Source organism: Grylomicrobium aquisgranense (genome assembly GCF_033971865.1).
Lineage (GTDB): Bacteria > Bacillota_I > Bacilli_A > Erysipelotrichales > Erysipelotrichaceae > Bulleidia > Bulleidia massiliensis.
In genome coordinates, this window is record NZ_JALBUR010000017.1 from 1 (window position 1) to 41,376 (window position 41,376).

Genomic DNA, 41,376 nt, shown 5'->3' on the forward strand with positions numbered 1-41,376 from the left:
ATGCTTTGATATACATGATTCTACATAGAAATGACGCTGCTGAATAAGTTTTGGTAAAGATAATACAAAAGAAAACAAAAAAGGCCCATAACAGAGCTAATTCACATTAGCAACTGTTACAGGCCCTCTTAGTTCGTATCGTAAACGGTTGTGCCATGATCCTCCGTTCGTGACCATGACTGCCTCTCTTTCAGATATTCACTCGAGAAGTCAATATCAGCCAGCTTCTCCATGAAGGTACTCTTCCTCTCAATCTGCTCGGTCACATCCTTGAGCCCATACTCCTCCTGCAGGGTTGGGGTATCACTGAACAGGTTGGTGCCTAAACCAAGCCTGTCTCCCTCAATGGTGGCACCAAGGGCAGCCAGCGTCGTTGGAAACGCATCCAGCGTACTGTACGTACGGTATTCGGTATTATCGGTTGATACAGCACTGTTGATATAGGCCACATAGGCACGCCGCTGATAAGAAGAATCCACATCATCACAAAAGTCAGAATCCATCGTCGGATGATCCCCGCAGATAATCACGGTCGTATTGTCATACCATGGCTGTTCCTGCATCCATGACAGAAACTGAGATACCTGATACGAGGAATAAGCCATGACATTGGCATACTGGTTGTCACCAAACGGTGTCGGAATGCCAGGCTCTGCATAACCGTTTTCAAAATGCGTATCTACGGTCAGCAGGGTCAGGGCAAACGGCTCATCCACCTGCGATAATGCAGTAAGTTCATCCTGGGCAAAAGAGAACAGCTTGCTGTCTTCAAAGCCCCACCAGACCTTGTACCCCTTGGGAATCATGCCCGTATTCAATGCATAGTTGTAGTCGATAATGTCATAATTGCCATGTTCTTCAAAGTACAGCCGGCGGCCGCCAAAGGACGCATTGGAGCCAAGCATGAACACATTGTGGTAGCCCTCATTCTCCAGAATATCGCCAAGACATGTCGTATTGGCAAAAAACTTGGACTGGGTGATCATGTCATTGTTTTCCAGATTGTTCTTCAAAGGAAGACCAGATGTCATGCCAAACATCGCCCCCATCGTAAAGGTCGTATACGGCAGGGAATAGGCACCATTCAGAATCGACTGGGATCCAGAGAAATCTTCATTGCTCTCGGCAATCTGTGTCAGCTCCGGAATCACATCATCCTCAAATCCGCCCCCATCAGCCAGATCCGAATATGTCACTTCCATCGATTCCAGATAAATGAAGACAAGATTGCGCTTCTTCTGTGGGAACGTAATCGAAACCGAATCCGGATCAACGTAATTGTCTTCAATGAATGTAGAAGGATGCGTCTGATAGTTCAGATAATCACCAATGGCAAGGATGTTCCAGACATACACATCCGTAATGGACAGCACTGCCACTGAGGATACCAGGCAGATGATCAACAGTTTCTTATAGAAACCCTTTCGTCTTGTATGGCGGAAAAGCTGCCAGAAAAAAATAATGATGGCAGCAGAGGGAATACCAGCCTGAATGATCGCACTTTCGATGATGCCGCCGCCCGTGCCCTCGGTTGGTGCAGACAACTGGTACATCAGCTCATCCATGGTCAGATTCTGCCATGTCCGCAGCACCCAGGAAGACAACAATGCTGCAATAGCCGCAAATGAAACCAGCAGCAGGCAGATCACATGAATCACCTTCCACTTGCGCGGCATTTTCTTCGCATCTTTTCCGGTATCAATCTGCTTTTCTTTTTTCTTTTTCATTACAAATCCTTTACAATGCGAAATGATACCTGTGTTCACATAGAATTGCAAAACGACAAATGACCAGATCAGTCAGAAAGCTTCTGAATTTTTTGAATCAGAGATATATGTCCTTTGATCCAGGATACACATGGACCAGTCAGAAAGGCAGTGATCACGGTGCCGATGCCACGCCATGCAAACCATGAAAGAACGCCAGAGAAAGCACAGAGGCAATGGCAATCATGGAAAGATCAAAACAGATTTTCACACTGCCAAACTCCTTCTTTGACGCAATTGCAATGGCTTTGACAATCCCTTCACCCGGTACCGTGATGACATCCGGTGCCACTTCCACACAGATGCCAAACGCCAGAATCATACTGCCGGCAATGACAAGCAGGATCTGCAATGCCAGACTGGCAGGTGAAAGGAACGACAGTACTGCCATAAAGAGATCCAGAAAGGCACTGAACAGAAAGTCCGCTGCAATCTGCAGAAACTGGATCGGATGAAAATCCTTTTTCAGCAGGATCATCTCAACCAGAATGAAGAGCATATTGATGATGAACGTCATCATGCCAAAAGACATGGAAGGAAACCGCAGAGACAGTACATATGGCACACTGGAAATCACCGAAGTGCCAAGAGCACCTTTGGTAATACACACAATGCCAAAGGAATTAATGCACAGGCCGCACACAAACCAAAGCCATCTTTTCATCACATTCATCTGTCTGCCTCCCTGTACTGTGCTGCCAGTTTTTCTAACAGCTTCATCAGCTGCACACGTTCATGAAAGCTCAAACAGGACAGCACCTTCTCATCTATCTGGGCAAAAGCCGCATCGACCTTTCCAGCCATCTTTTTTCCTTTTTCTGTCATCTTGATCAATACAGAACGGCCATCATCCGGATTGGCAAAGCGCTCAACAAGGCCATCCTTCACCATCTTATCCAGCAGAATTGTGGCAGTCGCCTTATCAATCATGCACACAGCACCAATTTGCCGCGGTGATGCAGGCCCGCAGAAAGAAAGGCATTCCAGAATCTTGGGCTGACCAGCTGAAAGGCCAAGCCGCCTGACCTCTTTTTGCAGTGCCTGATGATGCCCGTTCTGCAATTGCATTAGCCTAAAATGAAACGAATCAATCATGTCTGCCTCCATATAGTTTGAATGCAAACTAATTGTAAACGGATGGATTTCCCTGTCAAGCCAGAAAAAAAGCGGTTTCCCGCTCATTTCAACACATTGAGAATCTGTTCTTTGGTCAGCGGCCCCTGCCGCAGGATCGGAAGATCTGCCTTTGTGCCATCCACGATCGTACTTGCCTGGCCAAAAGAAACGGTACCTTCCATCATGCCATCCAGTAAAGGACACTGCTTTTCAATCTCATCCAGGCTTGTGCATACCGGCTGACCAGACTGATTGGCACTGGTCATATACAGCGGCTCTCCCACAGCCTGAATCAGATCATGCAATTCCTTAGATGTGGCAAGACGAATGGCCAGTGTATCCAGACCGCCATTGACAAAGGATGGCACTTCAGCCTTCTTTTTCAATATGATGGTCAATGGACCTGGCATGAATGCCTGGATGATCTTTCTGCTTGTCTCATCCACTTCACAGATGGTTTCCACCTGGGCAAGATCGGCACACATGATGGGAAAAGCCTTGGTCAACGGCCTGTTTTTCACATGGCGCAGGTTGTCCTGTGCCTTTTGAGATAACATACGCGCACAGACTCCATATACCGTGTCCGTCGGCACCGACAAAACACCATCCGCTTTTAGCACTGCTGCCATTTCATCAATTTCATCACCAGAATATCTTCTCATCACATCAACATCGTCATGATCATGCTTGCTGTAAGCAATACCACCAGCACAATCATGATGCCTTTCATTGCCTTTTTCTTCATCTGTCTTCTTTTGTCACAATCGTGCCATTATTCTTATAGATCGAATTGGCCGGCACTACACCGCGCACACAGGATGTAGGGTAAACATTGCTGTTGGGGCCAACCACTGTCCCCGGATTCAGCACAGCATTGCAGCCGACTTCCACATGATTGCCAACCATGGCCCCAAACTTCTTCAGGCCTGTCTCAATCTGGTTTTTGCCATCATGCACAATCACAAGTTTCTTGTCCGAGCGCACATTGCTGGTGATCGAACCAGCACCCATATGTGCATAGTAGCCCAGAATCGAATCACCGACATAGTTGTAATGCGGTGTCTGCACATGATCAAACAGGATCACATTCTTCAGCTCTACACTGTTGCCAACGACACAGTCCGCCCCCACCAGAGCACAGCCGCGGATGAAGGCACAGTGGCGCACTTCCGTACGCGGACCAATGATGCACGGTGCTCCCAGATACGCACTGTCAAACACCTTTGCACTCTTTGCCACCCAGACATTGGGACTGACTTCTGTATATTCATCCTTATCCAGCGTCGGTCCAAGCTTGAGAATCAATTCCTTGATGCCAGCCAGCGCTTCCCACGGATAGGTGAACTGCTGCAGATATTCCTTTGCGATCGTATGGTCCAGATCATACATTTCCTGAATTGTATACATGATGGTTATCCTCCCCCACAACTATGAGTTTATATACCGCAGTCCAGGTGATGTCAATCAGCCTTTATCAGCTTGCAAAGCAGCGCATACCTGCCATCCTGTACAAGATCAGAGCATGAACTGATCAATACCGTCTGATCAGAAGGAGAAAATGTCTCATTGGACTGAAAGGTACTGTTGTCCAGGAAATTCTGCACATATGCCGCATAGTCATTGTCATCCGCAAACGACGTCCGGATATAGGCATCAGACCCCTGCTTGACAACACCAGCGATCGGATACAGCAGATAATCCGTCTCCGGCGTTAAAAACTCCAGATACGGATGGGCATCATAGTACGACTGATCATTGTAATAATCCAGCGTTGTCAGCATCGTATCATCATAGTGCGAAAAATGATGGCCATAGATCACTGTATTCTTATCGACAAAGCCACGGTTGTTCTGATAGTCCACAAAGATCGTGCCAAAGATACTGTATTCACCATCCAGTGTATGCCGCAGATAGTAGCTGTTATCAGAGCCGTACACAACCGGATAATCAATCGGTGTATCCGGCTGACGGATCCATCCTGCCACGTCAGAGTTCATTGCCTGCAATGCACTCCAGTCGATATTGTCATTCACCAAAGATGTATCAGCAGAAGCAGACGCAGAAGGTGTCGGCACAGAAACTGTTACAGCCTGACGCAGATCCTCATACTTCTGATCATTGGATTTATACTGATGCAGCTCAGAATAAATTTTCCAACCGGAAAATGCTGCCACACAAAGTGATACCACAAGTATTGCATCAAGAAGAGCCCTTCCGGATTTTGATAATTTCTTTTTTTTCTTTGCCATGATGTCATTCTACCACATGAAAAGACAGACCCGTTACGGTCTGCCTCACTGTCCTGTCCAGTCATTCTGTTCCATACCAGCATAATTGTAATTGAAATCATAAGAAGAATTGCTGTCAGAGCCATAGTAACCATCTGCACCGGAAGAATCAGAATCGGAACTGTCATACGCGCCATCCGGCAGATCCTGTTGTTCCACCGCAGAGCCATTGATCACATCCTGAATTACCTGTGCCACAAACTCCACCTGATTGTCATATGGATACACAACTGACAGATACTCGCCGCCAGCCGATGCACATGGACTGGAACCAGTCTCACCAAGCACATGGTAATTCACAATATCCCAGCTGATATTCTCACTCAGCTGCATCTTGGCAAAGGCATAGATGGAATCACCAGAAAGATCTGTCAGAAACTGCCCATCAAGCGATTTCAAAAGACTTTCCAGATGTACAACAACCGAAGCACTTGTCAGTTTCTCAATAATGGCCTTCATAACCAGCTGCTGGTGCATCGTTCTGCCGAAGTCACCATCCGGTAACGTATGACGTTCACGCACATAGTAAAGAGCATTATCACCATCCAGATGAATATTGCCTTCTTCAAACCAGATTGATGAATCATCAAAGAAGCCAAATGCATATGGATTATCAACATCAACACCGCCAATCGCATCAATGATCGTTCGGAATGTTGTAAAGTTTACTAATACATAATGACTGATTGTATCGCCAAGACCCAGGTAAGAATTCAGCCCATCCATTGTATTCTGAATGCCGCTGACACCAAGATGAGTCAACTTGTCATAGGCATTGGTACCATAAGCAGGGTTAGGGATATAAGAATCGCGAGGAAACGACACGATCGCAATCTGATGCGTGGAAGGATTGACCGTAACGATCATATTCACATCGGTGCGTCCTTCTGTATACAGCTGACCTTCCTCATCATTGCCGCCAATGAAGATCGCAAATGGCTGAGAAGTCAAAGCATCAGAATCTGTAGAACTGCTGGAAGTAGACGCAATCGTATAAGAGCCAATCACCGTTGTTTCATTCTTGAAATTGGTATAGGCATCCTGATCCGTAATCATCGATACGTACGAATCTGATAAAACCATGACATCAGCCTGTGCTGTATACAGGTATTCTGCTTCCTGCGTAACACTGGAACAATCAACTGTATTTACAGTGCCAAGCTGGCTTTCCACCTGCTGTAATGCATAGCTCTGATTTGTCTTATCCGAAGACAGACATGTTGCAAAGGAGGCATTACCATAATCGCTGAGACTGGTTGAAATAGAGCTATTCGAGAAATATTCCGGGTGTTCAGCACGATACGATTCATTCATCACGTACAGACGGACTGTTGTCTTATTGCCCGTAACATTGTCGAACAGATTGCTCACCAACGATTCATAGTGAGGCACAAATACATCCGCCGCTGTCAACGCAATAATTAAAATCACATCGACTGTCTTGATAAACCGACTCTTTTGGAACGCAAAGGAAAGCAGTCCCGTGATAAACACGATTGCCGCAATCAAGATCAGAGCCATCAGTTTCCAATCATCCGGCAGGAACGCAAGTCCAAAGACAATGAATGCAAAGGATGCAGCTGTAATCAATACAAACAGCCACACAAATCTGGCACTCAGAACCCGTTTTTTCTTTTTGCGTTTAGACATTCATTCTCCTAATCACTTTTCTATCAGCCGGCATCGCTGCTCGTACTGTCTGTACCTGAACTGTCACTGGAATTATTATCCTGACTCTGGTCTCCATCCTGCGAACCGCTGTTATCCGGCTGTGTTGGTGTCTCTGGCTGCACAGGCGTTGTATCAGATGTAGGAGCACTTTCCGAGCCAGATGAATTCTGACTTGAAGATGACTGATTATTACCAGAATAATTGTTAGTCTGCTGCGACCCCTGCTGCTCCTGATACTGATTCTGGTTTGTAGTTTCATTCTGCTGAGAATACTCATTTTCATAGTTCTCAGAGCTGGAGCTGCCGACAGGTTCCACAAGCGTACCATAGCCATCCGGCAGATCCTGCTGGGTAATTGTTTCACCAGCTTCTACCTTATCGATCTCACTGCTCACAAAAGAGACCTGATTAGAATACGGCATTACAACTGAAAGAGGTGTCGATCCAGAAGATGCGCAGACTGAAGTACCAGTCGTTCCCAGAATATGATAATTCACGACATTCCAGCTGATATTCTGATCCAACTGCATTTGACAAAGGGAGTATATAGCGGAATCCGAAATATTGGTGAGGAACGTGCCTTTCAACGCCGTCAGCAGAGAATCAAACTTCGTAATGACGGCTGAGCTTGTCAGCTTGGCAATAATTGCCTTCATCACAATCTGCTGGTGCATCGTTCTGCCAAAATCTCCATCCGGCAGCGTATAACGCTCACGCACATAGTAAAGAGCATTATCACCATCCAAGTGAATATTTCCCTGTTCAAACCAGATTGATGAATCGTCAAAGAAACCAAATGCATATGGATTATCGACATCCACGCCGCCCAATGCGTCAATAATGACACGGAACGTTGTGAAATTGATTAATACATAGTTATTGATTGGTGTCCCAAGCAATGAAGACAGCTCGGTCATCGTATTCTGTAATCCCTGTAAACCAAGATGAGTCAGCTTGTCCGGACTGTTATTCAATGCAGGATTCGGTACCAGGGAATCACGCGGGAAGGAAGAAATCAGAATCTGATGGCTTGTCGGATTTACGGTAACCACCATATCCACATCGGTTCTTCCTGTCAAAGACAGTTCACCTTCCTGGTCGTTGCCGCCAAAGAAGATGGAGAACGGCTGGGTAGTCAACTCGGAATCAGATGAAGATATACTGACATCATTGGTTAATTTAATCGTATACAAAACTCTTGTATCACTTGCAAAGGAGGCATATTGTTCAGTATCTGTAATCATACTGACATAATCCTGATTCAGGATCAGCACCTGTGCTTCATTGTTATACAAAGCAGAAACCGCATCAGTCATGGAATCTTTGTCAGTCACGTTGAGATCCTGTTTATCCAACAAGTTTTTGACCTCATTTAAAGCATTTCGCTGATTCGTTTGGTCAATTGACATCGTTGTGATAAATGTAGAATCAGAATACTGCTTCAGATCGTCAAGTTCATCACTCTTCCTGGAAAAACTGTTCGTATCTGTAAACAGATCGGAATGTGCTTCTTTATACGAATCTGACATCACATACAGATTCATCAGAATATAATTCTCGCTTGTTTCATCACCAGAGCTGATTACATTTGACACCTTGGCCTTATATACGGGCATAAGGCATGACAAAATAGCCAGTGCACATGCCAAGGCCAGATTGATTACCCGCATCAGAATACGCGGTGACTTCTTCCACTTTGTCAACAGATACAAAGCAACAAGAACAACGGTTAATACAGCGAGAGCATACCATGTCCATTTGCGAGGGAACATCGGCATGTTATAGAAGATCGACACAAAAACAATCGCTGCAATATAGGCAATAAACCAGAACAGGATGGGATTGAGATACTTTTTCTTCTTTGTCTTGCGGCTCTTTGATGCGATTTCAGACACATCAATCTTTTCCGTATTCTCCATGGAGCTGTCGTTATTTCTCATGCTTCCCTCCTGCTTAAGCGCCAAAATATTTTTATCAGTATACAACAATAAGATAAACAAATTGTAAACATCGTGTCAGACGAACTTATTTATCGTCATGAAACTGATGCTTATGTTCTTCTTCCATTTCTTCCATATGTTCCTGCTGTGCTTCTGAAAAGCCTTCTGTACTTTCCTTCTGAAAGATCACACGCACTGTTTCAAACAGAATCTGTACATCAAGCAATAATGAATAATTCTCGATATAGATCAGATCCATCTTCAGCTTATCCAATGCACTCGTATTGTATTTGCCATATACCTGCGCATATCCGGTCAGGCCGCCCTTCACCTTGGAACGAAATGAAAACTCTGGAATAGATTCGGTATAAAGCTGCACATGCTCAATACGTTCCGGACGAGGCCCAACAATAGACATATCACCCTTTAAAATATTGATCAGCTGCGGCAGCTCATCAATACGCGTTTTACGGATGAACTTACCAACATGTGTAATGCGGTCATCCTCTTCTCCAGCAGGATGAGGCCGTCCATCCTTCTCAGCATCCACAATCATGCTGCGGAACTTGAGAATCATGAATGTCTTATTATTCAGCGTACAGCGTTCCTGCTTGAAGAACACAGGACCGCCGTCCTCCTTCTTGATCGCAATTGCCACAATCAACAATACAGGTGACAGGATAATCAAAGCAATCAAAGACAGCAGGATATCAAAGAAACGCTTGATAATACGCTGTGATGCTTTCATACCCATATTACGGTTAAGATATAAAGGAGTATCAAACAGATTCAGGTTTTCAGATGACTTAATGATGATATCAGACAGTTTTGGTGTGAAATACACCCGCTTATTCATCTCAAAGCACAGTTTGATCAGCATATTCCGCTTCTGAGACGGCATATCGTCTACCAGCACAGCATCATACTGATTCATTTTCTCACGCAGAGCTGATACATCCTGATCAACAGAAATGCTCGATGCAACCTGATACTTGTCCGGACGGCCCAAAGTAATCTTAGAGCCAAGGTTTGTCACTCTCTGATCATAGATTTCCAAAACCTGCAGAGGCGGGAACAGATGACGATACAAATCAATCAGCTTTCCTGTCAGGCAGCAGATTAAAAATGCCTGTACCAGGAACATCGCAAAATAACGGGTCAGGAATTCATCAAAGAAGCGGAAATTTCCGGTGATTGCCATGGATACAAAAACTTCCAGGAAATCAGAAACAAAGAGAGCAGATACCTGAGCAGCAAGGGTATTCATCTTACGATGCACACCAATCTTATATCCCCCGAAGAAATGGTTGAACTCCAGCAGCATCAGCAGATAAATTCCCAATGCCATGAACAGGTTGCCATAACCAGTCAAATGCCCCGTCTGGTTATGATCCACAACAAAGTTTGTCCATACCCAGAAGAAAAGCACCGTCATCAAAAGCGTCTCGCCAGCACCAACCACCTTACGATATGCATATTTTTCCTGAATCTTATGTTTTCTATATTGCCTCAAGAGATGGTCCTCCTGTCGAATACGCACATTCAATGATATTTTAGCACACGCCCTCATTGTCACAAAACAGACGATGGTTTCTTAAACAATTTCCCACAATTCTGCGGCAATTGAAAATACAGTCAAAACACAGGAACTGTTGTAACGTTTATGTAAAAAGCCATTTATAATAGTGGCGTATACGAGGTTTTTATGCCAGATAAGAAAAAAGTATTGTTGCTTGCCAATGGGACATCCGGCACGAATTCTGCCGTGAATGATCTTTTTGAAATGATCAGACTGCTCTCAAAAGAAAACTGTATTGTCACAGTCTACCCAATCATCCCTCATGATCACCTGGTCTGTGAGGATGTTCTGACCAATCTGAAGGACCATTATGATGTCATTGCCTGCTGCGGAGGCGATGGCACATTAAATCATGTCGTAAGCCAGATGATCAAAAACAAAATAGACACACCAATTGGCTATATCCCTACCGGCAGCACAAACGACTTCTCCCGCAGCATCAACAATGGCAGATCACTTTCCCTGCAGGAACAATGCCAGGCAATTGCCAATGGCATTCCGTTTGCCTATGATGTTGGCAGGATCAATGAGGAATATTTTAATTACATTGCGGCATTTGGCGCCTTTACCAGAGTCAGCTATGATACTTCCCAGAAATGGAAAAATACGCTGGGATATGCAGCTTATGCCTTAAATGCAATTGCCAGTATTCCGGAAGGTCTTGCCTATCATACCCATGTAAGACTTGCACATGATGGCATTACAGATGAAGGTGACTATATTTTTGGGGCAGTTGCCAATACAAACTCCATTGCCGGCGTACAGTCACCACTTGTCCAGAATGCACAATTAGATGACGGCCAGTTTGAAGTTATCCTGATCAAGCAGCCTAATAACATCATTGATATCAACCGTATCCTGTCAAAACTCACCTCCGGCAATACGGACGATAATTACGTGACTGTATTTAAGACAGATCACATCAAGTTCTGTTTTGACAGCGAAACAGCCTGGACCCTGGATGGAGAAAAAGGGACACCAAATACCTGTGCAGACATTCAGTGTCTCAACAAAGCTGTATCAATTCTGACTGCAAAGGATTCAAATCAGAGCGCACAGAGTGTACAATGATGGCAATCCCGAGGTGACTATGAAGAAAGAAAACAAGAAAACAGGATCTGCTGCTCTGAATGTGATCAAAACGATCCTGATGTATGCTGTGCTGACTGCCGTATTGTTATTTGCCGGCACCAGGGTCTTTGGCGTGCTGATGAATGGCAATACAAAAGCAAAAGCAACTGCTTCCGCATCTGCCACACCAACAGCGGCTCCTACCGCAACACCAACAGTGACGCCTGCTCCTACACCGACTGTATCCGCAAATACGGTCATTGGAACCATTACGATTGGTTCTTCTGAGATCAATGTACGCAGTACACCATCTACAACAGGTGACCTTGTCACAACAGTACAGGCATATTCATCCTACAAAGTGTATGAGACAACAACCAGCGGTGGTTATACCTGGTACCGCATTTCAGAAAATGAATGGGTACCGGATGGCGGCAACTGGCTGACATATCAAGCAAACTGATTAATCCGCATCTGCGCAGGCAGATGCTTTTTTCTGTATGAAGCCTGTATCTAAAAGTTTGCATACATCATGGCAATTGCATCATATCCTGGTCCATATGCCCCAAACAAAGCAATGTAAATCATGATTGTATACAATATGCCCCAACGCACGATTGTGGTTTGGCTTTGAAATTTCTTCCGAATTGGGAATTTCTTTTCTTTTAGAACTGAGATGGAAATCAAGAAGATACTTGCCATGATAGATGCAATCCAGTCAATGGAATCCAGTCCATTGGAAAGCAGAAACGAAACAGCTTCACTCAGATGCCAAGGCTTAAACCATGTGCAGAACATTGCCCATCCAGCCGTAAAAGTAGATGCACGGAAAAACATTTCACCAATAATGACGATAAAGAACAGCTTGATGAACCGGAATACGGTAAGCGGCATACCCGAAAGGTGATGCCTTGCGCACCACTTTTCAAATGGCTTTGTCAGCTGCATTTCAATAAACATCAGCACAAAATAATACAACCCATATCCTACATACGTTAAATGTGGACCATGCCAGAAGCCATTGGCAAGCCATACCAAAAGCAGTGCCAGCGCAGGGCCGGCATACCGCGAACCCCATTTCATGTCATGTGCACGAAGGAATTTTGTCATTTTCATCACCGGCTTGCTTAACGATACAGGATAAAAGATATAATCGCGGAAAAATGTTCCGAGTGTAATATGCCATCTGTGCCAGAAATCACCGGCATTCTTTGCAAAGAACGGCTGTCTGAAGTTTTCCAGCAATGTAATGCCAAGCATTTTTGCTGAGCCTATAGCAATATCAATGGTGCCGGAAAAATCCATATATAACTGCCATGTGCAAAGCACAGCTCCGAGAAAAGCAAGAGCACCATTCTGGCCATATCCTGCAAAAAGTGCATTTACTGTGCCAGCAAGATGGTCGGCAATCACTGTTTTTTTCAGCAAACCAATGATAATTCTTTCAAACCCAACACTAATGTTTTCTGCTTTTAGTGATTCCCCCGCAGCAAGAGAATCACCAACTTCTTCATATCTTGTGATAGGGCCTTCGACTATGGTAGGAAAAAAGCTCATATATAGAGCCAATTTTCTTAAAGAGACTTCCTGAATTTTCCCGGTCTGAACATCTGCTATAAAAGAAATCGACTGTAATGTGTAATAACTGATGCCAATAGGAACAGCAATGTTTAGTGTATTCCAAACATTACCTGTAAGTGAAGATACTGAGCTGCCAATAAAATTAGTGTATTTCAGGGAAATCAATATGGCCAGTTCGAATAGTATTGCCCAAAATTTAATCCTGTTTTTCTTCTTTTTCTCTTTTTTTCTCTTCTCACGATCCTTGCTTGATCCTATGTTAATCATTACTTTCCCAGCAATATATGCAATGATTATTGAAATCAGCATCCAGACAAGAAGCCTGCCCGACCACATCCAAAAAAAGAGTACATTAAACAACAACAAAAGAATCCATCTGAATTTTCGAGGAGTAACCTGATAGCTTAATAGCAGGACTGGTAAAAAACCAAGTAAATACCTAACTGAATTATAGCTCATGCTCATGATTGTATCTCCTGCATCTGATAGCCGGATTCTATCGCAAGCTGATTCCAATCCGAATAGTGACTATCATCCCTGTGATCTGGCAGACTGTACTTTTGTTTTAGCATTTTTCCAATAAGGCGGACTACTTTTAGACTGCCATTATTGTTCAGATGTTCACCACCATCTCTAGTATCTGCCTGCCAGTCAATTCCCAAATCTTTTGCAGCATTACCAGTATTATAATCGATATATGTTAGTTGATATTTTTGACAAAACGCCTGGACACCTTTATTCTTTTCTGAGTTCCAAGTCACATTCGGAAGTCCAAGAATAATCATCTGGATTCCTTCTGATTCACATAGATTTACAATTTTTTCCAGATAATATGTATTAGCGATTCCCAACCATTTTCTCTTTTTGGAAGTTCTCATATAATCCAAGCTTCCAGTATATGGCACAATATTATCAGTACCTGTATATCCCTTTGCATAGTTTGGCAGAGGAGAACTATCATGAAATTTATATGCATAATGATATTGGAAAATTGGCCACAAATAATTAACTGCATACTTTGCATCGGTCATATAACTATAAAAAATATTTTCTTCAACAACAATAAGCCTTGGCCTTTGGCGCTGTAACATATGTTCAAGTATCAGATAACCTTCCTGAGGCAATTGTCCTGATGTGCAGCAGTTATAAGAAGTGTATCCAAAGTTTGCATACAGATTAAGCGGTGAGAAGCCTGCCCATCCAATACTGTCACCAATAAAAGCAACATCAATTGAATTCTCTTGCTCAGCATCAATATTTCTCTCTTTCAGCATAATATCCGGATATTGGCTTCCATATTTCCTGTATTTCATAAAAGGAAGAGAAAAAATCATCATTACCAGAGAAAGCACGATAATGAATTTTAATAACCGAAAGATTGACCGATACTTTTTCGACTTTTTCTTATTCACATTCATATTTCACTTTTTATTGTACACAAAAATATCTTTTCCGAATATTAAGGTATACTGGTATCATAAGTTACGACATAAATATGAGTGAGAAAACAAAAGTTAGTGTTGCTATTGCTACCTACAATGGCGAAAAATTCATAGAACAGCAATTGCGATCCATTCTTTCGCAAATTCATGCAGAAGATGAAGTGATTGTTTCAGATGACCATTCTACAGATCATACTGTTGAGATTATCCAAAGAATAAACGATCCCCGTATCCAATTGATCTTTAATGAATGTCGGAAAGGAACATGTGGAAACTTTGAAAATGCATTAAGACATGTAAGCGGAGATATTATTTTTCTTGCTGATCAGGATGATGTCTGGCTCCCCGGTAAATACAATATCATGACCAACGCTTTAAAAGATTATGATCTTGTTCATTCGGATTCAATTGTTACAGACGAATCTCTGCATCAAACTCATGATTCTCTGTATGCTTTTTATCATAATGGCCCAGGTGTATTAAAAAATATAATCCATCATACCTACTTCGGATCCCATATGGCTTTTAATCGCACCGTGCTGACTGCATGCTTTCCATTCCCACAAACAGATGAAGTTGGGCATGATACTTGGATTGGCATCATTGCCGAAACAATTGGAAATGTCTGCTTTATCAATGATAAACTCCTTCTCTATCGCCGGCATGCGGATGCCCATAACGGATATTTTGAGCGCAGCCACAGAAAGCTCTTCACAAAGATATTTAGCCGCATTCAATTCATGTACTATTATCTCGAATTCAGAAAAAGATATAAACACAATGGAAAACATGAACAATAACAAAATTAGCGTTATCATATCTACATATAATGGTGAAAGATTTATTACACAACAACTAAATAGTATTTTTGCACAATCGACGCTTCCTGATGAAATTATTATCTGCGATGATTGTTCGATTGACAAGACTGTTAGCAAGGCAGAATCCTGTTTGCTCTCGACATCTATTAGCTTCAAAATCATTCAGCACAAAAAAAATACAGGCGTTCGAAATTCTTTTTCAGAATTAATGAAGCAAGCTAATGGCGACTATATTTTTCTATGTGACCAGGATGATGTTTGGATGCCAGACAAAATCGAGAGATTTTTGCAACTATTTAAAAGTGAGAATAGTGATCTGGTCTATTCAGATGCTTTCATTACTGATAGCAAGCTTACCAAAAAAGCCACAACTATGTGGCAGGAAAATCACTTTTTCCTGCCCAATGCTGCTTTTGGAAAAAAGCAAATCATTAATGAAATGCTGAAACGTAATCTGTTTACGGGAATGTCAATGGCGGTTAGCAGGAACTTGATTAATAAATCAAATTTTAATATGAATCATATGCTGCACGATGAAATACTTGGCTGGACAGCTCTTAGATATGGAAAAATCAGTTTTCTGAACGAATGTACAGCATATTACCGCCAGCATGGCAACAATACTGTTGGAGTTAGGAAGTATACGAAATACACAAACATGAAACAAGCCGTTGCTAAAGTACAGCAAAGCACGACATACAATTGCAAGCGCATAAAAGAAGCATCTTCTTTGTTTTCTGGGACCGAGTATGAATCGCAGTTAGAAAAAGCTATCCAATATTACGAAAAACGGATAACTCTCTATTCCGAAAACAGGTTTAAAGCACTTTCAGATTATTTATTTTTATTACCATATTATTCGACTTATTCACTCCCAACTGCTCACGAAAAGCCTAAAGACCTTGCTTGTATATTGTTTCATCAATAAATTAATGATCTATTAACTCTTCCGCCATGGAAACAATACGTTTATATGATTTGGATCGGTCAAATTGTTCTTCGCATAATCGTCTCGCATTTAACCCATATTGACGGCTTAAAGTACTGTTGTTGTATAAAGTCAATATTGCTTTTTTTAACTTTTCACTATCACCCGGTTCAATGTTTAATCCAATCTGTTTTTCTTGTACCAGTCTATAGAAAATTGGATTTTCCAAAGTATTGATCATTGGCTTGCCACTGGCAAGATAGTCTCCTACCTTATTGACAATGCTCTGTGGAGCTCCTTTCACAAAACTATTTACCACTATATCCGATTTGCTTAGAGCTGCTGCCATATGATGATATTCTGTGAATCCCCAGAAATGGATATTTTTCATATTCCTGCTGTATTCTTCTAATTCATCTTTCAATGAACCTGTTCCCAGGATCTGAAGCTGTATATTCTCACTCTTCAGTTCACTTACAGCGTCAATCAAAGTCTTAATATCATAGCTTGTACTAATGCTTCCGGCATATGTTACCCAATACTCATTGGCACCTTTAATGATCTGATTTTGAAATTGTTTTACTCCATTGTCAAATTCTTCAAGATGACACCCAACATAAACAGTTTCTGCCGGAATAGTCCTTGCTCTATGTTTGAATGCTCTATCTGTATAATCTTCAGAAGTGCCAATTATGCCAGATGCATTCCTATATGCAGTCTCAGCATCCCTGGTAAATGAATGAAGCAATACCTTTCTGATCATACCATTCTTTATTACCATAGCCATTGCTTCTGGCCAGAGATCTTCCACATCAACAACACAGGGAATGTCATGCTGCCTGGCAGCCTCAGTTACTATGGCCGCAATATTATTTGCAGGAATTGATACATAGATCAAATCATACTGCTCAATATTACCTTCAAGATACGCTTTCAAATTCCTTGCAGCTTTTGAATTACTGTATACTCTCTTCAAACTCACATTCTTGTCATAAGCAGGTGCTTCAATAAAAGTAATCTGAAAAGGATAGTTCTGAGCAAGAATCTTCTTCTGATCACGCGGTTCTTTCTTAAAATGCTGAAAAGAGGTGGTAATACATTCCACCTCCCATCCACTTTTGACAAACTGCATGGCAATATCAAAGAATCTGGATGTACCAGACTCACAGGGAAACCATAAATACCCTAATGAAATAATCGCTATCTTTTTGCTAATCTTCTTTATCATGTTGTTTTCACTAATTCATTACTTGAGTTACAACAAAATGTTATCATGTTAACCTTTGAAAATGAATTTTGTAATATTTGATAACAGGAACCCTTCTACAATGACTAAGGGTACAGCAATCAGCCAATTCATGAAAGGAGACATTGTACCAATTGCTGCAACAAGAATCTGCTGCGTAGGCCAGCCAAGCAAATACATTTCATACGATAATTCAAACATTTTCCAATTCCATTTGATCTGAGGCAATCCTAATACAATTGCAATTATCGAATATGAGAAAAGCAATGGCAGCAATATATTAAAAATCGGAGAAATACGAGCAGCAAGAATAAGAATTGCCATACCTGCAGTGCCAATCAATGGGCTTAGCACCACGCGATCAGAATAATCAAACATCAGAACGCCAACCCAGAAGCACACAACGGGGCGAAACACGGAAATCATCATAGAATTATTCAAGTAAATCGATGCCAGGAATAATAATTCAAAAGCAATGATAGATAGAATATCAAGATTAATACGATTATGTATTGTATGATTCTTTGACTTTTCTGCAATGAATGCATTTATTGCCAGAAAAACATAGCAGGCAAATTCAATCGGCATAGTCCATAGAGGTCCATTAATGGTCTGATAGGCATTTTTACCGAAAACACCTGGTAAATTATGAACAGGAAGCAAAACTAGATTCAGCAAATATTTCCAGGTTTCAAAAGAGCAGAAATATAAAGATAATTGAAGATTTGTAAAAAATGGGCCAAGAATAAGAACAGAAAGAATTACAACGATCCAAAGTTGCGGAAATATTCGTTTGCATCTTTTCCAAAGAAAAGTACGTGTGGAGTGCTCTTTCGATAGTGATTTAGCAACATACAATCCACTCAACACAAAAAATACAGCTACTGCTATACCGCCAAGATTGCATTGCCCGTTAGTATAAACACTAACTAAGTCTTCTCTATTTGATGTTATCGCATAGGAGTGGCAGATAATCACTGCTATGGCAGCAATAAATCTTAACAAATTAACATTTGAACTTCTCAATCTTAGTTTGTCTGATAGCAGCGTTTTCATATACTTTCCCCTGATTAATAATAACCGTGAGCCTTACTATAAAATTTCATCAAAAATTTTGCGAACCATTCAGGCCAATAACGGCAAAAAATCTCATATTCATTTTTTGATCTGATATCAGTTGTTTTCAACAATTTTGCAGTCTGATTCTGATCATTCATTCGATGATATAACAGTATTTCATCCACATACACAAATGACCCATTTTCTTCAGCAAGTCTCGTCCAAAGATCCCAATCCATAGAAGCTTTAAATTCTTCCCTGAAAGGATTCACTGGCAATTTTTTCATTACATGAACAACTGTAGGATGCGTAATAGGATCGCCAAAACGAAGGACCAAGCGTTTTCCAAATCTGGTTCCAGCCAACTTTTTTGACTTCATTGGCAAAAGCATTATCTTCTTGATTCTTACCAAAGAAGACTGCTTCTCATCGACTTTATCATTGTGCATTTCAATATAATCAGTAAATGCAATAATAGGATCCTGTGAATGATTTATCGCAAAAATAACCTTTTCTACGAATTGAGGCTTCAATATTTCATCTTGATGAGCAAGCATTGCAAGCGGGGTCTCAGCCTGTCTGAAAGCAAAATTATAATCTTCAATCTGTCCACCATGTGGGTTAATACGCACTTCAATATGATACTTCTCAGCAATGCTGGAAATAAGATCATTTGGTGTCGATGTTGAAATAATGATATTTGCTTTTTCTGTCTGATTTACCAGTGCGCTCACTGCCTCATCCAGATATGGACATTGCCCATATGCACATACAAGAAAAGTTAAATCACGTCCAGAATAACTGTTATACTGTTTCATCGAGTCTTTGCATTCTCCATAATCTGATTAATTAATGTCGGATCACCCCATTCACCTGGAGAATCATATGGCCGATCAGGATAAGCACCATATTTCAACTTGATGTTAAAATGATGCTCCTTAATGTAACTTTCCACTTTATCAGCCAGACTGACCGGTTTTCCAGTGCATACATTAATGACACCATTAATCTGATTCTGCACACTGGCCGCCTCAATTTGTTTTGCCAGCTCATCTATATGAATAAAATCATATTTGTTCTTTCCAGATGTAAATGGGAATTCCTTCTTGCCATCTTCTTCTGCCTGACATAACTTAGCAAAAATAGAACTTCCTCTCATATCATCCCCATAAATGTAATATGCTCTGAGCCAATGAAGATTGACGTCTTTATCTTTGCAATAAAGCAAAAGTGTCTGCCTTAAAGCATTTTTTGCAATCCCATACATAGACATTGGATTACATGGAGTATCTGCATTTATCGGGCCTTCCCAATAGCCAATCTCATGCATGCTACCCATAACGGTGAGGTATTTTAATCCTCCATCGATCATGTTTTCAAGAAAAATTACGTGTGATGAAAGATCTGCCATATGCGCGTGTGAATTATGAATAAACCCATCCCGCCAAGCTAAATGTACAAGGACATCAGGAGAGCCCAGCTTTTCAAAAATATCTTTGTCCCCAGAAAAAATAGGTTCATCAATAATCTTTGCCCTTTCATCAATCCCTTTATATTGAAAATCCGAGACATATACATCATGTCCCGCATTCAGGAAAGCTTTAACAACATGCTTTCCCATATATCCTGCAGCACCAGTAATTAATACTTTCATAACTCTTCCCTTTTCAATTCCTTTTTCTTTTGTTTTGCAATCGTTGCTTCACACAACAAGATCATATACACAATATATATACTATACGAAATAATCTGAACAAAACTGACACCATTACTGCCAAGGCCATTAATAATGGGATAAACAATTAACAGACACAGCAGGAAATCTGCAATCATTCCAATCAACAGCCATTTGATCTGACGAATTGCCACTATGATCGATGACATAATCCAAATGATTGCCGTAAGAATTGTAACCCAAACGATAGGGAGAAATAAATCATATCTGGCTAATATTGATTTGCCAAAGAGCAAAGACAGTCCCCACCTGCCTAAAAGAAGGGCTCCAACTGTCACAATCAGGCATAACCCAGCAAAGCCAAGATAAACCTTCCGCATATTTTTCGAAAAATGAGAATACTTTTTTTCGTCGTAAAGCTTAGAAAGTCCTGGCAATAACGGGTTAAATGCAACTGAAGCAAAGACTTGAACAACCAATGTTGGAGAGGCAATCGAAGAATAGACGCCCAGTTCCTCAGTTCCCAGTATTTGCTGCAAAACATTTTTAGGTATCAGATTCTCAAGACTGAGCAAAAACGAAAAGATTACAATCGGCAGGCATGTTAGTAATAATTTCTTTATCTTTTTACTGAATAATACGGGTTGTATATGTTCCAGCTGGCTTGTTTTTTTCCAATCATAAATAAATGCACTGAGAAGATTCAGAGCCGCCATGAAAAACAGTGTAATCAGAAGATTTTTTGTAGTTAATAAACCAACAACAAAGCTGACGATTGTTAATAATCCTCTGAAAATATATGACTTGCCAATATAATCATATCTCTGAAATTTTTGGTTTTCTCCATGCAGTACATCTACGATTGCTTCTGCAATTCTGATGATCATATACGCAATAATACATAAAGCCTGATAACTGGAATTGCCCCATACAGAAACAATTGCACAACAGACAAAAGCAAGAATACATGTATCAATTCTACTTCCTACATATTCATTGCAATTGTATTCTCCTTTCACATCTGATACCTGAAAGTTTCGCATACTATACAAGGAAATTGCAGAAAAAGAACTGCTTGTTGTCATTGCCAAAGACAGATAACCTGCAGATTCATACGAAGAAAGATGAACAACAAGAACTGTTATCAGCCATTGACAAGCACTGTAAAAAACACTGCCAAAAGTATTCCAGGCAATATTTTTTGTCATTTGCTTTCTATCATCCATTTTGCATTTCCTTATCCAAAACGTCCGAAATCACGTTCCATGCATCATCTACGGTAATTAAGTCAATACATGGAAAAACTGTAAAATTCTTATAAATGCAATTATTATTGCAATTATAGCAAGGCATTTTATGTGTAATTAAGTATGGATCTTTACGCCCCTGGTCTGCATATTGATAATGAGCGTACCGGTCAAATGTATAACCACCGCAAATCATGAAGGTAGTTACATTACGCGCAACAGCAATATGATACGCACTGGTATCATTTGTTACAACCAATGATGCTCGTCCAATCACCTCTGTAAACTCCATGATGTCTGTTTTGCCTACAACATCAATATATTTGATATCACCTGCATACTTCATCATTTCTTCAAGGGATGGGCGGTCATGCTCCGTTCCACACAAAACCATTGGCAAGCCAGTCTTACGCTGGATCTTCAAAGCAATTTCAGCATAATGCTGCACATTCCATTTTTTTACATCCATGCTTGCTACTGGAAACATGATAAAAAAGCGTTCAGGCAGATCAAAATCAAGCTTAACGTGTGGGAGATCCGCTGGTTTGGCAATACAATTTGCTGCTCCTAATTTTTGAATTGCTTCTGCATAGTTACGGATAAGATGAATATTCTCTTTGCTGGTATGAAGAATTCTGTTGTATATTTTTGCCAATTTCTTTTTAGAGAGCTTAGTTGGCAATGCATCATTTATGACGCCGATTTTTGTATCCGCAACTGCAGCTCTGCTTACAAAAACATTCGTTGTAGGCTCTTCTGCACCCACAGGATCAAACAACACATCATAGTGTACACTGCGAAGCTTCTCAAACAGAGCTTTCCGTTTTTTCAGATTTACAGCAGCTCCTGAAAAATCCAACGGAATTACTTTATCAAATATTCCACTGACTTCATATAATTGCTTGAATGCTTTCTGACAGACAATTGTTAACTCGAACTTGTCCACTGGCCAGACTTCACGTAAGCCATGACTGACACCATAAAACATAATTCCGTCGCCAAGTGCCATATTATAAACAACAAGTACTTTTTTTCTGGGAGAGATTTCTTTACCCGGTGTTTTGCTGCCAATAAGTAAAAAATCATCGATAGCAAAAAACAGTAATCGAATGTCTTTTAGTAACGGATTTTTCCATAACAGCTGGTTAAAGCTGAGAAAATTTTTTGATATACTATATTCCTTTTTATCAGTCATAGATAACACTCATCTTACTTTAAAGTTCTTACAATTCTTTCTGCAGCTTCTAATAGCGATGACGCATAATCCACATTATGAATTTCTCCATTTTTCACTTTGTTGATTATGCTTTCGTCCTCACTATTTCCAATAAGAAAGCCCCGGCATTGCGTTGGCTCACAGATAGAACAATCTCTGAGTTTATCACCAATAGAGAACGACTCATCAAGATCCAGTTGATAATCATTTATTGCCTTAAAATACATTCCAAGCTTAGGCTTTCTGCAGATACAGTCTTTACGATATCTTGCTATAGGTGCATTAGGAAGATGAGGACAATAATAGATGTGATCAATATGGATATTTCGCTCTTCAAGTGTCTGAAGCATCCATTTATTAAGTTTTTGAAACTGCTCTTCCGTATAAAATCCGCGGGCAATACCTGACTGATTTGTTACAATCAGAAGCTTGTATCCAGCCTGTTGTAATAATGCCATGCCATCAAGAGCCCCCGGAATAAATTCAAAATCTTCGATCTTATATAGATAACTCTTATCTATATTAATTGTTCCATCACGATCCAAAAATACTGCTTTATTCATTTACTAAGTTTATCTTCTGTAATTTCACAGAGAATATGAATAATACAAATATGACTTTCCTGAATTCTTGCAGTAACATTGCTTGGCACAATAATAGGGCAATCTACAATCTTTCCAATCTTTCCGCCTGTCTTGCCAAGAAGTGCTGCAGTATAAGCACCCTTTTCCTGAGATACTCTAGCTGCCCGCAATACATTCTCTGAATTACCACTGGTACTGATGCCGATAAATACATCGCCTGTATTTACATGTGCGCTTGCCTGTCTGGCAAAGACATCATCATAACTATAATCATTTGCAATCGCAGTCATAGTCGTTACATCAGCATTCAAAACAACAGCCGGCCATGGATCTCTTTCCTTCTGAAAACGTCCAACAATTTCTCCTGCAAAATGCAATGCGTCTGAAGCAGATCCACCATTCCCGCATAATACCAGTTTATGTCCTGAAGAAATAGCCTCTGCAATCTTTTCGCCAAGTTCTGCAATTTGGCTGATCAGCATATCGTCACTGAGTATTTTTTCTTTTACCTGAATAGACTCTTTTAGTCTTTCTTTTATTAACTCATTCATTGCTTCTTCTCCTTTTCGTGATTTATTTTATTGATAATATTTGTTGTTGATTTGCCAGCAACATAGTCAATCAGTTTGACTGTTCCGCCTCTATTTTCAACAATATCCCAGCCAACCACATTTTCTTTCTTTTTATAATCAGCACCTTTAACTAATACATCAGGCTGCACTTTTTTGATTAATTCATATGGTGTATCTTGATCAAACTCGACGATATAATCAACAAAAGGAAGAGCTGCAAGCATTTCCGAACGATCCTCCGAATTATTAATCGGCCTGCTGCTTCCTTTTAATCTTCTTACTGAATCATCACTATTTAGTCCAATTACCAGAAGATCACCAATTTCAGACGCTTTTCTGAGATAGCGAAGATGCCCAATATGCAATATATCAAAACAGCCATTCGTAAATACAATTTTTTTCTCAGGATTTTCAGCTCTGATTTTTGATGCTTTCTCATAAGGAATTACTTTATGATGCCATTCTTCAGGGTTTTTATTGTTGATATAATTATTAACTTCACTCCTGCTAACCTTTGAAGTTCCTCTTTTAGCGACCTGTATTCCAGCCGCAATATTAGCAACTTCGATTGCTTTTACAAGATCAGAACCGTCCGCAATTTCTGATGCCAGATATGCAATTGCGGTATCGCCGGCACCAGTAACATCATACACTTCGACTTTAGCACTAGGAAATACCCTATATCCTGCACTTCCTGTCAGCAGCATGCCATTGCCGCCCATTGTCACAAGAATGTATGCACATTTGCATTGTTTTCTTAATGCTTCAGCCGCTGCAGCAATTTCCTGTACTGTGCTAACAGGCATTCCTGTTAAATTACCAATTTCTTTTTGATTTGGTTTTAACAGGTACGCATTGTCATACTTATGGATATCCGTATCTTTTACATCAATTAATACTTTTTTCTTATGGTCGTTAGCAATCTGGATTACTTTCTGGGTAAAAGATGCGGACAGCACCCCTTTACAATAATCTGAAAGAAGAACGACATCGAATTGATCTATATGATCTGCAAGAAGCTGAATCATTTGCTTTTCTACTGCATCTGAGATATCCGTTGTTACTTCTTCATCTTCTCGCAGCAGCTGCTGACCATTTTCTGCAATAAATCGTGTCTTTAATGTTGTCCTGCGACTTTCATCATGCAATACAAACTCACTGTCAATTTCATTTTGCTTTAGGAGATTGACAAATTCTTCTCCACCAGCATCTGAACCAATAACAGACATCAATGCAGCATCACTTCCAGCAGCTTTAACATTTAACGCCACATTTGCTGCTCCACCAAGAACAGACTTTTTTTCTGCGCCAAGTATTACAGGTACGGGAGCTTCCGGAGAAATTCTTTTTACCTTTCCATAAATATAGCGATCAATCATTACATCGCCAATTACTAACACTTTACTTACCATAAACTACTCTTTCCTGTTTTTTCTATTTTCTTTTTCTAGCAATGCGATCTTCTGCGCAAGTTCTTTAATTTCGATTGACTGTAAGGAAATAGCCTCAGTCAACCGATATACAATTAATATCATAAACAGAAAGCCAAGGAAGAACACCATGTTAATAGGCAATTGAACTCCCATTCCTCTGGTAATCCATCCCAATAACCCGGGAAAAAGAAGAAAGATTGTCAAACCAATCAGCAGAAACATCCAGGATAATGAATATTTCAACAAAAGTTTTCCATTTTTTATCTGCTTGATTAACATAACAAATGCTATTAACAACAGAACCAATAATACAAGTCTAAGCTTTGTACTCATAATCCCACCCTATTAATATTTCCGCATATTTTCTATCAGAATTGCGATTGTAACCTTGATCATATAATAAATAGAATTCTGTAATCGTATTGAAGACTGTCCTCCCTGCCTTTCTTTCATTACAACAGGAGCCTCCACCACTTTAAGCCCTCTCTTTAATAAAGCAACAATGCTCTCAGGCTCAGGATAATCTCTTGGATAATCCTGTGCAAACAACGCAATCACCCTTCTATTTGCAAGCCGAAATCCAGATGTTGGATCAGTAATTGTTTTTCCTGTCAGCTGCTTAATTAAATGAGAAAAATAATTGATGCCTACCCTTCTGGCAAAACTAGACTGAAATCCCTCTTTATTAATAAATCGCGAGCCGATTACCATATCAGCATCTTCTTTTTGCATCGTTTCGACAAGTTGACTCAAATATGCAGGATCATGCTGCCCATCTCCATCAACCTGTACAGCCATATCATAGCCATTTTCATATGCATACTGATATCCAGTCTGTACCGCTCCACCAATGCCTAAATTAGTTGGCAGATTGATATAATTGATATGATTTTCCTGAAGTATCTTCAACGTGTCATCTTTAGAATGATCATTGACAACAACATAATCAAATTGAGGTGCTTTTTCCATTAATGTTTGCACAGTATTCTTTATATTTTCACTTTCGTTATATGCAGGAATAATCACTAAACTCTTCATATTGCTCACCATATTTATAGACCTGTATAATTATCCTCCTTTTTGCTATATAATCTTCTATTTTTTTACTTGATAAATATAAAGCCCATTTTCCTCATATACGTTATCAAATTTATCTTCCCACTTTTTATCCATAACTGGCTTTACACTAAGGATATAGTTGACATCCATTTTCTCAAATGATTTTTCATCAACATCAACTGTAATACTGTCAGGATAATTCAATCTAACATCAAATCGTTCTGCTTCACTTAAATGAATTGCCATATGAGCATATCTATCCCATACATCTCTAAATACATTTTCAAGATCTATCTTTTTCCACAATTCAAAATTCGGTACAAAATTTACGGAATTTATTGTTCTGGCTCCACAGGAAATTAAATACTGGGAATATACTGAATCGTCCAGTGTGATCCACCTGGCTTCTGGATCTTTTTTTACAATATCACGAATCACTGTATACAGAGGCTTTGTTGTTATTACATCTGTACCTGATAAAATTGGATTTACAAGAAGACCATTTATTGCCATACAGGCTGTAGCAAATGTAATCAAATATTTTCTGACATATATTCTGCCATCATGAATTAATAACATAATTGACACAAATGTGATAATTCCTAACACATAGACAGCAAGAATATTTTTATTGCCACTAACTAGTGGGATACTGATGATTACTGCAGGAATAACACAACCAGACGCTATGATTATGCTTGACAGCATATCCAGTTTTGCATGGCTGTTATACATTGACGATAACGAAGATACCAAAGCCAGAACAGATAAGAAGCCCAATACATCCACTGCACGTGAAGGAGTGGAGTAAGTTAGCATGAAAAGTTTTACGATCATTTTCGGTAAATGAATACTGCAGTACAACGTAAGTACACTTCCAATCACTACCAGCATTACATGAAAAATGTTCTTTTGTTTCTCATGAATTAACTGAATGACAAGAAGAATAAACCCGAGTGGGAAAGCGCAATAGAAGCACCCCATTTCGCTTGGATTTGTGCTGTAATTAAATATCGAAAGAACTGCAGCCAGATATCCTTGCGTCTTCAAAAGAGAGAAACCTCCATAGCTGACTCTTTTGCCAGGGTATACTGTATTTCCTACTGCAGCTATATAGTCAAGCTCGTTATATAAATACCTGCCCGCAATACTGATCATAAAACACAGACAGAATACAAAAACCAGCCAATCAGCTTTTCGAAAATTTCGGATATTATCCCAATTTGATATGATGATACAGATCATGAATCCAATCATGATCCAGCCAAAAGGAACCTGCCAGGCTGGATACAATCCCACAATAAAATCAGCTCCGGATAATGCCAGCAAAATGCCAAAGATAAATCGCTTTTTCCAGTTTTCTACTGTGATAAAGTAATTAAATAATACTATTGAGGCAATGCAGCTCATCATCGGCTGGCTGATTGACCACCACATGTTAAAAGGTGAAAACCATATCAATGAAGCACCAAGCAGAGACAGTAAACGATTTTTGTTACTGATCATCATGCAAAGTTCAAAGGAAAACAGCATGCCAAAAATCATTCTGAATGACCAGCTGAAAGAAAGACCATATTCGGGTCCTAAAAGATAATATCCATATGCATGCGGGACTGCCAGTGCACCATAATCTCGGAAAAAACCAGATGATGATAAGTTGCTGAACTTAGCAGCCATCACAATATCATTATATTTTCCATAGTTGGATGCAAAATAACCGGACATCATGCGTGGTACATTTACCATCCACTCATCAGATCTAATTGCTCTGGGATTTCCAAATATTGGATGGATATATTGAGACCCTTTACCTGGTTCAATATAGAAATCCCACATTGTAATCGAGGAATTATTGAATTTATTTGCTACACAAAACATTAATAGTAATATGCATAATATCAGTCGATGCCGATAGATAAAGTCATGTAATCGACGGATTCCATAAAAACAGTTTGCTGCTATATAAACCTCAAAAAGCAGAATAATCTGAAACCTTTTCCAGAATATACCAGGAGCAGCATCATAGGATCGAAGGCATCTCAATACTATCAAAAGCATCACTATTACTGATGCGGCAAAAAGACCCCAATGTTTTTTCTTCAACATGACTTTCTCCAATTCCCCTGAAATTACAAATACCTTACTTACATACCTGAAACCTGCAACGCCAAATTCTGCAATTGATTACTCTCGTCCATTATATCTCCAAAACATACTTCAATACGTAATAACCACAAATGCTTATTATTTATTGTCCAGTTGTCAAAACAGCATCATAATCCCTAGATAATAGTTAGTTACTGAAATCAAACAAACTAAAACTAAAGAAACTGTCGTGAACTGTTCCTCAGGTATCTTATTATCTATTAAGTCAGGAGACATCATATATAGCACTGGGAATAATGTTGGCAGAATATATCTCCATTGACATCCAGCAACAGTGTCGGATCCAACAGCTGTAAATGAGATATATAGAGCAATTGCCGATAACGCATTTGCTAACAGCGAAGCAAGAACTGTCATTACTAATATTGTTCTTGTTTTCGTTTTTCTTCCCTTCTTGTCCAGCAGTGTAATCCCAATCAACAAGCAGATTGTTAATGTTGCAAACATTCCTTCTCCCACATATTGGAGATAAACAGTGTATCCACCAGAAGTATCCAGCGAAAGATAATTGGCCAAAAACCTTGTCAAGATCAAAATAAACTGCGTGGGATTATTCAATATAAACTTAATTTGTTCCGTTGCATTTACATCTGTTCCGCCTCTGACATCCCCAGTACCAGCACCATTGAGAAGCATAGGCAGCATGAAAGTTCCTACTAAAAATAATCCAGAAAACAGAACTGCTAAAAGATATTTTCGGTGGCTTCTTTTGCTTTCAAATGATTGACGAGGAAGAAAGAAAAGCGGAAGCATCAAAATAAAGTATGTTGCTTTTGGCAAACATCCTACGATATACGCACCAAGCATTAAGAACACATCTTTACGTTTGACTTTAGCATCTTTGTTTTGTAAAAAATAGATAAAATAGCTGAAACCATACAATGTAAATGCAATTACCCAAGGATCATATGAATAAGAGCATGCCATGAATATTACTTCAGGAATCAGACCAACAGCTGCAAGCGCAATTTTTCCAATCCGGAGTTTTTTCATTGCAAAATAAATGATCAGACCATAACAAAGCAGGTTAACAAACTTTGCTAATTTAAACGTAATTGTAAATGTTAACGATAATCCTTTACCTACAATCATGCCAATCACATATGGAATATATGTGATCGAGTATACTCCAAGGTACTGAATGCCTCCTCTTGTAATCTGAATATTGGATTCATCATTCAATTTCTGATAATAGGCATTTCTTTCTCCTTCAGAAAGTGTAAATTTTTCTTTTGCGCCAATTGTCTCCCGGGTCATGATTTCTTTGCTTGACTGAACATCAGTCCCCTGGATAATTTCTACAATATTTGTCGCTCTAGAATAATGTATTCCATCGTCAGCGGATATTCCAACATCAACAGGAGTAACTGTTATATAAAACATGCCTGTAACTAACAGGAAAACCAGGAATAACTGTTCTGGCCTATTTGATCCCTTAATATAGAATCTGGAAATATACAACAAAAATAATATTGAAAAGATGAACATCTGATGCGTTGCTAGTAAATCAATATGGAGAATGTTTTGAAGTACTTTTCCAAGCAATACTGAAATTACAATGATAATAATTGTTTCCAGTAAAAAAAGTAATATCTGCATCTTGTGCGACGGCAACTCTTTTAATAATGAAACGAATTGCTTATATTGCACAGTTAATTTTCTGGGAAAAAGTTTGTTAATAAGAAAAGGCAAAATAATCGCTAAAATCCATAGGAAAACAATAAATATTAGTCTTTTTATAGACAATAGCGGATAATAAACTCCTCGCATCAACAACACCATAAATGCGATGTTTATTATTTCAAAAAATATCATTGAGATCTTTACATCTCTTGTACTCATTTTGATGTTCTTCGCCATATGTATATTTCCACCTGTTTATTTCAAAATATATGGCCCGTCTTCAATCCTGAAGTTCTTATTATAGTACGGATCTCCCTTGGAAAGGAGTGAATGCCACTTTCTCTGAAATATCTGAATTTCATGGTCGAATCTCTGCACATGTTCAAAATCATCTTCATACCCCCGTGACTTTGATTCATAATGATGCCAGAGAGCAAAAGCATTATAGACAACAAGCTTATTGATACTGCGTACTTTCAGGCAGTAATCAATATCATTTCCTGCGACTCTAAGATCCTCATCAAGGCCGCCAACAGCCTGATATATATCTTTCTTAGTCATCAGGCACGCACCTGTCACCGCGCAATAATCACCATTCAGCATTGCCCGCATCATAAAGCCTAAATCTTTTTTACCAATGCCAGTAAATACATGACCAGCGAAACCAGAAAATCCTGCAACAACACCTGCATGCTGAACTGTATCGTCTTTGTATAATAGTTTTGCTCCAACGCAGCCAACGTCTTCACGCATGCAAACGCCAAGCATTTCAGTAAGTGCATCCGGAGAAACCATCTCAGTGTCATTATTTAACAGAAGCAGGTATTCTCCCTTTGCTTTCTCTACACCAAAGTTATTAATCGAACTGTAGTTGAACCCTGCATCTGATTTCCAAGCATAGACATGAACATTGCTGTGTTCCTTCTGAACAGCATCATAATATGCAAAGGTATCCTGATTCTTAGAATTATTTTCGATAATCAGAATTTCAAAGTCTCTATATGTGCTCACATTTATGATTGACTGAATGCAGTTTTTCAAGAGATCCACATGATCACAGCTTGGAATAATAATGGAAATAAGTGGATTATTCCCAGTACTGTAATGAATATGGTACATTCCCCAATAAGGTTTAGGCATGATCTCTGCTTTTGCATTGATTCCCGTTCTTTCAAAATGTTCATCCAATGCATTTTTGCCAGCAACATAGCAGTACATTTTGCTTTCTGGATCCAGTGCCGTAGAACCCTCATGCATGCGCCAATGATAAAGAATCTTTGGAATATGATACACATCATGTGATTTTTCAATGCATCTCAGCATAACATCATAATCCTGAGAGCCGTCAAACTTAGGGCGGAAGCCGCCTACGGCATCAATAATTTCTTTCTTTACAGCAAAAAAGTGAGTTATGTAGTTATGTGACAGAAACAGATCCGGATCAAAATCAGGTTTCAAGTTTGGATCTTCATATCTGCCAGAATCATCATTATACTTGTCTTCATCTGTATATAAAACATCATAATGCGTATTCTGAACTGACTTTACAATCTGGTACAAACAGTCAGGCTCAAGCAGATCATCATGATCAAACAGCGCTGTATACTCACCCGCTGCCAGTGTTAATGCTTCGTTGGTATTTCCAGAAATGCCCTTATTTTCGCTCAGGAACGTAACTTTAATACGAGGGTCACTGTCCTGGTATTGCTTTAACTTCAACCTGATATCATTATCCTTATCACTGGCATCAGCGATACATAGTTCCCAATTAGAATATGACTGATTTAATACTGAATGAATCATCTCTTCAAACAAATCTATGGGGGTGTTATATGTTGGAACTAAAATACTGATCTTAGGGGCATACGAAAAAACATGGGCCCTCTCTTTTTCAAGTTCGATCTGCTGCGCACGATTGCGATAAAACCATGCATCGTAATCAAATTTCTCTAACCTCGCATTCAGCACCTTGTGTCCAAATCCCTTGAAACCATACTCATGCAGATATTTAACACCTTTATCAATGTTTTCTTTGGTCATTGCCTTCACCAATCTTACGAAGGAAAAACCTGGCTCACTGATCATGTCTTTTTTCACAGGAATAGAAAGCTTTGATGCACCATCTTCAATATTCAGAAAATATTTAGCTCCCTTCATAGGTGTAAATGTAATCAGGAAGCCAACGCTTAATGCATTATCTGTATCTGTAATACCAGATTCAATTGTCCTCTGGAAGACTGTATTTCTGACAGAAATTTTCTGTTCGTTTCCACTTTCATCCGTGATCGAATACTTCTCCCCGCCCAGATAGGAAAAGCTCCATCCTGAAATCTGTGTATAGTTCTTGAACTCACTGACACCATAGATATCACCAATTATTGATCTGACTGGAATATCAGCGGTTTCCAATTGATCTCTTTTGACACTGCCATTCCTACAATGACTGATAAGAGCAATCTCATTCAGATCCTGCTGATCAGAAAGGCGAATATAAAACCAGGCAGAATAAATTTCGTCCGCAAATTCAAACAGCTCTGTCGGTTCATACTTTTCTCCATCAATTTCAGCATGCATGACAAAATACTTTTCATCACTCTCAACTTCCAACTGAAGGAACAGGTATCTGCTGTTACCAGCTTGATATATATTACTGTTTTTTACATGTACGTTAAATTTCATCATAACCACCCATCATTTATAAAGTGATCACACTGTCCTGCATTGCAAGATTTGGATTATAGAATGGATCACCTGCATCCAGAAGGTCCTTCCATCTTTCTCTGAATAATGCTTCTGATCTTATCTTTTCATCCGCATCGAATTCTTTCTTCAAATACAGAGAGGACTTGCCAACATGATTAAACCATTTTGAGAAAGGATCATATACAATGTATTGACCAAGTCTTCTTGCTCTCAGGCACAGATCGACATCAGACAAGCGCTCCCCCATTTCTACGTCAAAGCCATGCAGCTCATGGAAAAGGTCTTTGCTGATCAGCATGCATTTTGAGGTTACAGCACTGTAATTGCATCTGACAATAGCCCGCATCTGATAGCCAAAATCCTTATCTGCCTGACCCGTCAGCACATAACTGGTAAGATTGTTACGTTCGATAATAATTCCTGCATGCTCAACAGTACGATCGTCAAACAGGAGCTTTGCACCTGCGATTCCCCTATGATTGCATTCAAGGTCACCAACAAGCTCACTGATAGATTCCGGGTTGATCATTTCAATTGTTTCATTCAAGAACAGCAGATATTTTCCTGCAGCAAGCTCTGCACCAGCATTGTATGCAGCAGGACTGCTGTATTTTCCCTCATATGCTGCATACTTGTAACCTGCAGACTGATGATGAAGAATATCATTGTCTTTGCTGCAGCTGATAATAATCTCAATATTATGATACAGATTAATGCTGTTAAGAGATGCTATGCATTTTTCTAATAATTTTTGATTATTCTGAGCAGCAATAATAACAGATACCAGCGGATTTTCTTTCAGATCAAACCTAGTGCGGTACAATCCCCAGAGTCCATTCGGCATCATTTCAACATGTGCATCGATGCCAAAACGTTGATAATGTGCCTGAATTGCATTTTTTCCCGCTTCATAGCAATACATCTTCGCAGATGGATCAGAAGCCGTTGATCCTTCATGAATCCGCCAGTGATAAAGCACCTTGGGAATATGATATACAGACTCAGCATTCTCTACACACCTGAAAATCAGATCATAATCCTGTGATCCATCAAAGGAACTTCTGAAACCTCCAACCTTTCTTACAATCTCTGTTCTGGCGACAAAGAAATGCGTGATGTAATTATTGGAGCAAAGCTGATCCGGCGAAAAATCAGGCTTCATATTTGGATCATCAAAAATGCCGGTTTCATTATTCAACTTATCTTCATCTGTATATATGACGGAATATTTTTTATTCTGAAGCGCTCTTACAATCTCATACAGCGCATTTTCTTCCAGCAAATCATCATGATCAAACAGAGCTGTATATTCACCTTCTGCCAGTTCCAACGCCTTATTTGTGTTGCCAGAAATACCATAATTATCATTAAGATATTTCACTTTGATGCGCGGATCTTTCTTTTGATAATCAGAAATTATCTGCTTGGCAGGATTGCCAGCATCACTGCCATCCGCAATACACAGTTCCCAATTTGAATAGCTTTGGTTTCTTACCGATTCAATCATTTCAACAAGCAGCTTTTCAGGCGTATTAAAAGTCGGAACAAGAATAGAAATCAAGGGATTATATGTAAAAACATGCTTTCTTTGTTCCTGCAATTCTTTCTTAGACACACGGTGCAGCAAGAACCATTTGTTATAAGTATTGATCTTCTTGGAATCAAAATAAATTTTCTTATATCCGGAGAAACCACTGTTATGAATATGACGAAGGATATCGATAAGAGATATTCCAATAATTCTTTCACTGATATCTTTGAAAGAATGAACACCATGTGCTTTCTGATAACGGTGAAGGACATTAACCGTCACACTGTCCAAGCCATCACTGATTGTCAATACTGTCTTCTGATCTAAATTGCCAGGATATTTGATTTCAAAGCCACATTTTCGATCCTCATATGGCACGATTGAAAAATCGTAGAGATCGTTACGCAATATTTTTTTCTCTGTATACTCTATTAAATCTCCGGATTCACTGTCATAAACGGAAAGCACAAGCGGCTTTCTGCTTGCGGAATGGCACCATCCGCTGACTACCCAGAGATTTTTCTTATCATCATGTAAAATTCCATCAATTGAAAATAATATATCATTTGAAAAGGAATACTGTTTCAATCTTGGCCCGGACAGCTTAAATAATGTATGATTCTTCTCTCCATCATAGGCTTCAATGACCAGCGATTTAATTGGCTCAACATCATTATTCTGTATCTTAAAACCACAGAACATTAATTCATCAGAAAGACTGTACTTTCTCATGATGTCATATCGTAAGATATCTTTATATTCAAATTGAATGTATTTCCCATTCACTTTGATACTGATGGCTGGCAGCTTATGATTCTCCCCAAAGCACCAGCCGCTGATCATCAGCGTATCATGTCCCCCAAGCTTCTGTATTCTCAAATCCTCAAAATGATAATATATCTTCATTGAAGTACACCTCAGAACTGCTCAGCGAATCCTTTTTCAAGCTTGCTGAAAACAAACCAGCCAATCGCAAGAGTCACGGCCGCAATAATTGCTAATATACCCATAATTCTCATATCGGGGATCTGATGGTTGAGAAATACATCACGATAGGAATTGATAATATGTGTAACCGGGTTTAAATTAATCAGCTTAACCAGTTTTGATGTAGAAGAGAATGTTTCAATTCGATAAATAATCGGAGCGCCATACATTGCAAGCGTCAGCAGGAAATTCACGATATATTCAAGATCCTGGATGTAAGCATCCATTGCACCTAACAACATACCAATTCCCAAAGCGAAAACACCTTCGATCAATGCAATCAATGGTACAAAGATGATATGCCAGCTTACACCGACACCAAAGATCATACAGAAAACAATGATGATAATACATGAAATAAAGAAGTTGATAATTCCGCTGATTGCAGTCGCAAGAGGCAGAATTTCACGCGGAAAATATACCTTCTTGATAATGCCAGAATTGCTCTTGATGGATACGACACACTGGGTAATTACCGTCGAGAAAAAAGTCCAGGGAATAATACCTGTTACCAGATAAATCAGGTAATTATCACCAGTATTATTCAACAGGTACGGAAAAACAATTGCATATACGAGTACCTGCAGCAGCGGATTGATAAATGACCAAAGTACCCCGAGGATTGATGCCTTATACTTTCCTCTGAGCTCCTTTTTCACACTGGTCTTTAACAATTCCCTGTATTTATATAGTTCTCTGAATTCATTCATGCTGCTTCTTTTTCTCCATCATAAACTACATATACATCTTTATATGCGATCACATTACCCTGATCATCTTTTAAGGTTGCAGAAACCGTGATTCTGTTCTGATCATCACGCTGATTAAGGTAATCTTTCATATCAATACCTTTTGTCCAGCCAACAGTATCCGGATCCATAAAGCCGCCGTATTCTTCCGAATAAATCTGAACAACATCATCGCGTCTCATCGGCTCCAGATCAGTAACCATTTTATTACCAATTTTCACTTCAAAAACAGCATTCTCACAGTCGCTGACTTTCCAGCCGCCAATCGGCATCTTACTTGTCTGATCACTGAAATGTGTATAATTCCGTGGACCATCAATATATACCAAACCTGAATACGACGCACCGCTTTCCTGAATCTTCTTTTTCTTTTCAGCTACATTATCCAGAGCAACCTGCTTTAAGTATTCATCAATAACAATACCAGGCGTTCCATCCATGCGGAAACTGCCATGATACAGCCATACAACGCGTGTACACAATTCACGAACCATATCCAGGCTGTGAGAAACAATCACAATTGTCTTCCCGCCATCATCACGAAGCTGCCGCAGCTTCTCAAAGCACTTTTCCTGAAAATGCTGGTCACCAACTGCCAGAATTTCATCAATCAGGAGAATATCTGCATCCACGTTAATAGCAACGGAAAAGGCCAGGCGCATATACATACCAGAAGAATATGTTCTGATCGGCTCATCAATAAACTTACCCAGCTCAGAAAATTCAATGATTTTATCAATTCTCTGGTCAATCTCTTTCTCTGTCAGCCCAAAAATAGCAGCATTAAAATAAATATTCTCTCTGCCTGTAAAATCAGGATGAAAACCAGCACCTAGTTCAAGCAGTGATGTTACTTTACCATCTGTCTTGATTGTGCCTGAATCAGGATAAATAATTTTTGTAATCAGCTTCAAAAGGGTTGATTTGCCGCTTCCGTTTGTGCCAATCAATCCAACAGTATCACCCTTTTTAATATCCAGATTAATATCGTTAAGCACCTGAATCCGATGCTTTTTACCTCTATGTCTCTTTGTCAGGAATTCCTTTAAAGTCTTCGCACCATCATGCTGCACTTTAAAGCTTTTTGACATATTCCTGATTTCTATTGCATTTGAAGGATCCATTTCCCATTGCCTCCTGAACAAGCTGCTAAATTGATGTTGGATGCGGCCCTCTGTCTCACTTTGCAAGGCAGTGCATTATCCAATAGTGTTCGATTGTATCATACTATAGGAATGAGTCAAATTAACGTCTTTGTTGATCTTCTTCTGCATTCTTCTTTTGATGTGCAATTCTCAGCATAATACCAAGAAGAACCAAAGAGATCACAGATATACCTGCTCCGTATTTTAGTAAGGGCATCCTGTAAATAAGTTCAATCTGATGTTCTCCGCTTTCCAGCTTTGTACTGATCAAACCATAGTCACATTGCTGAACTGGCACCTTATGCCCATCAACAATAAGACTCCATCCTTTCACATCCGGTATTGAGAACACCAACTGTGCAGTTCTCTGAACTGTAATCTTCCCCGTGATATGATCTGGTTTAAAACGATCTAATTCAAATCCATTCTGCTGTAGTTTCTTTGCCGCCAATAAATAGTCAGACGAATCATCCACAGCAATTTCAGCAATCTCAGAGTCGGATAATTTCTCCAGATCTTTTGAATCTGTATCCAGGACAGCAGCATGCATCAGCAGTTTTCTTCTTTCATCCTCAGAATACTTTTCTAGATCCTGCTCAAGAACGTAGCTGTCATAAGCAATACCAATCGACAACGGCACCTCATTTTGGTACAGAACCAGGCTGCCAAATTCTTTTACTTTTTGATATCCCTGCGGCAATTCGGCTCCAGCACCTTGTACTGTGACAAAATATTTGTATGCTGTTATCTCCGCCGTCTCTGAAATGCCGCCTGTTCCTAATGAATACTTGCTGCCTTCATTTGTATCAAATGACTCTGACGCAAAATGAGACATGAATTGATAAGTACTGCTGTCAATGTTTGTATAGTAACTGCTGTCATCATATCCAAAGTACATTGGATTGCTGTACCTTGCATTGCCTGCAGTGATTCGAATTCCGCCAATACGGTAAAAGCCTGGATCTGTTTGTTTCAAATATGAAACAATGTTATTTACTTCACCATAATATCCTAATGGATCTGCCTGCATCAAACCGTAATAGCCAGTTGCATACGTAACCGCGCCACTAATTGTATTTCTGTCAGAATAGATCATCTCCATAAAGACAAGCCCGATGCAGAGTGTCTGTGCCAGGATATGCTTTTTATTCCAATTCAGAAAAAATGGCAGGATCACCCAGACAATACACATCAGAATACTGAAGCAAACCATTTTCTTATCGATAACCGCCTCTGCATGATGTGCGCAAAGCCATGACAGAGCCAATAGCAACAACACTGATAATATTCCCGCAGCAGTATAGAGCTTTTTCGAGCACTTTCTTTCAATGAAAGATTCAAATCCGTCACTGCTGATGACGACCAGTCCAATTACAATCCATAGCGAAGATAAGCGGTACGAGCGTGCGCCAAGTTCAACATTTGAAATAAACAAATTAAATACATCTGTTACAAACGGAAGCAGGAGATACGCTGCAGCAAGAGCCAAGAATAGAGCATAAGCTTTTCTTTTCTTACTGTCTGCATTCTTAAGCGCGATAGTACTGAAAAGAATGCTTCCAACACCAATATAGAACAGCGGCCGTTCCAGATAATTCAGAATTCCGCTGTATTGATCAAATGTCCCCATGGTATCTGTTCCATAGAATGACATCAGTGCGGACAATACCACTTTCCAATTTGTAATCAATGAGCCTGCAGCTGCTGCTGTACCATTGTCTGCTCTGGCTGTATTCAGCATTGACGCAAGATCAATGCCAATGGAATACACGGCAGAAAGACCAATGCCAAGCAGATAAATGCCAGCACATTTCAGAATATATTTAATAAACTGCTTCTTATCATTCCCGTCCAGAAAATATCTTGCTGTGATGTAGATCACTAATATCAAACCATAGAGATAAAGATAATATACGCCTAATGACAATCCAATAAGCGTAACTGTAATGGCAGTCCAGATCCACTTATTCTTTTTGTATAAAAGTTCTACTATATAGAACAATAATGCGGCAAGATAACATTCATCCGCAAAAAACAGCCAGAATCCTCTTAAGATGATTACTCCGGAAAAAGCATATACGATTCCACCATATGCCGCCCCATTTTTCTTGATGCCCAATTCAATCAGGAAATGATACATAAAGAAAGCAGCAAGGCCCATCTTGAATACCTGCATCCAGGCAAGTGTTACAGCCATTGCTTTCTCTCCATAAAGATATCCTGCTAATACAGGAGGAATATTCAACGGATTAAAACTGATTGGAGAATTAATGGGTACGGATGCACCAAGCCCAATAGAAAAGCTCCACCAGCTCCAGCCATTACGCAGGCTTCGGATAATTTCCATAAAGCGCGGCAGGTAAGATGCATTGCCATCTGAAGTAGCATAGAAAAAGGAAGTATTTCCAAACAAAAAAGAATGATATACAAATATTGCTCCCAGCAAGACGATCAACGATATAAACAAGCCTGTCTTTTCCTTATATTTCTTCGTGCAGACCGAATAAAGAATTACTGCTAAGAGAACCAGGCTGATCACCAAACATCCTGCTTTATATATATTCATCCGGATATTCTCCCTCCCCAATAGCACAAATTATAATTCATGCCTTTTTAAATGCCCAATATTTGTTGATCAAGAAATTCAGCGGTACGCTGATAATCAGGTTCAATATTGGTGATACAAACTCTGAGATATGAAAGTACTTCGTCCACAGAACTAGCAGTATGCTGTTTAAAAAAAGACCTGTAAATGAATAGGAAACATATGTTTTCAATAATGATTTGATAATCGATCTATGCTCTCCTTCGTTCAGTGAAAAAACAAATTTATTGTTCCAGAGAAATGACCAAAGTACACTCAATACAAACGCCACTGTCTGGGATATCAAATAGTCAGCATGTGGAAATGCACCATTATGTTTGAAAATAAGCAGTGTTCCTGCATAGATCAGATATGAAATCAATGTATTGCTCAAACCGACAATGCCAAAGCGCACAAATTGAGAAAGAGATTCAACTTTTGCCTGGTCATTTTCCTTATGGAAGATTTTCAGCAGAAATATCACAACACTATGAATAAGCTGGTTCAATTTGTTCATCTGCGCGCAGGGTCTTTCTTGTCTTTTTGTGCATCGATTTCAACGATATATGGCGGCCTGCCCATAGAAGCATCATATGTTCTCCAAAGGTATTCCCCCAGAATTCCTAATGTCAGCATGATGACGCCAAAACTGAACAAATTGAAGATGAAAAGTGTTGTCCAGCCGCTGACACTGATTTTTCCTGCAATTTTACAAATCAAAACGACAATTGCCCAGATTGCTGCCCCGAAAAAGGAAAGAGCACCAATGATCTCTACAACCGTAATCGGAACTGTTGAAAAGCTGAACAATGTGTCCATCACCAGACGGATTTTCTTTTTCAAAGTCCATCTGCTCGTCCCAATTTCACGTGCTTTTCTGACATATTCTACATATCCTGTCTTGAATCCACTCCAGAGAATCTGCCCTGTGAGTGCACTGTTTTTTTCATCAAGCTTTGATAATACTTCAATCACCTTTCGATCGATCAGATATACATCAAATCCATGCTCTGGCATGGCAGGCAATGCCATTTTTCTTACAATCTTATAGTATGTATCCGCAAAGCCGCGCTGTACTTTACCTTCTTCACGGCCTGCTCTGACTGCCAGAACAACATTATTACCTGTCTTCCAGCTGTCCACCATCTGCAGAATCAGCTCTGTTGGCTCCTGAAGGTCAGCCGCCTTAATAACGGCACAATCCCCTGAACAATGCTCTGTTATGTAAAAGCCAATGTCAAGTGCTAGTTTCTGATTTGTATCATTTTCCCTTTGCTGTTGAAGGCATGAGGAAAGAGTCTCGGATTTTTAACAGTTCGCGGTATTTAGCCATTCTGTTATACGTGTATCAGGGACAAATGCTCTCCCACCCCACAGGCCAATGGTTTCGCCGCCAGCTCTGCTGTCTAAAATCGTGGATCACCAGGGAACAGTGCCATCATAGAGCAATCGCAGATAGCTGAACCGTCCAGTTCAAATCCGGGCTGCTCCTTCCTGATGCCTTCAATCTAATTCATATTCCTCCCTCTGTATTCTGCTGTCATTGCAATGTGCTGCGCATGTATTGCCATCCTGACAATTGATAGAATCATAT

General features: G+C 39.8%; 35 protein-coding genes. 4 read left to right on the forward strand and 31 right to left on the reverse strand.

The annotated features are described in order from the left end of the window. Window positions 1-128 precede the first annotated feature (128 nt). The 9 genes from MOZ60_RS07430 to MOZ60_RS07470 form a co-directional block, all read right to left on the reverse strand. Entirely contained in the window at window positions 129-1,727 is a 1,599-nt protein-coding gene (locus MOZ60_RS07430) for an LTA synthase family protein (protein ID WP_370596175.1), read from the reverse strand. A gap of 154 nt (window positions 1,728-1,881) precedes the next feature. Next, window positions 1,882-2,439: a YczE/YyaS/YitT family protein gene (locus MOZ60_RS07435; protein ID WP_370596176.1), complete on the reverse strand. Its 558-nt coding sequence runs from the start codon at window positions 2,437-2,439 to the stop codon at window positions 1,882-1,884. Next, window positions 2,436-2,861 (reverse strand): MarR family winged helix-turn-helix transcriptional regulator, encoded by a 426-nt coding sequence (locus MOZ60_RS07440; protein ID WP_370596177.1) that lies wholly within the window; start codon window positions 2,859-2,861, stop codon window positions 2,436-2,438. The genes MOZ60_RS07435 and MOZ60_RS07440 overlap by 4 nt, the downstream gene beginning before the upstream one ends. A gap of 83 nt (window positions 2,862-2,944) precedes the next feature. Then, window positions 2,945-3,544: an L-threonylcarbamoyladenylate synthase gene (locus MOZ60_RS07445; RefSeq protein WP_277006885.1), complete on the reverse strand. Its 600-nt coding sequence runs from the start codon at window positions 3,542-3,544 to the stop codon at window positions 2,945-2,947. A gap of 79 nt (window positions 3,545-3,623) precedes the next feature. Next, window positions 3,624-4,289, reverse strand: coding sequence for an LbetaH domain-containing protein (locus MOZ60_RS07450; protein WP_370596178.1), 666 nt, complete (start codon window positions 4,287-4,289; stop codon window positions 3,624-3,626). Window positions 4,290-4,342: 53 nt separating this feature from the next. Further along, entirely contained in the window at window positions 4,343-5,131 is a 789-nt protein-coding gene (gene srtB / locus MOZ60_RS07455) for a class B sortase (RefSeq protein ID WP_370596179.1), read from the reverse strand. A 45-nt stretch (window positions 5,132-5,176) separates the two neighbouring features. After that, the gene (locus MOZ60_RS07460) at window positions 5,177-6,820 is read right to left on the reverse strand and encodes an LCP family protein (RefSeq protein ID WP_370596180.1); all 1,644 of its coding nucleotides are present in this window, start codon (window positions 6,818-6,820) and stop codon (window positions 5,177-5,179) included. A gap of 23 nt (window positions 6,821-6,843) precedes the next feature. After that, window positions 6,844-8,781, reverse strand: a complete 1,938-nt coding sequence (locus tag MOZ60_RS07465) for an LCP family protein (RefSeq protein ID WP_370596181.1) — start codon at window positions 8,779-8,781, stop codon at window positions 6,844-6,846. Window positions 8,782-8,866: 85 nt separating this feature from the next. Beyond that, entirely contained in the window at window positions 8,867-10,294 is a 1,428-nt protein-coding gene (locus MOZ60_RS07470) for an exopolysaccharide biosynthesis polyprenyl glycosylphosphotransferase (protein ID WP_370596182.1), read from the reverse strand. Window positions 10,295-10,486: 192 nt separating this feature from the next. Between MOZ60_RS07470 and MOZ60_RS07475 the strand changes: the two genes are divergently transcribed. Beyond that, window positions 10,487-11,431 (forward strand): diacylglycerol/lipid kinase family protein, encoded by a 945-nt coding sequence (locus MOZ60_RS07475; protein ID WP_370596183.1) that lies wholly within the window; start codon window positions 10,487-10,489, stop codon window positions 11,429-11,431. Window positions 11,432-11,450: 19 nt separating this feature from the next. Further along, the gene (locus MOZ60_RS07480; RefSeq protein WP_370596184.1) at window positions 11,451-11,894 is read left to right on the forward strand and encodes an SH3 domain-containing protein; all 444 of its coding nucleotides are present in this window, start codon (window positions 11,451-11,453) and stop codon (window positions 11,892-11,894) included. A 50-nt stretch (window positions 11,895-11,944) separates the two neighbouring features. On the opposite strand, the gene MOZ60_RS07485 is transcribed toward MOZ60_RS07480, so the two are convergent. Both MOZ60_RS07485 and MOZ60_RS07490 read right to left on the reverse strand, forming a co-directional pair. Further along, window positions 11,945-13,477 carry an MBOAT family O-acyltransferase gene (locus MOZ60_RS07485; RefSeq protein ID WP_370596185.1) on the reverse strand — a complete coding sequence of 511 codons (1,533 nt, stop codon included), beginning with the start codon at window positions 13,475-13,477 and terminating at the stop codon, window positions 11,945-11,947. After that, on the reverse strand, window positions 13,474-14,424 hold the full coding sequence (locus tag MOZ60_RS07490; protein ID WP_370596186.1) for a hypothetical protein: 951 nt from the start codon (window positions 14,422-14,424) through the stop codon (window positions 13,474-13,476). Before MOZ60_RS07490 ends, MOZ60_RS07485 begins: the two co-directional genes overlap by 4 nt. Before the next feature lie 83 nt (window positions 14,425-14,507). Between MOZ60_RS07490 and MOZ60_RS07495 the strand changes: the two genes are divergently transcribed. Beyond that, entirely contained in the window at window positions 14,508-15,254 is a 747-nt protein-coding gene (locus tag MOZ60_RS07495; protein WP_370596187.1) for a glycosyltransferase, read from the forward strand. Continuing rightward, a complete protein-coding gene (locus tag MOZ60_RS07500; protein ID WP_370596188.1) occupies window positions 15,235-16,203 on the forward strand; it encodes a glycosyltransferase family 2 protein in 969 nt (322 codons plus the stop codon). Before MOZ60_RS07495 ends, MOZ60_RS07500 begins: the two co-directional genes overlap by 20 nt. Before the next feature lies 1 nt (window position 16,204). Here MOZ60_RS07500 and MOZ60_RS07505 read toward each other — a convergent pair whose 3' ends face one another. The 20 genes from MOZ60_RS07505 to MOZ60_RS07600 form a co-directional block, all read right to left on the reverse strand. Next, window positions 16,205-17,431: a glycosyltransferase family 4 protein gene (locus MOZ60_RS07505; RefSeq protein WP_370596189.1), complete on the reverse strand. Its 1,227-nt coding sequence runs from the start codon at window positions 17,429-17,431 to the stop codon at window positions 16,205-16,207. A 48-nt stretch (window positions 17,432-17,479) separates the two neighbouring features. Beyond that, a complete protein-coding gene (locus MOZ60_RS07510) occupies window positions 17,480-18,505 on the reverse strand; it encodes an acyltransferase family protein (protein ID WP_370596190.1) in 1,026 nt (341 codons plus the stop codon). Window positions 18,506-18,519: 14 nt separating this feature from the next. Continuing rightward, on the reverse strand, window positions 18,520-19,326 hold the full coding sequence (locus MOZ60_RS07515; RefSeq protein WP_370596191.1) for a glycosyltransferase: 807 nt from the start codon (window positions 19,324-19,326) through the stop codon (window positions 18,520-18,522). Next, window positions 19,323-20,162, reverse strand: a complete 840-nt coding sequence (locus MOZ60_RS07520) for an NAD-dependent epimerase/dehydratase family protein (protein ID WP_370596192.1) — start codon at window positions 20,160-20,162, stop codon at window positions 19,323-19,325. Before MOZ60_RS07520 ends, MOZ60_RS07515 begins: the two co-directional genes overlap by 4 nt. Then, complete coding sequence (locus MOZ60_RS07525; RefSeq protein ID WP_370596193.1) at window positions 20,159-21,409, reverse strand: lipopolysaccharide biosynthesis protein; 1,251 nt, start codon at window positions 21,407-21,409, stop codon at window positions 20,159-20,161. Before MOZ60_RS07525 ends, MOZ60_RS07520 begins: the two co-directional genes overlap by 4 nt. After that, window positions 21,402-22,625, reverse strand: coding sequence for a glycosyltransferase family 9 protein (locus MOZ60_RS07530; RefSeq protein WP_370596194.1), 1,224 nt, complete (start codon window positions 22,623-22,625; stop codon window positions 21,402-21,404). The genes MOZ60_RS07525 and MOZ60_RS07530 overlap by 8 nt, the downstream gene beginning before the upstream one ends. Window positions 22,626-22,639: 14 nt before the next feature. Next, window positions 22,640-23,209 (reverse strand): D-glycero-alpha-D-manno-heptose-1,7-bisphosphate 7-phosphatase, encoded by a 570-nt coding sequence (locus tag MOZ60_RS07535; protein WP_370596195.1) that lies wholly within the window; start codon window positions 23,207-23,209, stop codon window positions 22,640-22,642. Continuing rightward, window positions 23,206-23,781 (reverse strand): D-sedoheptulose-7-phosphate isomerase, encoded by a 576-nt coding sequence (locus tag MOZ60_RS07540; RefSeq protein ID WP_370596196.1) that lies wholly within the window; start codon window positions 23,779-23,781, stop codon window positions 23,206-23,208. The genes MOZ60_RS07535 and MOZ60_RS07540 overlap by 4 nt, the downstream gene beginning before the upstream one ends. Continuing rightward, window positions 23,778-25,214, reverse strand: coding sequence for a D-glycero-beta-D-manno-heptose 1-phosphate adenylyltransferase (gene rfaE2, locus MOZ60_RS07545; RefSeq protein WP_370596197.1), 1,437 nt, complete (start codon window positions 25,212-25,214; stop codon window positions 23,778-23,780). Before rfaE2 ends, MOZ60_RS07540 begins: the two co-directional genes overlap by 4 nt. Before the next feature lie 3 nt (window positions 25,215-25,217). Then, window positions 25,218-25,568 (reverse strand): DUF2304 domain-containing protein, encoded by a 351-nt coding sequence (locus MOZ60_RS07550; protein WP_370596198.1) that lies wholly within the window; start codon window positions 25,566-25,568, stop codon window positions 25,218-25,220. A 12-nt stretch (window positions 25,569-25,580) separates the two neighbouring features. Then, window positions 25,581-26,273, reverse strand: coding sequence for a glycosyltransferase family 2 protein (locus tag MOZ60_RS07555; protein ID WP_370596199.1), 693 nt, complete (start codon window positions 26,271-26,273; stop codon window positions 25,581-25,583). Window positions 26,274-26,330: 57 nt separating this feature from the next. Continuing rightward, complete coding sequence (locus MOZ60_RS07560) at window positions 26,331-28,400, reverse strand: DUF7657 domain-containing protein (RefSeq protein WP_370596200.1); 2,070 nt, start codon at window positions 28,398-28,400, stop codon at window positions 26,331-26,333. Between the two features lie 156 nt (window positions 28,401-28,556). Next, window positions 28,557-30,320, reverse strand: a complete 1,764-nt coding sequence (locus tag MOZ60_RS07565) for a DUF2142 domain-containing protein (protein WP_370596201.1) — start codon at window positions 30,318-30,320, stop codon at window positions 28,557-28,559. Window positions 30,321-30,338: 18 nt separating this feature from the next. Next, complete coding sequence (locus tag MOZ60_RS07570) at window positions 30,339-32,765, reverse strand: glycosyltransferase family 2 protein (RefSeq protein WP_370596202.1); 2,427 nt, start codon at window positions 32,763-32,765, stop codon at window positions 30,339-30,341. A 13-nt stretch (window positions 32,766-32,778) separates the two neighbouring features. Next, window positions 32,779-35,223 carry a glycosyltransferase family 2 protein gene (locus tag MOZ60_RS07575; RefSeq protein ID WP_370596203.1) on the reverse strand — a complete coding sequence of 815 codons (2,445 nt, stop codon included), beginning with the start codon at window positions 35,221-35,223 and terminating at the stop codon, window positions 32,779-32,781. 11 nt (window positions 35,224-35,234) lie between these two features. Beyond that, entirely contained in the window at window positions 35,235-36,014 is a 780-nt protein-coding gene (locus MOZ60_RS07580; protein WP_370596204.1) for an ABC transporter permease, read from the reverse strand. Then, window positions 36,011-37,177 (reverse strand): ABC transporter ATP-binding protein, encoded by a 1,167-nt coding sequence (locus MOZ60_RS07585; RefSeq protein WP_370596205.1) that lies wholly within the window; start codon window positions 37,175-37,177, stop codon window positions 36,011-36,013. The genes MOZ60_RS07580 and MOZ60_RS07585 overlap by 4 nt, the downstream gene beginning before the upstream one ends. A gap of 121 nt (window positions 37,178-37,298) precedes the next feature. Then, on the reverse strand, window positions 37,299-39,764 hold the full coding sequence (locus MOZ60_RS07590) for a YfhO family protein (protein ID WP_370596206.1): 2,466 nt from the start codon (window positions 39,762-39,764) through the stop codon (window positions 37,299-37,301). Between the two features lie 37 nt (window positions 39,765-39,801). Next, the gene (locus tag MOZ60_RS07595; RefSeq protein ID WP_370596207.1) at window positions 39,802-40,299 is read right to left on the reverse strand and encodes a GtrA family protein; all 498 of its coding nucleotides are present in this window, start codon (window positions 40,297-40,299) and stop codon (window positions 39,802-39,804) included. Next, on the reverse strand, window positions 40,296-40,928 hold the full coding sequence (locus MOZ60_RS07600; protein WP_370596208.1) for a hypothetical protein: 633 nt from the start codon (window positions 40,926-40,928) through the stop codon (window positions 40,296-40,298). The genes MOZ60_RS07595 and MOZ60_RS07600 overlap by 4 nt, the downstream gene beginning before the upstream one ends. Window positions 40,929-41,376: the final 448 nt, after the last annotated feature.

What these genes read in the sequence shown, in the direction of transcription:
- MOZ60_RS07500 (WP_370596188.1), top strand. Translation starts at nt 15,235, where the DNA reads ATGGAAAACATGAACAATAACAAAATTAGCGTTATCATATCTACATAT.
- MOZ60_RS07570 (WP_370596202.1), bottom strand. Translation starts at nt 32,765, where the DNA reads ATGATGAAATTTAACGTACATGTAAAAAACAGTAATATATATCAAGCT.
- MOZ60_RS07565 (WP_370596201.1), bottom strand. Translation starts at nt 30,320, where the DNA reads ATGGCGAAGAACATCAAAATGAGTACAAGAGATGTAAAGATCTCAATG.
- MOZ60_RS07510 (WP_370596190.1), bottom strand. Translation starts at nt 18,505, where the DNA reads ATGAAAACGCTGCTATCAGACAAACTAAGATTGAGAAGTTCAAATGTT.
- srtB (WP_370596179.1), bottom strand. Translation starts at nt 5,131, where the DNA reads ATGGCAAAGAAAAAAAAGAAATTATCAAAATCCGGAAGGGCTCTTCTT.
- MOZ60_RS07530 (WP_370596194.1), bottom strand. Translation starts at nt 22,625, where the DNA reads ATGACTGATAAAAAGGAATATAGTATATCAAAAAATTTTCTCAGCTTT.
- MOZ60_RS07575 (WP_370596203.1), bottom strand. Translation starts at nt 35,223, where the DNA reads ATGAAGATATATTATCATTTTGAGGATTTGAGAATACAGAAGCTTGGG.
- MOZ60_RS07520 (WP_370596192.1), bottom strand. Translation starts at nt 20,162, where the DNA reads ATGAAAGTATTAATTACTGGTGCTGCAGGATATATGGGAAAGCATGTT.
- MOZ60_RS07550 (WP_370596198.1), bottom strand. Translation starts at nt 25,568, where the DNA reads ATGAGTACAAAGCTTAGACTTGTATTATTGGTTCTGTTGTTAATAGCA.
- MOZ60_RS07590 (WP_370596206.1), bottom strand. Translation starts at nt 39,764, where the DNA reads ATGAATATATATAAAGCAGGATGTTTGGTGATCAGCCTGGTTCTCTTA.
- MOZ60_RS07460 (WP_370596180.1), bottom strand. Translation starts at nt 6,820, where the DNA reads ATGTCTAAACGCAAAAAGAAAAAACGGGTTCTGAGTGCCAGATTTGTG.
- MOZ60_RS07480 (WP_370596184.1), top strand. Translation starts at nt 11,451, where the DNA reads ATGAAGAAAGAAAACAAGAAAACAGGATCTGCTGCTCTGAATGTGATC.
- MOZ60_RS07595 (WP_370596207.1), bottom strand. Translation starts at nt 40,299, where the DNA reads ATGAACAAATTGAACCAGCTTATTCATAGTGTTGTGATATTTCTGCTG.
- MOZ60_RS07445 (WP_277006885.1), bottom strand. Translation starts at nt 3,544, where the DNA reads ATGAGAAGATATTCTGGTGATGAAATTGATGAAATGGCAGCAGTGCTA.
- MOZ60_RS07450 (WP_370596178.1), bottom strand. Translation starts at nt 4,289, where the DNA reads ATGTATACAATTCAGGAAATGTATGATCTGGACCATACGATCGCAAAG.
- MOZ60_RS07475 (WP_370596183.1), top strand. Translation starts at nt 10,487, where the DNA reads ATGCCAGATAAGAAAAAAGTATTGTTGCTTGCCAATGGGACATCCGGC.
- MOZ60_RS07535 (WP_370596195.1), bottom strand. Translation starts at nt 23,209, where the DNA reads ATGAATAAAGCAGTATTTTTGGATCGTGATGGAACAATTAATATAGAT.
- MOZ60_RS07555 (WP_370596199.1), bottom strand. Translation starts at nt 26,273, where the DNA reads ATGAAGAGTTTAGTGATTATTCCTGCATATAACGAAAGTGAAAATATA.
- MOZ60_RS07515 (WP_370596191.1), bottom strand. Translation starts at nt 19,326, where the DNA reads ATGAAACAGTATAACAGTTATTCTGGACGTGATTTAACTTTTCTTGTA.
- MOZ60_RS07430 (WP_370596175.1), bottom strand. Translation starts at nt 1,727, where the DNA reads ATGAAAAAGAAAAAAGAAAAGCAGATTGATACCGGAAAAGATGCGAAG.
- MOZ60_RS07505 (WP_370596189.1), bottom strand. Translation starts at nt 17,431, where the DNA reads ATGATAAAGAAGATTAGCAAAAAGATAGCGATTATTTCATTAGGGTAT.
- MOZ60_RS07525 (WP_370596193.1), bottom strand. Translation starts at nt 21,409, where the DNA reads ATGGATGATAGAAAGCAAATGACAAAAAATATTGCCTGGAATACTTTT.
- MOZ60_RS07465 (WP_370596181.1), bottom strand. Translation starts at nt 8,781, where the DNA reads ATGAGAAATAACGACAGCTCCATGGAGAATACGGAAAAGATTGATGTG.
- MOZ60_RS07540 (WP_370596196.1), bottom strand. Translation starts at nt 23,781, where the DNA reads ATGAATGAGTTAATAAAAGAAAGACTAAAAGAGTCTATTCAGGTAAAA.
- rfaE2 (WP_370596197.1), bottom strand. Translation starts at nt 25,214, where the DNA reads ATGGTAAGTAAAGTGTTAGTAATTGGCGATGTAATGATTGATCGCTAT.
- MOZ60_RS07440 (WP_370596177.1), bottom strand. Translation starts at nt 2,861, where the DNA reads ATGATTGATTCGTTTCATTTTAGGCTAATGCAATTGCAGAACGGGCAT.
- MOZ60_RS07435 (WP_370596176.1), bottom strand. Translation starts at nt 2,439, where the DNA reads ATGAATGTGATGAAAAGATGGCTTTGGTTTGTGTGCGGCCTGTGCATT.
- MOZ60_RS07600 (WP_370596208.1), bottom strand. Translation starts at nt 40,928, where the DNA reads ATGGTGGACAGCTGGAAGACAGGTAATAATGTTGTTCTGGCAGTCAGA.
- MOZ60_RS07585 (WP_370596205.1), bottom strand. Translation starts at nt 37,177, where the DNA reads ATGGATCCTTCAAATGCAATAGAAATCAGGAATATGTCAAAAAGCTTT.
- MOZ60_RS07560 (WP_370596200.1), bottom strand. Translation starts at nt 28,400, where the DNA reads ATGTTGAAGAAAAAACATTGGGGTCTTTTTGCCGCATCAGTAATAGTG.
- MOZ60_RS07580 (WP_370596204.1), bottom strand. Translation starts at nt 36,014, where the DNA reads ATGAATGAATTCAGAGAACTATATAAATACAGGGAATTGTTAAAGACC.
- MOZ60_RS07495 (WP_370596187.1), top strand. Translation starts at nt 14,508, where the DNA reads ATGAGTGAGAAAACAAAAGTTAGTGTTGCTATTGCTACCTACAATGGC.
- MOZ60_RS07485 (WP_370596185.1), bottom strand. Translation starts at nt 13,477, where the DNA reads ATGAGCATGAGCTATAATTCAGTTAGGTATTTACTTGGTTTTTTACCA.